General features: G+C 67.8%; 32 protein-coding genes. 15 read left to right on the plus strand and 17 right to left on the minus strand.

The window, feature by feature from the left end:
• The 3 genes from EX20_RS21800 to EX20_RS32140 form a co-directional block, all read right to left on the minus strand.
• A partial coding sequence (locus EX20_RS21800) for a transposase (RefSeq protein ID WP_034194554.1) occupies positions 1–291 on the minus strand: 291 nt, incomplete at its 3' end.
• A 149-nt stretch (positions 292–440) separates the two neighbouring features.
• Positions 441–1004: a hypothetical protein gene (locus EX20_RS32135; RefSeq protein ID WP_131753929.1), complete on the minus strand. Its 564-nt coding sequence runs from the start codon at positions 1002–1004 to the stop codon at positions 441–443.
• 104 nt (positions 1005–1108) lie between these two features.
• A complete protein-coding gene (locus tag EX20_RS32140; protein ID WP_131753930.1) occupies positions 1109–1471 on the minus strand; it encodes a hypothetical protein in 363 nt (120 codons plus the stop codon).
• Between the two features lie 302 nt (positions 1472–1773).
• Between EX20_RS32140 and EX20_RS21810 the strand changes: the two genes are divergently transcribed.
• Positions 1774–2256 (plus strand): cupin domain-containing protein, encoded by a 483-nt coding sequence (locus tag EX20_RS21810; protein ID WP_034194741.1) that lies wholly within the window; start codon positions 1774–1776, stop codon positions 2254–2256.
• A 270-nt stretch (positions 2257–2526) separates the two neighbouring features.
• Here EX20_RS21810 and EX20_RS21815 read toward each other — a convergent pair whose 3' ends face one another.
• Positions 2527–3849, minus strand: a complete 1323-nt coding sequence (locus tag EX20_RS21815) for an ATP-binding protein (RefSeq protein ID WP_041494234.1) — start codon at positions 3847–3849, stop codon at positions 2527–2529.
• 11 nt (positions 3850–3860) lie between these two features.
• Positions 3861–4601, minus strand: coding sequence for a response regulator (locus tag EX20_RS21820; RefSeq protein ID WP_034194743.1), 741 nt, complete (start codon positions 4599–4601; stop codon positions 3861–3863).
• 223 nt (positions 4602–4824) lie between these two features.
• Between EX20_RS21820 and EX20_RS21825 the strand changes: the two genes are divergently transcribed.
• Entirely contained in the window at positions 4825–5415 is a 591-nt protein-coding gene (locus tag EX20_RS21825; protein ID WP_014724042.1) for a thioredoxin family protein, read from the plus strand.
• A 49-nt stretch (positions 5416–5464) separates the two neighbouring features.
• Here the strand turns inward: EX20_RS21825 and EX20_RS21830 are convergent, their stop codons facing one another.
• Positions 5465–6103: an FMN-binding negative transcriptional regulator gene (locus tag EX20_RS21830; protein WP_034194744.1), complete on the minus strand. Its 639-nt coding sequence runs from the start codon at positions 6101–6103 to the stop codon at positions 5465–5467.
• Positions 6104–6144: 41 nt separating this feature from the next.
• Between EX20_RS21830 and EX20_RS33355 the strand changes: the two genes are divergently transcribed.
• Entirely contained in the window at positions 6145–6528 is a 384-nt protein-coding gene (locus EX20_RS33355) for a hypothetical protein (protein WP_374702176.1), read from the plus strand.
• Positions 6529–6632: 104 nt separating this feature from the next.
• Complete coding sequence (locus EX20_RS21840; RefSeq protein WP_034194746.1) at positions 6633–8828, plus strand: penicillin-binding protein 1A; 2196 nt, start codon at positions 6633–6635, stop codon at positions 8826–8828.
• 10 nt (positions 8829–8838) lie between these two features.
• Here the strand turns inward: EX20_RS21840 and EX20_RS21845 are convergent, their stop codons facing one another.
• Both EX20_RS21845 and EX20_RS21850 read right to left on the minus strand, forming a co-directional pair.
• Positions 8839–10095: a hypothetical protein gene (locus EX20_RS21845; RefSeq protein ID WP_034194747.1), complete on the minus strand. Its 1257-nt coding sequence runs from the start codon at positions 10093–10095 to the stop codon at positions 8839–8841.
• Positions 10096–10363: 268 nt separating this feature from the next.
• A complete protein-coding gene (locus EX20_RS21850; RefSeq protein WP_034194748.1) occupies positions 10364–11782 on the minus strand; it encodes an MFS transporter in 1419 nt (472 codons plus the stop codon).
• A 439-nt stretch (positions 11783–12221) separates the two neighbouring features.
• Between EX20_RS21850 and EX20_RS21855 the strand changes: the two genes are divergently transcribed.
• Positions 12222–14681, plus strand: a complete 2460-nt coding sequence (locus EX20_RS21855) for a DUF3772 domain-containing protein (protein ID WP_034194749.1) — start codon at positions 12222–12224, stop codon at positions 14679–14681.
• Positions 14682–14811: 130 nt separating this feature from the next.
• Here the strand turns inward: EX20_RS21855 and EX20_RS21860 are convergent, their stop codons facing one another.
• On the minus strand, positions 14812–16323 hold the full coding sequence (locus EX20_RS21860; protein ID WP_034194750.1) for an L-piperidine-6-carboxylate dehydrogenase: 1512 nt from the start codon (positions 16321–16323) through the stop codon (positions 14812–14814).
• A gap of 623 nt (positions 16324–16946) precedes the next feature.
• Between EX20_RS21860 and EX20_RS21865 the strand changes: the two genes are divergently transcribed.
• Together EX20_RS21865 and EX20_RS21870 are read left to right on the plus strand one after the other, a co-directional pair.
• Positions 16947–18215: an NAD(P)/FAD-dependent oxidoreductase gene (locus EX20_RS21865; RefSeq protein WP_011880872.1), complete on the plus strand. Its 1269-nt coding sequence runs from the start codon at positions 16947–16949 to the stop codon at positions 18213–18215.
• 116 nt (positions 18216–18331) lie between these two features.
• Positions 18332–19006, plus strand: coding sequence for a TetR/AcrR family transcriptional regulator (locus EX20_RS21870; protein WP_034194751.1), 675 nt, complete (start codon positions 18332–18334; stop codon positions 19004–19006).
• Positions 19007–19139: 133 nt separating this feature from the next.
• Here the strand turns inward: EX20_RS21870 and EX20_RS21875 are convergent, their stop codons facing one another.
• Entirely contained in the window at positions 19140–20924 is a 1785-nt protein-coding gene (locus EX20_RS21875; RefSeq protein WP_034194752.1) for a phospholipase D-like domain-containing protein, read from the minus strand.
• 104 nt (positions 20925–21028) lie between these two features.
• On the minus strand, positions 21029–21787 hold the full coding sequence (locus EX20_RS21880; protein ID WP_014724053.1) for a DeoR/GlpR family DNA-binding transcription regulator: 759 nt from the start codon (positions 21785–21787) through the stop codon (positions 21029–21031).
• Positions 21788–21987: 200 nt separating this feature from the next.
• Between EX20_RS21880 and EX20_RS21885 the strand changes: the two genes are divergently transcribed.
• From EX20_RS21885 to nadE, 3 genes are all read left to right on the plus strand, one after another.
• Entirely contained in the window at positions 21988–22173 is a 186-nt protein-coding gene (locus EX20_RS21885; protein ID WP_011880876.1) for a hypothetical protein, read from the plus strand.
• A gap of 221 nt (positions 22174–22394) precedes the next feature.
• Positions 22395–23264, plus strand: a complete 870-nt coding sequence (locus EX20_RS21890) for a DMT family transporter (RefSeq protein ID WP_011880877.1) — start codon at positions 22395–22397, stop codon at positions 23262–23264.
• A gap of 438 nt (positions 23265–23702) precedes the next feature.
• Positions 23703–24551 (plus strand): ammonia-dependent NAD(+) synthetase, encoded by an 849-nt coding sequence (nadE, locus tag EX20_RS21895; RefSeq protein ID WP_014724057.1) that lies wholly within the window; start codon positions 23703–23705, stop codon positions 24549–24551.
• A gap of 87 nt (positions 24552–24638) precedes the next feature.
• On the opposite strand, the gene EX20_RS21900 is transcribed toward nadE, so the two are convergent.
• The 3 genes from EX20_RS21900 to EX20_RS21910 all read right to left on the minus strand — a co-directional run bounded on the left by EX20_RS21900 (position 24639) and on the right by EX20_RS21910 (position 28856).
• Positions 24639–26315 carry a S10 family peptidase gene (locus EX20_RS21900; RefSeq protein ID WP_034194753.1) on the minus strand — a complete coding sequence of 559 codons (1677 nt, stop codon included), beginning with the start codon at positions 26313–26315 and terminating at the stop codon, positions 24639–24641.
• Positions 26316–26387: 72 nt separating this feature from the next.
• Positions 26388–27974: a S53 family peptidase gene (locus EX20_RS21905; protein WP_011880880.1), complete on the minus strand. Its 1587-nt coding sequence runs from the start codon at positions 27972–27974 to the stop codon at positions 26388–26390.
• A 258-nt stretch (positions 27975–28232) separates the two neighbouring features.
• Entirely contained in the window at positions 28233–28856 is a 624-nt protein-coding gene (locus EX20_RS21910) for a LysE family translocator (protein ID WP_011880881.1), read from the minus strand.
• A gap of 133 nt (positions 28857–28989) precedes the next feature.
• On the opposite strand from EX20_RS21910, the gene EX20_RS21915 reads away from it, so the two are divergent.
• A complete protein-coding gene (locus EX20_RS21915; RefSeq protein ID WP_011880882.1) occupies positions 28990–29454 on the plus strand; it encodes an Lrp/AsnC family transcriptional regulator in 465 nt (154 codons plus the stop codon).
• Positions 29455–29511: 57 nt separating this feature from the next.
• On the opposite strand, the gene EX20_RS21920 is transcribed toward EX20_RS21915, so the two are convergent.
• Entirely contained in the window at positions 29512–30423 is a 912-nt protein-coding gene (locus tag EX20_RS21920) for a LysR family transcriptional regulator (RefSeq protein WP_011880883.1), read from the minus strand.
• A gap of 139 nt (positions 30424–30562) precedes the next feature.
• Here EX20_RS21920 and speB point away from each other — a divergent pair, with 139 nt between their 5' ends.
• Positions 30563–31519, plus strand: a complete 957-nt coding sequence (gene speB / locus EX20_RS21925) for an agmatinase (protein ID WP_034194754.1) — start codon at positions 30563–30565, stop codon at positions 31517–31519.
• Between the two features lie 105 nt (positions 31520–31624).
• On the opposite strand, the gene metE is transcribed toward speB, so the two are convergent.
• On the minus strand, positions 31625–33928 hold the full coding sequence (gene metE / locus EX20_RS21930; protein WP_034194755.1) for a 5-methyltetrahydropteroyltriglutamate--homocysteine S-methyltransferase: 2304 nt from the start codon (positions 33926–33928) through the stop codon (positions 31625–31627).
• A gap of 109 nt (positions 33929–34037) precedes the next feature.
• On the opposite strand from metE, the gene EX20_RS21935 reads away from it, so the two are divergent.
• The 3 genes from EX20_RS21935 to EX20_RS21945 all read left to right on the plus strand — a co-directional run bounded on the left by EX20_RS21935 (position 34038) and on the right by EX20_RS21945 (position 37758).
• Positions 34038–34946 carry a LysR family transcriptional regulator gene (locus EX20_RS21935; RefSeq protein ID WP_034194758.1) on the plus strand — a complete coding sequence of 303 codons (909 nt, stop codon included), beginning with the start codon at positions 34038–34040 and terminating at the stop codon, positions 34944–34946.
• Positions 34947–35105: 159 nt separating this feature from the next.
• Entirely contained in the window at positions 35106–36698 is a 1593-nt protein-coding gene (locus EX20_RS21940) for an inorganic phosphate transporter (protein WP_034194756.1), read from the plus strand.
• Between the two features lie 316 nt (positions 36699–37014).
• Positions 37015–37758 carry a 2OG-Fe(II) oxygenase gene (locus tag EX20_RS21945; protein ID WP_034194759.1) on the plus strand — a complete coding sequence of 248 codons (744 nt, stop codon included), beginning with the start codon at positions 37015–37017 and terminating at the stop codon, positions 37756–37758.
• Positions 37759–38284: 526 nt separating this feature from the next.
• Here EX20_RS21945 and EX20_RS21950 read toward each other — a convergent pair.
• A complete protein-coding gene (locus EX20_RS21950; protein ID WP_034194757.1) occupies positions 38285–39712 on the minus strand; it encodes a DHA2 family efflux MFS transporter permease subunit in 1428 nt (475 codons plus the stop codon).
• Positions 39713–40425: the final 713 nt, after the last annotated feature.

The following is a 40425-nucleotide window of genomic DNA, read 5'->3' on the forward strand; positions in this document are numbered from 1 at the left end:
TTCGACCCGAACCGGGCCACGATCGGTGATGACCGTCTTGCCGCTGGCGCCGTTGCGCTCGTTGGCCTGACCGGGCGGCTTGGACTGGCCTGGTCGGTAGCCCAAATGCAGATTCATCTCGGCGCCCATCGCGCGCTCGATGACTGCCTTGTTGAACGCCAGCATCAGGTCCTGAACCTCGGCCGGCGTCATCGGCCCCTTGACCAACTGGTCCAGCAGTTCCTTGGGCAGTTCAGGCAGCGGCCCGCGGGCCGCTGCCTGACGCGCTACAGTTTGCCTTTTCTTCTTCATTGGCATATCCATGACTTTTACACCTCATGATATGCCCCGCCCACGAAATCACGGATAGGTCCTGGCCGACTGTCGCCTGATGCCGTTGGCCGAACCCGACCCGTTGCGGACCTTCGACCTTCCCCAAAGCAGCCGTTCAACGTGCGCGGCTAGATTGGGTTTTGGTTGGCAAGCAGCGCTGATGACTCATCAAACCACCTGAGGAACTTATCGATAGCGTCGGCGGCGGCGGGTATCGATGCATGCAAGGGCTGAACCGTGTCGGAGCCGCGTCGCAGAACAAGAATCTTCGCTGGTTGTGCCGGTGGGCAGAAAATGAAAGCCTTGCCTTCCCGGTCGAATTGCTCGCCCCAATTCGTCAAGAAATTGAAAGCACCATATTTTTCCCGATCGCGCTTGCATTCGAAGATGGTTCGATCGTCGTCTTCAAGCAATTCGTCGCCTTGAGCCCCGTACAGAAGTCGATCAAGACGATCAATTAATTGTTCGTCGCTCAGACCGTCCAGATCACTTCGCCAAAGATTTGGAAGGGCTCCCACGAGCTGTTTGAATCCGAGATATGCCGGATACAAAGAACATCGAGGATTAGAAAAATCCCCTATCGATGTATTTGCGCACCATACTTGCATTCGCCCGTAGACGGCGGAAGGCGGGACCAGACCAGGTTCGATCATGGCTTCGATGGCAAACTCAGATTTTGAACCGAACAACATCGATCAATGTCCGTCCTCTAAATGGCGGCGTTTTGTGATGGATCGCGGTCATTGTCTGCGATTCAGACAACGATGTCGAACGTCTGCTTCTGGCCGTCAAATGCCTATGAATTTGTCGCCGCATCATTGGCTTCAACGGTAATACAGAAGTGCAGTCTGTCCGTCGTTCCGAGATTATTTTCCGTCCACTCCAATGCCGCCGCCGCGATTGTCCGACGGCAGAAATCCGCGGCTTCCGGTATCGAAAGATCCTCCAGACTCGTCGTTCCCTGCGGCGCGTTACCGTGACCGACCCGTCCATCCGGCGACTGAATCCATCCTTCCCAACCCAGGATGCGAATCTTGTTGTTCGCACAGTAGTCGATGGCTGCGATAGCCGCATTTAGCGGAAGGACGATTTCCCTTGGTGAAATCGATTGCAGCGCGATCTCGGGCGGCAAACATTGCAGCTGCATCAGTTGAGTCACTCTTTCAGTTCGGACATCGCCGGATTGTCGGCAATCTAGCCTCATATGTCGAGCGTCCGTTCCTGGCCGGGAAGTCGCCGGTCGGCGCCCGGTGCGGCCCGACCGGCGACTTCCGACCCGGAGCCGACGGTGGACTCAGCAGCGCATTTTCGGCAGCTCCCAAACTACAACGGCCATTCACCCTTGCCCGCCGCTTGCGGCTCGTCGGCCGAAATGGCCATGGCCAAGATTGGCCGCAGGTTGTGGTTAGCGTCCGCTCCTAAACCGTTATCATCAATGGCCGTCCTTTAAGAGAACAACCGATGAGCCGACCAGATTTCGTCAAACACTGGACTGAACTCGAAGAACCGGATGCACATTCCTATCCCGCCGATACCGAGCCCATGGCGCTAGACGCTCCGCTTTCTGCCGCACTCGGCATCACGCGTATTGGTATTCATCATGTGAGGCTTCTACCCGGCCGGAGGACATCATATCCGCACGCCGAAAGTACCGAGCAGGAGTTTGTGTACGTGCTCGAGGGCAAGCCTGACGTCTGGATCGACGGTGTGCTGCATTCCATTGCTGAAGGTGATTCGGTTGCGTTTCCGGCAGGTACGGGAATTTGCCACACCTTCATCAACAATACGAAGGACGAAGTCAGGCTGATGGTGATCGGCGAACGTCCGCGCGACGACAATCGTATTCGTTACCCGCTCAACGAAGCGTACGAACTTACGCGCGCGGACCGCTGGGTGGACTGGCCCGCTAGACCCCTCGGCGACCATAACGGAATGCCGGACTGAGCTTACGCGGATCAACGCGGCGGCTCATGACCCACGATTCGTCCTCGCGAATCGAATGGCCGCTCGCAGGGTGGATCTAACATCTGAACGTCCGCGCAGCGGCGCTAGCGAATGACGCTTCATGGCCGAACTTAGTCAGACACCTGGCGCTGTCTGTTTGGTCTAGTCCAGCCATATACATTTGCTTCGTCGCACTTCGCTCGTCACGCTTGACTCATCTCGCACGATTCGTCTCGCGTGATCGGCGCCCGTACTTCCCCGCTCCCCCCATCACCCCGCATTCACCAACGTCAACCGCGCCTCCAGCCCGCCGCCATCCTCCCGGTTGCGCAGCGTCAGCGTGCCGCTCATCGCGAGCGCGAGCTGCCGCGCGATCGCGAGGCCGAGGCCCGTGCCGCCCGTATCGCGGTTGCGCGACGTCTCCACGCGCCTGAACGGCTCGAACACCGCATCGAGCTGATCGTCCGGGATGCCCGGCCCGCGGTCGCGCACCGCGATCACCGCGCCGCCGTCGGGCGCCGCCTGCACGTCGATCTCCGCTGCGCCCGCGAACTTCAGCGCGTTGTCGACCAGATTGCCGACGATCCGGCGCAGCGCCTTCGGCCGCGTGACGAGCGCGAGCGGCCCGCCGCTGTGCAGCGCGACGTCCTGTCCCGCATCCGTGTAGTCGCACACGATGCTGTCGAGCAGCGCGTCGAGATCAATGCGGCGCGCGGCCTCGTCGGTGCCGTGCAGCGTGCGCGCATACGCAACGCCCTCCTTCACCAGATGCTCCATCTCGAGCAGATCGTGGCGCAGCTTCGCGCCTTGCACGTCGTCGTCCATCGTATCGACACGCAGCCGCATACGCGTGATGGGCGTCTGCAAATCATGCGAGATCGATGCGAGGATCTGCATGCGCTCGGCCATGTACTGCGCGATGCGCTCCTGCATCGCGTTGAACGCGCGGGCCGCGCGCGCGACCTCGGACGGCCCGTTCTCGTCGAGACGCTCGCCCTTCAGGTCGGGGCCGAGCGCGTCGGCCGCCTGCGCGAGCTGGTTCAGCGGCCGCGTCGCGAGCCGCACCGCGAACCAGCAGCACGCAGCCAGCACCGCGAGCTGCAGCGCCAGCACGTACGGCAGCCAGCCCGACAGCGGCACCGTCGACATCGGATGGATGTCGATCGTCAGCGGCGAACCGTCGGTCAGGCGCAGATGCACCTGCAGATGCTCGCGATCGCCGGGAATCGCGTTCGCGGTCAGCGGATAGTCGCCGCCGATGCCGTCCGAGATCGAGCGCTCGACGCGCGCTGACAGGCGCGCCTCCGGCGGCGTGCCGGTCTGCCCCGGCCCAAGAATGAACGTGTAGCTGCGCCGCGCGAGACGCGGCACCCACGCGGCGCGCTGCGCGGGCGGCAGGTTGTCGAGCAGCGCGACCGAACTGGCGACTTCGCGCTCGATGTAGCCCATCATCAGGTTGGTGGTCGCCTGGTCGCGCTCGGTCACGGTCAGCCAGAACGACAGCGTCTGCGCGAGCGCGAGGCCGACGCACAGAATCAGCGCGAGCCGCGCGAACAGCGAACGCGGCCAGTGCCACAACGACAACGCCGACAACGCGCGCGCGTTCATGCGCCACCTTCGACCGCGGTCACCGCCGACGAGAACACGTAGCCCTCGTTGCGCAGCGTCTTGATGTAGCGCGGCTCGCGCGCGCCGTCGCGCAGCCGCTGGCGCAGCCGGCTCACGAGCAGGTCGATCGACCGGTCGAACGGATCGGACTGCCGCCCCTGCGTGAGATTGAGCAGCTGGTCGCGCGTCAGCACGCGCTGCGGATTGTCGACGAACACGCGCAGCAGCCGGTATTCGGCGCCGCTGAGCGCGACCATCGTGCCTTCGGTGTCGAGCAGGTGGCGCCCGGTCGTGTCGAGCCGCCATTCGCCGAACGCGAGCATCGCGGCCGTCTCCGTCACCTGCATGCCGGGCGGCAGCATGCGTGCGCGGCGCAGCACCGAGCGGATGCGCGCGAGCAGCTCGCGCACCGCGAACGGCTTCGCGAGATAGTCGTCGGCGCCCATTTCGAGGCCGATGATCCGGTCGGTTTCCTCGCCGCGCGCGGTCAGCATCAGCACCGGCACGGTACGGAACCGGCCGGCGCGCAGGTCGCGGCACAGCGTGAGGCCGTCCTCGCCGGGCAGCATCAGGTCGAGCACGATCAGATCGGGGGCGCCGTCGTCGAGCAGGTTGCGCATCTCGCGGCCGTTCGCGGCGACCGACACACGCATGCCGTTCTTCTCGAGATAGTCCGCGATCAGTTCGCGGATCGCGCGATCGTCGTCGACGATCAATACGTGGTCGGGCTTGTCCATGGGTGTCTTCGTCGTGATGTGGCGGCTCGCGATGTCCGCTTTTATACCGCAGCGCGGCCGCGCGTTTGTATCTCAATGTATCGCGCCGCCGCGACGACACACAACATTGCACACGCGCCGCTTGGAGGACACATCGCCGATACGTCGGTGCGGCCCAATGGGGATCGTCGAAACCCGTCGGCCGACGCACCCGCCCAGCCGGCCACCGAACCGGAGAACCGCCATGCTGCCCCGTTTCAGAACCGCCGTCGCCGTGGTCGCGGTCGCCGCCACGGCCGCGCTCGCCGCATTCGCCGGCACGCGCGACGATGCCAAGCTGCCCGCATCGGCAGCCGGCATGCAGGCGCCGAACTTCACCGGCATCGAGCGCTGGCACAACAGCGCGCCGCTCACGCTCGACCAGTTGCGCGGCAAGGTCGTGCTGGTCGACTTCTGGACCTACTCGTGCATCAACTGCATTCACACGATTCCGTACGTGAACGACTGGTATCGCAAATATCGCGACCAGGGGCTCGTCGTGGTCGGCGTGCATACGCCCGAGTATCCGTTCGAACGCGATGCCGACAACGTCGCCGAAGCGCTCGAGCGCTTCGGCATCCGCTATCCGGTTGCGCAGGACAACCACTACGACACCTGGCGCGCGTACGGCAACCAGTACTGGCCCGCGCTGTACCTGATCGACGCGAGCGGCAAGGTGGTCTACACGCGGTACGGCGAAGGCGGGTACGACACGACGGAAGCCGCGATCCGCGCCGCGCTCGCGCAAGCACATGCGGCCACCGACGCGATGCAACGCGCGACGCGCACGCAGTAGCTCGCACGGCGGCGCGCGCAGGTGCGGCGCGCGTGCGGATCGGCGCGACTCACTGCCGCTTCGCGTCCGCCTGCTCGAGCATCGCGTCGCCGATGGCCACCTGCCCGTTCGCGATCAGCGCGTCGGCCGCGCCGCGAATATCGTCGGCCGCCTTGGTCTGCGACAGCTTGCGTTTGCCGACGAGCCGCGTGATCTCGATCTGCAGCCCGACGATCGACTGCAGCAGCGCATCGAGATAGTCCTTCGGCGCATCGGCCATCTTCCACGGCACCGGCTGCGACGCCTCGTGCGTGCGCGTGAGCCGCGCGACCACGCCGCGCACGAACTTCTCGTCGTCGCGCACGGTGATGCGACCATACGCATGCACGACCACGTAGTTCCACGTCGGCACCTGACGGTGCGCGACATGCTTGCTCGGATACCAGTTCGGCGAGATGTACGCATCGCCGGCGCGGAAGATCACGAGCACGTCGTCGCCGTTCTCGACTTCCTGCCACAGCGGATTCGCGCGCGCGACGTGCGCATGCAGCTCGCCGAGGCCGCCGTCGCGCGGCAACAGCTCGAACGGCAGATGATTCGCGTCGAGGCCGCTCGCGCCGTGCGTGACGAGGCTGCCGAACGGATGCTGGACGATCAGCTCGCGCAGCGCGTCGGGGTTCGATTCGGCGAAATCGGCAGGGACATACATGGCGGCTCCACAGTGGGACGGGGTTCGGCTGACGGCCCTGCATGGGCTTCGTCATGCGCAGATTGTGCCCGCAAACTGGTTTCTTCTGTAGAACCGGTTGCGAGCAGTTTCAGCAGAACAGGATCGTGGCCCGAACGGCCCGCATCGTGGCAATGCCGTCGCTCGGCGCGCTCCGGCGCGCCGCCGTGCGCCTCGGCGACGTGCGGCTCGGCGACGATCCGCCGTCCACGTGGCGGCTCGCGGCATCGCTGCAGGCGGCGCGCTCCACCGTCGTCGAAGCGAATGCACAACCGAGCGGCAAAGGCTTCGTGGAAGCGCGCGGCGTGGCGGCTTCGATCGCGCAGATGGAGGCGGCCGCCCTCGACCCGAGCGGCGCGCCGCGGCCGCGGGCGCCGCGAAAGGTTGTCCGCGGGCAACAAACGTAATCGTCTGTAAATCTTGCAAGAAAACGGCCGTTTCGGCCCGCGGCAGCCGCTCGCGGTTTGCTAGCATCGCGCCTTTTCGGACCGCGCTCCGCGCTACCGTCGCCGTGAATCGCTTCGTGCCGTCTCTTCGCAATCTGTGGCTCCGCTGCCGCGACCGCGCGCGCGCCTTGTGCGCCGGCGCATGGCAGCGGCTGCGCCATCCGACGCGCCGCGGCGTCGTGCTCGCGCTCGCGGCGCTTCCGCTGCTCGGGCTGCTGGTCCTGCTCGCGTTCGTGCCGTTCACGCCGAGCATCGGCGACATCCGCCGCGCCCGCATCGACCGCCCTGCGCGCGTGCTGTCGGCCGACGGTCAGCTGATCGCCGAGTTCCGGCCCGTGAACCGCGAATGGGTGCCGCTGCGGCAGATATCGCCGCACATGGTCGACGCACTGATCGCGACCGAAGACCACCGCTTCTACGCCCACCACGGCATCGACTTGCGCCGCACGATCGCGGCCGGGCTGCATACGTTCTCGGGCAGCCGCCAGGGCGGCTCGACGATCACGCAGCAGCTCGCGCGCAATCTGTATCCGGACGAGATCGGCCGTGCGCCGACCCTCACGCGCAAGGTGAAGGAGCTGATTACCGCGTTCAAGATCGAGACGGTATACAGCAAGGACGAGATCCTCGAAACCTATCTCAACACCGTGCCGTTCCTGTACAACGCGTACGGCGTCGAAATGGCCGCGCGCACCTATTTCGGCAAATCGGCGGATCAGCTCGACATCGTCGAAAGCGCGACGCTGGTCGGCATGCTCAAGGGCAACAGCTATTACAACCCGGTGCTGAATCCGGAGCGCGCGGTGCAGCGGCGCAACCTCGTGCTCGCGCGGATGGCGGCGCTGCGCATGCTGTCGCCGCAACAGCTCGCGCAATTGCAGCGCCGGCCGCTGCGCGTCGATTTCGAGCCGCAGACCGCGCAACCCGGCCCCGCGCCGCACTTCGCCGTGCAACTGCGCAAATGGCTGATCACGTGGGCCGATCGCAACAACTACGACCTCTATTCGGACGGTCTCGTCGTGCGCACGACGCTCGACGCCCAACTGCAGCAGATGGCCACGCGTGCGCTCGCGCAGCAGACCGAGCGCCTGCAGGCGGTCGCCGACGGCGCGTGGCGCGGCGCGTCCGGTTGCGGGCTGCGCAACGACCTGTTTCGCGGCTTCGTCCGGCAGAGCGCCGACTACCGCGCAGCGCGCGACGCCGGGCTCGCCGACGCGGTCGCGCTGAAGCAGCTCGGCGCGAACCGCGCGTTCATGCGCGCGCTGTGCGAGCGCAAGACGCGCGTGCAGGCCGGCTTCGTCGCGCTCGACCCGCGCGACGGTGCGATCCGCGCGTGGGTCGGCAGCCCCGATTTCGACAGCGAGCCGTTCGATCACGTCGCGCAGGCGCGGCGGCAGCCGGGCTCGACGTTCAAGCCGTTCGTGTACGGCGCCGCGTTCGCGGACGGGATGCGCCCGGACGACACGTTCGTCGATCGCCCGGTCGCGATCCCGATCGGCGCGCACGCGCAGTGGCGTCCGACCGACGCGGAGCCGCCGACGGACGCGCCGATGACGCTGCGCGACGCGCTCGCGCTATCGCGCAACCGCATCACCGCGCAGGTGATGCAGCGCGAAGGCGCGGCGCGGGTCGCGCAGCTCGCGCGCGCGATGGGCGTGCGCGACAGCCCGCTCGACGCGGTGCCGTCGCTCGCGCTCGGCACGAGCCCCGTCACGCTGAAGGAAATGGTGTCCGCGTACGGCACGATCGCGAACCGCGGCGTGTACGTCGCGCCGCAGATGATCACCCGCATCGAAGACCGCGACGGCAAGGTGCTCGCGACGTTCGGCAGCGCGCCGCCCGAGCGCGCGCTGCCGGTCGCGGCCGCGCAGACGCTGATCGACGTGATGCGCGGCGTCGTCGACTACGGCACCGGCGCCGACATCCGCGCGCGCTACGGGATCCGCATCGACGTCGCCGGCAAGACCGGCACCACGCAGGACAACACGGACGGCTGGTTCATCCTGATGCATCCGCAACTGGTGGCGGGCGCGTGGGTCGGCTTCGACGACGGCAGCGTGACGCTGCGCAGCGATTACTGGGGCGCAGGCGCGCACAGCGCGCTGCCGATCGTCGGCACGTTCTTCGATGCGGCGCTGCGTGCGCGCGCGATCGACCCGCGCGTGCAGTTCTCGCCGGATTTCCGGCCGCGCAGCGCGCCGGCGCCGAAGCGGCGTGCGCCGCATTCGGGCCTGTTCGACTGGCTGAAATTCTTCCGCTGACCGGCGCGCGTCAATCCGCCGTGTCGCCGTTCTTCGGCAATTTCGACCGCGCCTTGTGGCCCGGCGCCGGCGACCATGCCGGACGGGTACTGCGTTCGCTGTCGATCACGACCAGATAGCGCCCGGCGATCGGCGTGATGTCGCGATCGTGGCGCAGCACCCACAGCGACCGGCCGGACTCGACGCGCGCCTGATAGTCGTCGTCGAGAATCGCGTGACGGTCGAGGAACGTATTCAGCGAAGCGGGAATCCGCACGCAGCCTTTCGAATGCCGGATGCCGAGCAGCGGCTCCAGACGATCGGGGTCGGTCGCATGCATCTGGAAGCGCATCGGCGACTTGCCGCCCTTGCCCCAACCGCGCTCGCCTTCGACCCAGCCGAAATCGTAGATGCGCATGTCGTGCGCGCCATAGCCGCGAATGCCGTGGTCGTTCATCGTTCCTTCGGCACGGAAATCCATGTTGTCGGGCGAATGGTGGAACACGCCGAGCGGCGTCAGGAAGTGATCGTACTGGCCGGGCCAGCCGGTGCCGACCGGCGAGGCGCCGATCAACAGCCATGCGTTGTCCGGCGTCGCGCGGAAGTAGATGAACAGCGCCTGCACGTTCGGCGCGCGGTCGACCATCGCGACGTACTCGCCGGCGAGGTCGCCGAGATTGGCGTCGGTCAGTGCGCGCTGAAGGCGATCGGCGTATGCGCGCTGGTCGTTGGCGGGCACGTTCAGCCGCCGCGTCACTTCCTGCGCGAAACGCTCGCGCATGTCGAGCGCACGCGCGGTCGCCTCCTTCGCCTGTTCCGCAGACAACGGCGGATGCCGGCGCGGCGGCGTCGGCGCCGGTGCTTCGGCTTCGCTCGCGGAAGTTTCTGCGGTATCCGAGGCGGCGGATGCGGCCGAAGCAGCCGATGCGCCGCTGACAGGCCGAGCGGGATGCGAGTGATGCGCGGCGGCGGCAGACGACGGCGCCGCCGACGACGCCGGATGCGCCGCGGCGGCATGCCGAGCCGGAGAAGATGCCGATGAGGAGCCGGGCGCGGCAGACGCCGGCACGTCGGATGCGCCGAAGGCCGGCTGCGGGACGAGAACGGAAACGGGGAGCGCGGCGGCGAGCCACACGAAGGCGGCGACGGTGCGCGTACTGCAACGCGGCACGGGGAATCGCCGCGTCAGGTCGGAAAGCATCATGCGATCGGAGCCATCGGCCGATCCGGCCGCCGGACATAGCGAGCGGCGCAACGCGCGCGAGCTTCGTCGGTACGTGGAACGCATCGCATGCGCGCCGCGCCGACGTCTCGCCGGGGCGAAGCCGCTCGTGCGGGCAACACGTTCAGCCCGATGGCGGTCAATGAGTCGTGAGGTCTTTCATTCTACCTGCGCACGCATTGGACGGCAGCGTGGCGGGGCGTGGGGCGCGCACCGAGCGTTTTGCTCTTGGCTTCGGGCTTCGTTCGCCGTTCGCCGTTCGCCCTGCACGAAGCACCAAGCGTCGCGCAACGTAGCGCGCCGCCCGGCCGCCTGCCCCACACCCGCGCGACAACTACTTCGAAATCGCCTCGAGCGCGATGCCGCGGGTGCGCGGCCCCATGAACCCGATCGCGGCCATCACGATCACCATCGCGCCGGCGATGAACGCGAACACGCCGAACGTACCGAAGCCCTTGAGCACGGCGGCGATCACGAACGACGAGAAGATCGCGGAAAAGCGGCTCCACGAATAGACGAAGCCCACCGCGCGCGCGCGGATCGACGTCGGGAACAACTCGGCCTGATACGCGTGGAAGCTGTACGACATGATGTTGCTCGCGAGCGTGAGGCCGATGCCGAGCACGATCAGGAACGCGCCGACGGTCGTCTGGCTGAACAGCAGCCCGCAGACGACGATCGCCGCCGCCATCGCGACGATCACCGACTTGCGCTCGAAGCGATCCGCAATCACCAGGCCGATCAGCGGACCGAGCGGCGCCGCGAGCGCGATCACGCTCGAATACATCAGGCTCGACGTGATCGTGATGCCCTGCTTGATCAGCAGCGTCGGCACCCAGTTCGCGAAGCCGTAGAAGCCGACCGTCTGGAACACGTTGAAGATCGTCATCATGATCGTGCGGCTCCGATACGGCGGCACCCACATGTCGCGGAAGCGGCCGCGCGGCGGCACCGGCTCGGGCGGCGCGGGCGGCGGCAGCGAGCGGCCGTATTCGGCTTCCACCTTCGCCTCGAGCGCGCGCATGATGCGGTCGGCCTCGTCGACGCGCCCCTGCTGCGCCAGCCAGCGCGGGCTTTCCGGCAGCTCGCGGCGAATCCACCAGACGAACAGCGCGCCGTGCGCGCCAATCAGCACGACCCAGCGCCAGCCGTCGAGGCCGAGCGGCGCGTGCGGCACCAGCAGGTACGCGAGGAACGCGACCACCGGCACCGCGACGAACCCGACCGCCTGCTCGCACGCGAACGCGCGGCCGCGGATCTGCTTCGGCACCAGCTCGGAGATGTACGTGCCGATCGTCACCATCTCGACGCCGAGGCCGAGACCGACGACGAAGCGCCAGAAGTTCAGCCCGCCGGCCGTGTCCTGGAACGCCATCACGACGTTGGCGGCCGTGTACCACAACAGCGACCACGTGAAGATCGCACGGCGTCCGAAGCGATCGGCGAGAAAGCCGCATGCGATCGTGCCGATGAACAGGCCCGAGAACAGCGCCGCGATGAAGCTCGCGACGCCCGTGGTGCCGAACAGCCCGTGCGTGGTCGCCGACAGGATGCCGCTCTTCACGAGGCCCGGCGCGACGTAGCCGCTGTACAGCAGATCGTAGAGTTCGAAGAAGAAGCCGAGGCTCAGCAGCACGACGAGCTTCCAGACGCTGCGGGTGGGCGGCAGGCGGTCGAGGCGGGCCGAGATTGTGCCCGCGTCGATGGTGGAGGACGGGGCGGCTGCCCGTGGAATGCTTTCCGATGAGACCATCTTGGTCGTGTCTCCTGATCGTGTCGTATGTTGTTGTTCGCCGGCCGGCCGGCCGCCGCGTCGACGATTCGCTGCATTGTACCGGCACGCCGCACGCGCCGGCTCGGATGGTCCGAGGAGCGCGACGCCGCGCGGGCACACCGCTTCGCAGCCGGGCGATATGTAAATTGCGTAACGATGTGTCGGCGCATCGCCATCGGTGCGCGCAGGCCATGCGCCGCCGCAGCCGCCCGCGAAAGCCGGCGCGGCCCCGTCGGCACGGGCGTCCGGCGTCGCCGCGCGCCCGCGCGCGTCCGCCGGCGCATGCCTGCGCGCCGAGGCCGCGCGGCACGACCTGCGCCACCGCCCGCGCCGCGCCCGGTAACATGCTAGCGGTCCAACTTCCCGCCTCCCCGGCGCCATGCGGCGGCCGGGGTCGTCAGCAAAACGCAAGCATTCCATGTCAATACCACGACTTTCCACCTACGCACGCCGCATCGCGCTGATCGCACTGCTGCAGTTCGCGGCGATCGCGACGGCCGCCGCGTTTCCGGCGGCCGCGTCCGCACCGGGCGCGAGCGGCGTCGGCGTCCCGGTGCCGACCATTTCGGTGAGCGACGCGCTCGCGCAGCTCAAGCAGATGCAGCTTCAGCAGGACCGCATCAAGCAGCAGACGTCGACGGCAACCAACAGCAAGGAGCTCGACGAACTCGGCGACGCGACCCAGGAGCTGAGCGCCGACGTCGACAAGCTGCAGAGCGAGCTCGCGCCGCAGCGCACCCAGGTGCAGGCGCAGCTCGACGTGCTCGGTCCGCCGCCGGCGCCCGGCGCGTCGCCCGAAACGCCGGCGGTCGCGCAACAGCGCGCGACGCTGAACGCGCGCAAGACGCAGATCGACGCGGCGCTGAAGCAGGCCGCCGACCAGAAAGCCAATCTCGCGAACCTGGCCGACCAGTTCGCGAAGCTGCACCGCAGCCTGCTGCGGAACCAGCTCGCGTTCCGCTCCGGCAGCATCTTCGGCGCCCAGTTCTGGCTACCGCTGTTTCATCTGGCGCCGGAGGACGTGAAGCGGCTCGACGCCTTCGACGCCGAGCTGCGCGACATGCTGCGCTCGTCGTGGACGCCGGGCCAGCGCGCGATCACCACGCTGCTGGTGCTCGCCGCGTTCGCGGCGTGGCTCGGCGGCCGTCGCGTCGTCGAGCGCGGCCTCGCCTGGGTGTGCCTGAACCGCTTGCCCGCCACGCGGCTGCGGCGCAGCGCGCTCGCGCTGGCGACCGCGCTCTCGACGCTGCTCGCCACCGCGGTGGCCGTGCAGATCCTCTATCTCGCGCTCGCCCGCCATTACGAGCTCACGCCTGCGATGAGCGATCTGTGGGACGCGTTCGCGAAGCTCGCGGTGACCTGCGCGCTGATCGCCGGCCTCGGCCGCGCGCTGCTCTGCACCCGCCATCCGTCGTGGCGGCTGCCGGCGCTCGCCGATTCCGTCGCGCTCGCGATGAAGCCGTTCCCCGGCGTGCTGGCCGCGCTGCTGCTGGTGTCCGGCGCGCTCGAATCGATCAACCGCATCGCCGACACCAGCCTGTCGGTCACGCTGCTCGGCCGCGGGATCGTGTCGCTCGTCGTCGCGCTGACCGTCGGCGCGTCGCTGCTGCGCGCCAACCGCGTGCGCAGCGCGCTCGCGGCGGCCGGCGAGGCGCCCGAACAGCGCTCGACGCTCGCCGGGCTGATCCATGCCGGCGTCACGCTCGCGATCGTCGCTTCGCTGGGCGCGCTGCTGATCGGCTACATCACGGTCGCGCGCTTCATCACGTACGAGCTCGTGTGGTTCGAGATCGTGCTGTGCAGCGTCTACATCCTGATCCAGCTGACGCGCGACGCGAGCGAAAGCCTGTTCTCCGCGAATCTGTCGACCGGCAAGCAGATCAAGCATCTGTTCGCGCTCGACGACCGGCATCTCGAACAGGCGCACACCGTCGTGTCCGGCCTCGGCACGAGCCTGCTGATGCTGGTGGCCGCGATCGCGCTGGTGACCGGCGGCTTCGGCACGACGCCGGGCGACTTGCTCGACAGCGCGGTCACGATGATCGGCGGCGAGCGGCTGCAACGCCTGAACATCATGCCGGACCGCATCATGAACGCGGTGATCGGCTTCGCGATCGGCTTCTACCTGCTGCGCTCGGTGCGCCGCTGGCTCGACAACGAGTTCATGCCGGCGCTCGGCATGGATGCGGGCATGCGCGTGTCGCTCGTCACGCTGTTCACCAACGTCGGCTACGTGCTGCTCGTGCTGATGACGCTGGGGCTGCTCGGCGTCAAGTGGAGCAATCTCGCGTGGATCGTCAGCGCGCTGTCGGTCGGCATCGGCTTCGGCTTGCAGGAGATCGTGAAGAACTTCGTGTCGGGGCTGATCCTGCTGACCGAGCGTCCGGTGAAAGTGGGCGACATGGTGAGCATCGCGGGCGTCGAAGGCGACATTCGCCGCATCAACGTGCGCGCGACCGAGATCCAGCTCAGCGACCGCTCGACGGTGATCGTGCCGAACTCGCAGCTGATCTCGCAGAACGTGCGCAACGTGACGATGGGCAACAGCACCCAGGGCGTGGCGACGCTGATGCTGACGTTCCCGCTGAACACCGACCCCGAGCAGGTGCGCGACCTGCTGCTCGACGCCTATCGCGAGCACCCGGCGATCCTCGACAAGCCGGCGCCGTCGGTCACCTTCAGCCAGCTGACGGCGGACGGCATCACGCTCAGCGTGACCGGGTACGTGGCGAGCCCGCGCATCGCGAGCTCGACGAAGAGCGACCTGCTGTTCGAGATCCTGAAGCAGCTGCGCGCGGCGAAGATCACGCTTTCGACGCCGCAGGTGCTGGTCGTGCAGAACATGCCGACGAGCGACGGTGCCGCGCCGCACGAATGACCGGCCGCACGCGCACCGCCCTGTCTTGGCGGTACGCGCGCGCCCGTCGCCATGAAAAAGGCCGGCTGCCGCTTGCGCGGCAACCGGCCCTCGTCGGTCGAACCCGATGCGCGCTATCGCGCGCGCGGCGTCAGACGTCGAACTTCACGCCTTGCGCCAGCGGCAGCTGACGGCTGTAGTTGATCGTGTTCGTCGCGCGGCGCATGTACGCCTTCCACGCGTCCGAACCCGACTCGCGGCCGCCGCCCGTTTCCTTCTCGCCGCCGAACGCGCCGCCGATCTCCGCGCCGCTCGTGCCGATGTTCACGTTGACGATCCCGCAATCACTGCCGGCCGCCGACATGAACTGCTCGGCCTCGCGCATGTCGTTCGTGAAGATCGCCGACGACAGCCCTTGCGGCACCGCATTGTGCACGTCGATCGCCTGTTCGAAGTCGTCGTAGACGAGCACGTACAGAATCGGCGCGAACGTCTCGCGCTCGACCACAGCCGATTGCTTCGGCATCCGCACCAGCGCCGGACGCACGTAATACGCATCCGCATGACCGACGTCGACGCGCTCGCCGCCCTTCACTTCGCCGCCCTGCTCGCGCGCATCGGCCAGCGCCTTCTGCATCGCGTCGAACGCCGCGCGATCGACCAGCGGGCCGACCAGCGTGCCTTCCTCGAGCGGGCTGCCGACCTTCACCGACGCATAGGCTTTCTCGATGCGCGGCAACAGTTGATCGACGATGCTGCGATGGACGATCAGACGGCGCAGCGTCGTGCAGCGCTGGCCGGCCGTGCCGACCGCCGCGAACGTGACGGCGCGCACGACGAGATCGAGGTCGGCGCTCGGCGCGACGATCATCCCGTTGTTGCCGCCGAGTTCCAGGATGCCGCGCGCGAGGCGCTGGCTCAGCACCTTCGCGACTTCCTGGCCCATCCGCACGCTGCCCGTCGCGCTGATGACCGGCACCTTCTTCGACGACGTCAGCACCTCGCCGACGTCGCGCATGCCGAGCACCAGCTGGTGCAGCCCTTCGGGCGCGACGCCCGGATGCGTCCGGTCGAATTCGCGCAGCGCCTTGGCGAGCAGCTGATGGCATGCGATCGCGGTGAGCGGCGTCTTTTCCGACGGCTTCCACACGACCGGATCGCCGCACACGAACGCGAGCGCCGCATTCCACGCCCACACCGCGACCGGGAAATTGAACGCCGAGATCACGCCGCACACGCCGATCGGGTGCCACGTCTCCATCATCCGGTGGCCGGGGCGCTCGGACGCGATGGTCAGGCCGTAAAGCTGGCGCGACAGGCCGACCGCGAAATCGCAGATGTCGATCATTTCCTGCACTTCGCCGAGGCCTTCCGACGTGATCTTGCCGGCTTCCAGCGTGACGAGGCGGCCCAGCTCGGCCTTGTGCTCGCGCAGCACGTTGCCGAACACGCGCACGAGTTCGCCGCGCACCGGCGCCGGCACCGTGCGCCACTTGAGGAATGCGGCATGCGCGGCGTCGATCTTGCGCTCGGCGTCGGCGGGCGAGTCGATCGCCAGCGTCGCGAGCGTCGCGCCATCGACCGGCGAACGCGCGGTCAGCGCATTGCCCTTCCACTGGGCGAGATCGATGTCGAGCGCGGCAAGAATGTCGTTGAATTGCATCACTTCCTCTTCAGGGACAGATTGATCGGTGCGGCGGCGACGCCGCCCGCGTGATTCGATTGGAGCGCGTTCGCGCGCCGCGTGCAAGCGCACGCACGGCGGGGCGAGTACGGCAGCGCTGTGTCGCGCCTCGGGTGGATGCCGTCGCCGGGCCGTGGAGGACGGCAAACCCGCGCGCCGTAACGCACGATCCATGCATCACATTGTCGATGGCCACAAGTCGCGCCGCTATTGATATTAACTCACGACTTCATGCGCAAAACGCAACAACTGGGCTGGCCGAAGCGGGGCGTGTCGGCGCGCCGAGCCGACATGTCTAGCGCCGATGGGCGGCACGCATGCGCCGGTGCGGCGCGCAGCAACTTGATGACGATGCGGCATTACCCGGTATGCAAATTTCGTTTGCCGCGCGGGCGACTTGCACACACGAACGAGGTGGCGCCGGCGTGCTCCGCATCCGGCGCGCCCACGGCCGTCGGCCAATGGCGACACGACGCCCTTCGCTTCCACGACGACAGCCCACCCGCCGCGATACGGACCCGCCATTCGACGCGGCGCCCACGTTCAGGCAAGATCGACGCGCGCCGCGCGCCCCGTTCGTCGTCCATCGTCACCGAAAACGCATGCAAAACTTCTACGAAGCCACCGTTACGCGCCAGCCTTATCCGCAACTGAGCGGCCCGATCGACACCCGCGTCTGCATCGTCGGCGGCGGCCTCGCCGGCCTGTGCACCGCGCTCGGCCTCGTCGAGCGCGGCGTGCGCGACGTCGTCGTGCTCGACGGCGAACGGGTCGGCTTCGGCGCGTCGGGCCGCAATGGCGGCTTCGTGTTCGGCGGCTACAGCCTCGACAACGCGGCGCTGCTGCGCACGCTCGGCCGCGACGAAGGGCGCCGGCTGTACCGGCTCACCGTCGATGCGGTCGACCTGATCCGCGCACGGATCGCGCGCTACGGCATCGACTGCGACATCGTCGATCGCGGCGTGATGCTCGCGAACTGGTTCGACGATCCGTCGCGGCTCGACGGCGTGCGCACGCTGATGAAGCAGGAATTCGACGTCGACTGGGCGCCGGTCGCGCGCGACGCGCTGCGCGCGCAGCTGAAGACGGCCCGCTATCACGGCGGCCTGTTCGAGCCGAACGCGTTCCACTTCCATCCGCTGAAGTACGTTCTCGGCGTCGCGGCCGCCGCGGCGCACGGCGGCGCGCGCGTGTACGAACGCTCGGCCGCGCTCGGCATCGCGCGCGACGGCGCCGGCTACGTCGTGCGCACCGCGCAAGGCTCGGTGCGCGCGCAGCACGTCGTGTTCGCCGGCGGCGGCTATGCGCGCGGCGTGTCGCCGCGCATCGAGCGCGCGGTGCTGCCGATTGCGACCTACGTGATCGCGACCGAACCGCTCGGCGCGCGGCTCGCCGACGCGATCGACGCGCCGTACGCGATCTACGACACGCGTTTCGCATTCGACTACTACCGGCCGCTGCAGGACACGCGGATCCTGTGGGGCGGCCGCATCTCGGTGCTCGATCGCGGCCCCGACGCGATCGCGCGGCTGCTGCGGCGCGACCTGCTGCGCGTGTATCCGCAGCTCGACGGCGTGAAGATCGACCATGCGTGGGGCGGCCTGATGAGCTACGCGCGACACAAGATGCCGCAGATCGGCCGCGACGCGGACGGCGTGTGGCACGCGGTCGCCTTCGGCGGTCACGGGATGGCGCCGACCACCGTCGCCGGCGAAGCGCTCGCCGCCGCATTGGCCGGCGAGCGGCCCGTGCCGGCCGGCTTCGCCGCGTTCGGCCTGACGCGCACCTACGGGCTCGCCGGCCTCGCCGCCGCGCAGCTCACGTACAGCGCATTCCAGGCCCGCGACGCGCTCGCGTCGCGGCGACGCTGAACGGCCGCCGCCCGGCCGAAAGCGCGCGGCCGATTAGAGCGGAAGATCGGCGTGGCGGCCATTTGCTGCATGCTAGAATGATTTTTTCCCGCCGCCGCGAACCCAAAACAAATCACATGAAAGCTGGAAGCAAGACCGCCACGTCCGAAAGCCGAGCGCTTGCGACCGAAGCGCGGCGCAAATACGATCCCGAGCAGACCAAACGCAACATCCTCGACGTCGCCACGCAGGAATTCTCCGCGATGGGCCTCGCCGGTGCGCGCGTCGACGCAATCGCCGAGCGCACCAACACGACGAAGCGGATGCTCTACTACTACTTCGACAGCAAGGAAGGCCTGTACGAGGCCGTGCTCGAAAAGGTATACGGCGACATCCGCGCGCTCGAGCAGGAACTGCACGTCGGCGACATGGAGCCGCGCGAAGGCCTGCGCCGGCTCGTCGAATTCACGTTCGACTATCACGACAAGCATCGCGACTTCGTGCGCCTCGTGTCGATCGAGAACATCCACGGCGCGAAGTATCTCGAACAGCTCAAATCGTTCAAGAGCCGCAACGTCAGCATCATCAAGACGCTCGAGCAACTGCTCGAGCGCGGCGCGGCGAGCGGCGCGTTCCGCCAGGACATCGACGCGTTCGACCTGCATCTGCTGATCAGCTCGTTCTGCTTTCACCGCGTGTCGAACCGCTACACGTTCGGCGCCGCGTTCGGCCGCGATCCGTCGGCGCCGCGGCTGCGCGTGCGGCATCGCGAGACGATCGCCGACTCCGTGCTGCGCTACGTCGCCGCCTGACACCGCGCGAACGCGTCCGCGAGCCACGTGCCGCGGGCGCCTCGTTCGCGCAATCGCACGCACTTCCCCTCCCGCAACGAGCGCGGCGCCGCGTGCCGCCGAATGACCCGCGGCATGTTCGCGACGTAGCGCGTCAGTCCGTCGGCGCGACCGACGCCAGCGCGATCCGCGCCTTCTGTTCCGGGCTTCCCGCCACGAAGTACTTCTTCGCCCAGCTCGCGTCCGGCGCCAGTGCAAGCCGCTGCTGCGCGCCGCCGCCACGCCGTTTCGTGTCGATCGACAGCGCGCGTGCGCGGTAGTGCTCGTAGAGCCGCAGGAATTCCGCGAGATAGATCGCCGCGATCCGCGCGTCGCGAATCTCGAGCAGGTTTTCGTCGTTGTACTGCTCGGAATTGCGGCTCATGTTCGCCGAGCCCGTGTACACGACCGGGTTCGCGCCTTCCGCATCGATCACGATGAACTTGTGGTGGACCACGACCGGCGGATAGGCAGGCGCCGGTTCGCCGGGGAACAGGCGCAGCTCCGGCTCGAAACCCTGCGGCACCGTCGCCGGCGAGAAGTACGCGGCGTCGATCACGTCGCGATGATCGCGCCGGCGATGGTAGAGCTCCAGATTCGCGAGCGTCGCCGCATCGAGCGTGCGGCCGTCGTGCTGCGCCGCCTCTGCGTTCGCCGCGCCGGCGACATTGATGCGGTTCACCAGACCGAACATCATCAGCCCGCGATCGCCGGCGGCGAAGCATGCGTCGCGCAGCGCCGCGTCCGTCGGCATGAACAGGCAGAACGACACCGAATGCTTCGCGGCCGCGATCGCGGCGACGATCGCATCGATCGCGGTGCGCTGCCCCGCCGGCTCCGGCGAGAACGCGACGCGCACCTGCGCACTGCCGATCGCGAGCACCTCGGACCAGCCCGGCGACAACTTCGCCGTCTCGGCGATCGACGGATTCGCGGCCAACGCATGCGCACGGGCTTCGTACAACGCGGCCAGCGCCGGCGAGTCGAACGCATGCAGCACGTTGGCCTGCTCGGTCAGCCCTTCGGTCGTGAAGTTCGCGGAACCGGTCAGCACGCGCGCGGGCAGCGCCGCATGCGCCGGCGTGTCGGTCACGATGAACTTGTCGTGCATGATGTGCGTGCGGTCGCGCGGCGCGAGCGTCGCGAGGCCCCGCAGCGCGTCGACGGCCGGCTGGTTCGGCGACGGCAGCGGCGGCTCGTTCTTGCGGGCGATCGCGTGCGCGTCGTAGACGATCGCGAGCGACGCGTCGCCATGCCTGCGCCCGAACGCTTCGAATGCGGGCAGCGCCCACAACGTGTCGGTCAGGTGATAGACGGCCGATGCCGCGCGCGATGCGCGGTCGAGCATGTTTGCGAACACCTGCTCCATGTCGTTCGCGAGCCAGGTGCGCAGCTTCAGCGCCTGCGCCGCGCTCGGCGCGTGGTTCGGCGCGACGCCCAGCGCCGCGACCTGCTTCGCGAACGCCTGCGAACTCACCACCGCGCGGTTGAACCACGTGCCGATGCCGTCCACGATGTGCGCGGGCAGCACGACGTCGCACGCGCCGGCCTCGGCGTCGAGCACCTGCAGACGCTCGGGCGTGCCGACCACCGGAAACACGTCATAGCGAAACGATGCGCCGCGATCCTGCGGGTCGATGCGCGCGTCCCACCACATGAACTTCTGGATCGGCGCCTGATCGGTCGGCGCGTCGCCCTGCGTGTCGGCGGCCGGGCCGTCGAACGTCAGCCGGTTCGGCAGCCAGCTGTCCGGTGCGCGCGTGCGGCCGTCGGCCGAGCGGAATCCCGGCGTGCGCCGGATCGCGAAGCCGAGAAAGTCGCTGCGCGACGCGGCGTCGGGCCAGTCGAAGGCCAGCAGCACCAGGGTCGGGGAAAGATAGCTGCGTACGCTGACGGTCATTCATTGCTCCTGCCGTGCGGGCCGGGCCAGAGGAAGGAGTCAGTGTCGGCGGCGGTTCTTCCCGTGCGATGACGGTCGGATGAAGGTTCCGTGTCCGCGCCGCGTCAGTCGCAGACGAGCAGCTCGATGCCCCGAGCGGTCAGCGCGCGGCGCACGGACTTGTCCGGCGCGCGCTCGGTGACGAGATATCGCGCGGCCGACGTGCCGTTGATCCGCACCGGCGTCACGCGGCCGAACTTGGAGTGATCGGCGACGATGATCGCCGTACCGGCCGCCGCGATCATCCGGCTGCGCACTTCGGCCGCGAGCCGCGAGTAATCGGTGCAATCGCCGTCGACGGTGATCCCGCCCGCGCCGACGAACGCGAAGTCGACGTGGTATTGCGCGAGCTGCTGGATGGTGTCGAGCCCGAAGGTGGCGTCTTCGTCGTCGGACAGTTCGCCGCCGAGCAGCGTCACGCGATTGCCGTTGCGACGCGCCAGCACGAAGGCGGTGCGCCAGTCGTTGGTGTAGACCGACAGCCGGTGCCGGTCGGTGAGCGCGAGCGCGACCGCATGCGGCGTGCTGCCCGAGTCGATCAGCACCGACGCGTCGTCCGGCACCAGCTCGGCCGCGCGCCGTCCGATCGTGCGCTTCGCAGCGGCGTTCGCGGCCTCGCGCTCGGACAGGCTCGGCTCGCGCCGCTCGGCCGCCAGTGCGCCGCCGTGCGTCATCACGAGCAATCCGCGTGCGGCGAGCGCGTTCAGGTCGCGCCGCACGGTCTCGCGCGACACGTCGAGCGAGCGCACCAGTTCGGCGACCGACAGCGCACCTGCGCGTCCGAGCTCCGACAGGATGTATTGATGACGTTGTTCCGCCAGCATCGCAAGGCGCCCGAGGCGACTGGTGGTGAAAGAGCCGGTCATTGTATTACGGCGGTTTGACGGGCATTTGACGGCATCGGTGCGCGGGCGCGCGCGACGAATGCGAAATTCTGTATTGCCCGATGTGCGTGAATCGGCACGGCGCGCGATTGCTACACTCTTGCGTTCCGCCGACCGACAGCCATCAAGGGGCTCGCGCAATGTATCGCAAAGGCAGTGTGCTCGAAATCCAGTTTCCGCCGGAACGACTCAACGACGGCGCCGGCGATCCGTACTGGATCGACCTGACGCTCGACGAGGCGCGCCGCCTGTATGAACAACTCGCCGCGCGCTTCGCGACCGAGGCGCGCGCGAATCAGCCGCTCGATACGTTCTCGCTCGACTGATCCCCGCTTCGCGCGCCCGATGCGCGGTGAGCGGTGAGCGGTGAGCGGTGAGCGGTGAGCGGTGAGCGGTGAGCGGTGAGCGGCGAGCGGCGAGCGGCGAGCGCATCGTCGCATGCGGCGACGCGACCGGCCGAGTGCAGAATCCGACAAGACGCCGACGCCGCCCTGTCCGATACTGACCGGCTCCACGTTCCGTCCGGCCGTATCGCGGCCCGCCACGCATGCTGAACTCCATCGTCGCCGCGGCTTTCGTCGCGCTATGGTCGACCGGCTTCATCGTCGCTCGCGCGATCAAGCCCTACGCCGATCCGAACCTGTTCCTGCTCGCGCGTTTCGCGGGCACGGCCGTGTTGTTCGGCGCGGTCGCGCTCGTCGCGCGCGCGCCGTGGCCGGCGCGCCGCGAATGGCCGCGCCATCTGATCGCGGGCGCGTTGCTGCAAGGCGTTTATCTCGGCGCCAGCTATTGGGCCGTCGCGCAGGGGCTCAATGCGGGCGTGATGGCGTTGCTCGGCGCGCTGCAGCCGCTCGCCACCGCCGTGCTCGCCGTCCCTTTGTTCAACGAACGGCTGCCCGCGCGCGGCTGGCTGGGAATGGCGCTCGGGCTCGCCGGCGTCGCGCTCGTGCTCGCGCCGAAGGTGACGGGCGGCGTCGCGCCGCCGCCGGGCGCCGCGCCCGCGTGGTTCGTCGTCGCCGTGTCGGTGCTGTCGGTCGGTTCGATCACCGCCGGCTCGCTGTACCAGAAGGGCAAGCTCGCGCAGAACGACCTGCGTACCGCCGTGGCCGTGCAGAACCTCGGCGCGGCGATCGTCGCGGCGCTGTTCGTCGTGCTGCTGCACGAAACGCGCTGGATCGGCGCGCCGGCGCTGTGGGTGTCGCTCGCATGGGGCGTCGTGTTCCTGTCCGGCGGCGCGGTCACGATGCTGATGTGGATGCTCCGGCGCGGCAATGCGGCGCGCGCGACGTCGTTGCTGTTCCTCGCGCCGCCGCTCGCCGCGCTGCAGGGCTATCTGCTGTTCGGCGAGACGCTCGCGGCCGTCCAGCTCGGGGGGTTCGCGCTCGCGCTGGTGGGCGTCGTGCTCGCGCGGCGCTGATGCGAGGTCGGCGCGCGGTTGCGCGCGAGCGAAGCGCCGACGCATGTGCGCGGTCGTACGCCATCGACGCCGTCGCTGCACGTAGGCGAAGCACCGGCGCACGTGCATGTGCACGGTCGCGCGCCACCGCTTCCGTCGCTGCCGCAAGCGACGCACCGGCGCACGCGTGAGGCCGCGCGCCGTCGCCACCGTCGTCGCAGGCAGACGGAGCGCCGTTCGCGCGCGCGGCCGTACGCCATTGCACGCAACCGAAGCATCCGCGCAAGCGGGCGCCCGCCACCACGCCACCGTCCTCGCACGCAACCAAGCCCCGCCGCTCCATGCCCCCACGCGTCTCACCGATGCAACGCCCTCTCCCCGCATGCACGCGCCGCGCGGCACCCGCCCGCGATTGCGCTTATGATGGGCGCCTCGAATTTTCGTTCCGGAACCACTGACATGACATCCGCCGATTACGCCAGCCGCCAACGCGCGATCATCGCCGAACTGAACGTCGCCGCACACTTCGACGTCGACGCCGAAATCACGCGCCGCGTCGATTTCCTCGCGCGCTATCTTCGTTCGAGCGGCATGCGGACCTACGTGCTCGGCATCAGCGGCGGCGTCGATTCGTCGACGGCCGGGCGGCTCGCGCAACTCGCGGTCGAGCAGTTGCGCGCCGACGGCTACGACGCGCGCTTCATCGCGATGCGCTTGCCGAACGGCGTGCAGAACGACGAAGCCGACGCGCAGCGCGCGCTCGCGTTCGTGCGCGCCGACGAGACCTTCACGGTCGACGTGAAGCCGGCCGCCGACGCGATGCTCGCGTCGCTGGTCGCGTCCGGTCATGCGTTCGAAACCGCCGCCCAGCAGGACTTCGTGCACGGCAACATCAAGGCGCGCGAGCGCATGATCGCGCAATACGCGGTGGCCGGCGCGCGGCGCGGCATCGTGATCGGCACCGACCACGCAGCAGAATCGCTGATGGGCTTCTTCACGAAATTCGGCGACGGCGGCGCGGACGTGCTGCCGCTCGCCGGCCTGAGCAAGCGCCGCGTGCGCGCCGTCGCCCGCGCGCTCGGCGGCGACGAGCTGATCGTGATGAAGGTGCCGACGGCCGACCTCGAGGAACTGCGTCCGCTGCGCCCCGACGAGCACGCCTATGGCGTCACCTACGACGAGATCGACGACTTCCTCGAAGGCAAGCCGGTCTCGGACAACGTGTACGAAACCGTGCTGCGCTTCTACGACGGTTCGCGCCACAAGCGCGCGCTGCCCTACACGCCGTTCGACTGGCCGGCCGCGTAAGCCGGCCCGGCTCGCTGCCGACGCCGCGCGCCCCGCACGCGCCACGCACACCATGCACACCACGCGCGGCGCGCGCGCCCGGCGACGCTACGCGCGCCCGCCGCCCTTCTTCGCCTGCAGTGCGCGGATCCGCATCCGCGCGCCGGTATCGCTGACGGTCGCGTCGTACATCGTCGCGAGATCGCGCTTGAGCGCGGTACGCGAACCGCCGTCGAGATACACCATGTGCCCGGACGGATAGAAGCGCGCGGACAGGTTCTGCCGCACCTTCTGATCCTCGAGCGGCATCTGCTGCAGGTCGATCACGGTCTGGTAGAACGGCGTGACGAAATCGTACAGGCCGTTCGCCGACAGCACCTTCAGGTCGACGTTCAGCGCCATCACCGCGGCAAGATCGCCGGCCGTGTAGAGGATCACGTTGCCGTTCGCATCGGTGCCCTGCTGCGCGCCGGTCGGGTCGATGTGGCCGAAGTCCCAGTTGCGGAACGCCTGGTCGTTCAGGTCCGTGAACGCCGAGGTCGACGTGAACTTCAGCTGCTCGTTCAGATAGCTGTTCCACATCGCCGTATAGACGCCCGTCACGGCGGTCATGGTCGGATCGTTGCCGCCCGAGTTCGGATCGATCTTGCCGGCGATGCCCGACGAAATCCCGGTCACACGGCCGTCGTACGAACCGAGCGCGAGCCCGCGCGCATGCAGCAGCGTCGTCAGGAACACCGAGTTGCCGCGCGCGTCGTAGCCGGCGATGTCGAGCCCCCACGCCTGCAGCGTCGCGGTATCGATGCCCGTGTAGTCGGACAGCTTCTGCACCACGGCGGCGTCCGCATGCGGCACGTTGCGCAACGCGCTCAGGTAGTCGGTGCGCGCGAACTGCGCGACCTCCTCGACGAACGCGCCGAGATCGGCCGGCGCCGGCTCGATGCCGAGCTTCTTGTGATACCACGCGTCGGCGGCCGCGGTCGGCAGCGCGCCGACGGGGTTGCCGGCCTGCCGGTAGTCGAGGATCGACGACTGCAGCGTGATGCCGTTCAGGTCGACGCCGTCCTCGTGCAGCTTGTAGGCGAGCACGCAGCTGCGCGCGGTGCCGTACGACTCGCCGAACAGATACTTCGGCGAATTCCACCGGTTGTTCTTCGTCAGATAGCGCTTGATGAACTGCTTCAGCGAGTCCGCGTCCTGGTCGACGCCCCAGAAATTGCGGTTCTTGTTCGGCGCGACGGCCGCGGAATAGCCGGTGCCGACCGGGTTGATGAACACCAGGTCGCTATGGTCGAGCATGCTGTCCGGGTTGTCCTCGATCTGGTACGGCGCGGGCGGCGTGAAGCCCGGCATCGACGTCTTGATGCGCTTCGGCGCGAACGAGCCGAGCAGCACGAACACCGACGACGAACCCGGCCCGCCGTTGTAGAAGAACGTGACGGGGCGGGTCTCCTCCTTCGCCTCGTCGGCGGTGAACGCGACGTAGAAGATCTTCGCGGCCGGCTGCGAGCTGCTCGGGTCCACCGTCACGAGGTGGCCGACGGTCGCCGTGTACGCGATGCGCTTGCCGTCGAGCAGGATCGTATGGTGCGTGATGGCGGCGGCTTCGGTCGTGTCGGTCACCGAATCGTCGGGGCCGTTGCCGTACGCGACCGGATCGAAGAACGGCTGGTCGCGGCCGCGGGCGAGCGCGACCGGCGCGACGCTCGGCGGCACGCCATGTGAGTTGTGGTCGCCGTGATGCAGCGGATACACGCCGCCGGAAGATGCGGAATCGATGCCCATCGTGCTGCTCCTGGAGGTGAAAAAAGACGCGGGCAGACGACCCGCGTCGGAAGGAAAGGCAATGCCGATGCGTCAGCTCGACGGCTTGCGCGCGAGGAGCGCGGCGAGCTTCGCGCCGTCGGGGCTGCCGAGGCCCGTGCACGCATCCCAGCCCGGTGCGGCCGCATACGTGCCGTTCGAGCCCTTCGTGATGTCGCGCAACGCGTCCGGATGCTTGTACAGCACCGGATTGATCCAGCCGGCCGACGTGCCGGACGCCGCGTTGATCCGCGCGATCAGCGCGGCCCACAACGGCGCGACCGCGCTCGTGCCGCCCATTACCGCGGGCGTGCCGGCCACCGCCACCTCGTAGCCCGTCTGCGGCGACGCATCGCCGGCGACGTCCGGCACGCCGCGCTTCGCAAGCGGCGCGCGGCCGCCGTCGACGCGCGCGACGTTGAGCCCCTGCTGCCAGGTCGGCACGTCGAACATCGTGCTGACGCCACCGCCACCCGCGCCGCCGCCGGCCGACTCGTCGTTCCACGCGACCTCGCTGCGGATGCCCTGCCCCGGTAGCGCATCGAGCTGCGTGCCGCCGCAGCCGAGCACGTACGGGCTCGACGCGGGGAAATCGACGTGGTCGGCGCCGTCCTGCAGCCCGTCGCCGGAGCCGCTGTCGCCCGATGCCGCGCACACCGTGATCCCTTGCGCGGCGGCGGCCTGCAGCACGCGGTTGAACGCGTGCGCCGATTGCGCCTGCCAGATCGCTTCCGGGCCGCCCCAGCTGATCGAGATGACCGACGGCCGATTGGTCTTGTCGGTGACGGCCGCGTTGACCGCCTGAATGAAGCCCGCGTCGCTGTTCGGCGCGAAGTAGACGGCGATCTTCGCGGCCGGCGCGATCGCGCCGGCGATTTCGATGTCGAGCGCGACCTCGCCGTCGGGGCCGCTTGCCTCGCCGGTCGGCGCGTTGCGGCCGGTGCCGACGTTCACGTCGACGAGCGTCGGCGGCTTGTCGATGCCGAGCCCGCGGAAATACTGCGCGATGTCGGCCGCGCGATAGCCGCCGCCCAGCTCGACGATCGCGATGCACTGGCCGGCGCCGTCGCCGGCCGGAAAGCCGTACAGCGACGCGAGCTGCACCGGGGTAAAGGTGACCGCGGCGCCGCGCGCGGGTTTGAACGGCGGACGCAGCCGGAAGTGCGGCCGTGCCTGCGGACGGCTGTCGAGGCCGAGCACCGCCGTGACGGCATCGCCAAGCTCGTCCGGCAGCGCGATCGGGCCCGTGCGGCCGCGATACTGGCCGATCGCGCGATGCTCGAACCGCTCGAGCTTCACGCTGAACGCCGCTTCGAACTGCTGGATCGTGCCGGACAGCACGACGACGCTTTCGACCGGATCGACGCGATCGACCGTCAGCTGATGACGGTGCGCGAATTCCTCGGTCTTGCGGATGTCGTCGGGATCGGCGGAGAAACGCTGCGCGAATGCATCGCGCGACAGCGGTTTGGCGCTCGCGTCGCCGGCCGCGAGCTGGTGAACCAATGCATCGAGTTGCCCTTCTTCCCGCCGCCGCAACATGATCGTGACGTGGATGCGTTCTGCCGGATCGCACTGGCCGAGGCATGTCGACTCGGCGACGATGCGGGGTTCACGGTCGGCTTGAAGATGCCTTGCCATGTTCAGACCCTCCTATGTACCGCGTTGCACGGAACAGCCAGGAAATCTGGACAGGGCCAGCGGAAGACGGTTCCGTTCGGTCAGTCGGTTCGCCGCGCGGCGAAGTTCAAGGAAGTTTAGAACAGTCAGAGGATTTGCGCGCGGCGCCAGGCGGGCCGCGCAGCGCTTGGCCGGCCGGCCGCGCGCACGGCGCGCGTTCGATGACGCATCGCACCACGCTGCCCGTCGAGCGGCGCGGCCAGCCTGCGACGGCGCCGCTCAGTCCATCGACAGGCGCAGCGCGAAGCCGATCAGCGCGGCCGAGAAGGTCCAGCGCTGCACCGTCTGCGCGAGCGGGTGCGCGCGCATCCACGCGGCGATGCGCGACGCGCCGAACACGCAGGCGAGATCGAAGCACACGCCGGCCGCGACGAGCAGCGCGCCGAGCTCGAACATCTGCCACACGACCGGCCCGGCGTCGGTGCGCACGAACTGCGGCAGCAGCACCGAGCAGAACAACAGCGCCTTCGGGTTCAGCAGGTTCGTCAGCAGTCCCTTGAAGAACGACTGGCGCAGCGCGCTCGCGGCGGCCGCTTCGGCGTCGCCGAGCGCGAATACCGGCGAGCGGAACACCTGGATCGCGACATACGCGAGATACAGCGCGCCGCCGTAGCGGATCACTTCATACAGCCACGGCGCGCTCCGAATCAGCGCCGCGACGCCGCACGCGGACAGCGTCACGTGCACCGCACGCGACAGCGACAGGCCGGCGGCCGCCGCGAGGCCCGGCCGCACGCCGCGGCCGATGCTGGTCTGCAGCACGAGCGCCATGTCGGGCCCCGGAACCGCGTAAATGGCCGCCAGCGCGGCGAGATAGATCAATAGCAAATGCGTGGAAATCATGGTCGGGCTCGTCCTTCGATGACGATATGTTGCCGTCGAAGGCGGAGCGCTTATTGGCCATCTTTCGTTCCGTATTGCCGCTTCGCGGCGGAATCCCCCACAATTGGCCGATCTACAAACGGATTCCGCCACCATGACCGAACTCGACAAAACCGACCGCGCGATCCTCGCGGCCGTGCAGCGCGACGGCCGGCTGCCGATCGCGCGCCTCGCCGACGCCGTCGGGCTGTCCGAAACGCCGTGCGCGCGGCGTCTGAAGCGCCTCGAAAACGACGGCTACATCGAGCGCTACCGCGCGCAGCTGTCGCGACAGGCGCTCGGCTTCGGCGTCGTCGCGTTCGTGCTCGTGCGGTTCGCGACGCACGACCGCAAGGTCGCCGACCGGTTCGAGCGGGAAGTGCTCGGCATCGAGCGCATCCTCGCGTGCCACAACGTCGCGGGCACGGCCGACTATCTGCTGCAGGTGGTCGCGCGCGATCTCGACGACTACGGCACGTTCCTGCGCGATTCGCTGCGCACGCTGCCGGGCGTCACGTCGATCGAATCGGCGCTGTCGCTGCGGGAAGTGAAGCACGACGCGGGTTTGCCGGTGCCTTGATGCGAGCGACCGGGCGCGCCGGCACGACACGGGCCCAGGTGATCGGGAAGATCACCGTCATCCGGCATCGCCCGGCTGGTGCGCGCGCTCGAGGTCTTCGAGAAACGCGGCGACGAGCGGATCGCCGCGCGCGTCGCGCGCGACGACCATGTGGAACGTCACGTCGTAGCGCAACTGCTCGGGGTTGAGCGGCGCGAGCAGCCCCTGCGCGACGTACGGCGCCGCGAAGTGCTGCGGCAGGTAGCCGAGGTGATGGCCGGACAGGATCAGCAGCGCGACGGCCTCCATGTTGTCGGCGGTGGCGGTCACGCGATCGGGCGTCGTCGACATATGGGCCTCCGGCAGCGGATACGAGCGCCACGCCCATTCGAATTCCGCGACGTCGGCCGGGGTCAGCTGGCCGGCGCGCTCGAACAGCGGATGGCCGCGCCCGCAATACGCGATCTGGTGTTCGACGAACAGCGGCGTGTAGTGCAGCGACGGTACGCGGTGCCAGAAGTAGCCGACCGCGATCTGAATCTCGTTGCTCAGCAGCTTCTCCTCGAGATCGCCCGGCGTGCGCACCGAAATCGCAAAGCGCACGGCTTCGTCGCGCGTGCGGAACGCGGCGATCGCCTCGGCGATCCGCGCGTTCTGGCTCACCGGCGTATGGCCGATCAAGCCGATGTTCAGCGTGCCGACCAGCTGGCGGTCCATGTGACGCGCCGCCATCCCGAACTCGTCGAGCGCGGCGAGCAGCTTGCGGCTCATCGCATGGAACCGCTCGCCCTTCGGCGTGAGCCGGAAGCCGCTGCGGCCGCGCTCGCAGAGCCGGTAGCCGAGGCGCGTCTCGAGCGACGACAACTGCGCGCTGATCGTCGACTGGCCGACGTTGAGCATCGTCTGCGCGGCCGACACGCCGCCCGCATCGGTCACCGCGAGAAACACGCGGATCAGCCGCAAATCGAGCGTCGACAGATTCCCGAGCACGCTATTCCCCTCCGATACATCGATGGACGTCGATGTTTACGTCGACATGTTCGCATTCTTCTTTCGCGCGCGGCGCGCAAAACTATGCGCCAGGCCGCGTCGAATGATACGGCAACCCCATATCGACAGAGAACAGCCCATGAACGACCCTCTCCATTTCCAGCCGCTCGGCGGCAACGAAATGCCGCGCAGCGGCGGCATCGCAACGATGATGCGCCTGCCGCACGTCGCGAGCGCCGCAGGGCTCGACGCTTGTTTCGTCGGCGTGCCGTTCGATCTCGGCACGTCGAACCGTACCGGCGCGCGCTTCGGCCCGCGCCAGATCCGCACGGAGTCGGTGCTGCTGCGCCCGTACAACATGGCCACGCGGGCGGCGCCGTTCGATTCGCTGCAGGTCGCCGACATCGGCGACGTCGCGATCAATCCGTACAACCTGCACGATTCGATCGCCCGCATCGAGGCCGCGTACGACGCGATCCTCGCGCACGACTGCAAGCCGATCACGCTCGGCGGCGACCACACGATCGCGCTGCCGATCCTGCGCGCGATCCATCGCAAGCACGGCAAGGTTGCATTGATCCACGTCGATGCACACGCCGACGTGAACGACACGATGATGGGCGAGAAGATCGCGCACGGCACGCCGTTTCGCCGCGCGGTCGAAGAAGGTCTGCTGCACGGCGACAAGGTCACGCAGATCGGCCTGCGCGGCACCGGCTATGCGGCCGAGGATTTCGACTGGTGCCGCGACCAGGGCTTTCGCGTCGTGCAGGCCGAGGCGTGCTGGAACCAGTCGCTCGTGCCGCTGATGGAGGAAGTGCGCGCGCGCGTCGGCGACACGCCCGTCTACATCAGCTTCGACATCGACGGCATCGACCCCGCCTACGCGCCCGGCACCGGCACGCCGGAAATCGCGGGCCTCACGGTGCCGCAGGCGCTCGAGATCATTCGCGGCGCGAAGGGGCTGAACATCGTCGGCTGCGATCTCGTCGAAGTCGCGCCGCCGTACGACCCGTTCGGCACCACCGCGCTGCTCGGCGCGAACCTCGCGTACGAGTTGCTGTGCGTGCTGCCCGGCGTCGCGTATCGCGACTGATCGCGGTGCGGCATAGGGCGGGTTCCGGGGCGGCGCTGCGCCGGGAGCTTCCGCGCACGCGCTGGTTGCGCGAGCGCGGAGCCGGCGGGTTATCGGAACGCTTTGTCAGAGCCCGTTGCGCAGCTCGCTGCGCAACGTCTTCGCCGCGGCGACCATGTTCGTCAGCGCCGGCAGCACTTCCGCCCAGCGGCGCGTCTTCAGCCCGCAGTCCGGGTTCACCCACAGCCGATGCGCCGGAATCCGCTCGGCGGCTTTCCTCATCAGGCCGACGATGTGCTCCTGCGTCGGGATGTTCGGCGAATGGATGTCGTACACGCCCGGCCCGATTTCATTCGGATACCGGAAGCCGTCGAACGCGTCGAGCAGCTCCATGTCCGAGCGCGACGTCTCGATCGTGATCACGTCCGCGTCCATCTCGGCGATCGACGCGATGATGTCGTTGAATTCCGAATAGCACATGTGCGTGTGGATCTGCGTGTCGTCGCGCACGCCGTTCGCGGCGATCCGGAACGCGTCGATCGCCCACTTCAGGTAGGCCGGCCATTGCGCACGACGCAGCGGCAGCCCCTCGCGCAGCGCGGCCTCGTCGATCTGGATCACGCGCACCCCGGCCCGCTCGAGATCGAGCACTTCGTCGCGGATCGCCAGCGCGAGCTGGTAGCACGACACCGAACGCGGCTGGTCGTCGCGCACGAACGACCAGTTCAGGATCGTCACCGGCCCGGTCAGCATGCCTTTCATCGGCTTGCTCGTCAGCGACTGCGCGTAGGCGATCCACTCGACCGTCATCGCGCTCGGTCGGCTGATGTCGCCGAACAGGATCGGCGGCTTCACGCAGCGCGATCCGTACGACTGCACCCAGCCGAACTGGCTGAACGCGTAGCCATCCAGCTGCTCGCCGAAATATTCGACCATGTCGTTGCGCTCGGCTTCGCCGTGCACCAGCACGTCGAGCTGCAGCGTTTCCTGTTCGCGCACGCTGCGTTCGATCTCCGCGTGCATCGCGTGGCGGTAGCCGGCTTCGTCGAGCTCGCCGGCCTTGAAGCGGCGGCGCGCGTCGCGGATCTCCGCAGTCTGCGGGAACGAGCCGATCGTCGTGGTCGGGAACAGCGGCAGCTTCAGGCGTGCCGACTGCGCGGCCGCGCGTTGCGGATAGGCGCTCGCACGGTTGCCGAGCCGCGCGTCGATGCGCGCGACGGCAGCCTTCACCGCCGGGTTGTGCACGCGCGGCGAGCGGCGCCGCGACTCGATCGCGGCCGCATTCTCAGCGAGGGCGTCGGCCACCGTGTCGCGCCCTTGGTTCAGCGCGGTCGCGAGCAGCTTCAGTTCGGCGAGCTTCTGCAGCGCGAACGCGAGCCATGAGCGGATCTCGGCGTCGAGCTTCTGCTCGCTCGCGAGATCGACCGGCACGTGCAGCAGCGAACACGACGGCGCCAGCCACAGTCGCTCGCCCAGCTGCCGCGCGAGCGGCTCGAGCCAGTCGAGCGCCGCGTTCAGGTCGGTCCGCCAGATGTTGCGGCCGTCGATCGCACCGACCGACAGCACGCGTGTGGGCGGCAGCGCGCGCGCCAGCACGTCGACTTCGTCGCGCGCATTGACGGCGTCGATGTGCAGTCCATCGACCGGCAGCGAAACCGCAAGCTCGAGATTGTCCTGAAGCGGGCCGAAGTACGTCGCGAGCAGCAGCTTGATGCGACGCGTCTCGAGCGCCTCGTATGCCGTGCGCAACGCACGCCGCCAGTCGGCGTCGAGCTCGGTGACGAGGATCGGTTCGTCGATCTGCACCCATTCGACGCCCTGCGCGGTCAACGTATCGAGCAGCGCGCCGTACACCGGCAGCAGTTTCGGCAGCAGCGCGAGCCGGTCGGAATCGTCCTTGGCCTTGCCGAGCCACAGATACGTGACGGGGCCGAGTATCACCGGCTTTGCGTTTACGCGCTGCGCGTTCGCCTCGGCCAGTTGCTGCAGCAGTCGCGACGGGTCGAGCGAGAAGTTCGTGTCGGCGTGGAACTCCGGCACGATGTAGTGATAGTTGGTGTCGAACCACTTCGTCATCTCGCCGGCCGCCACGCCACCGCAGCAGCTCGCATGCTCGTGCGCCGAATGCGCGGAACGGCCGCGCGCCACGCGGAAATAGTTGTCGAGCGCGTCGCCGTGAAAGTCCTGCACGCGCTTCGGCAGATTGCCGAGCGTGAAGCTCATGTCGAGCACGTGGTCGTAGAACGCGAAATCGCCGAGCGGCGCGAGATCGAGGTCGTGCTGGTCGCTCCAGTGGCGCCGGCGCAGCGCGGCGCCGAGGGCCGTCAGCTCGTCGCGCGTGGCGTCGCCGTTCCAGTAGCGTTCGAGGCCGAATTTGAGTTCGCGCTGTGCGCCGATGCGCGGGAAACCGAGGTTGTGGGTCTTGACCATGAAGCCGCCGTCCAGAAGTAATAGAAGATTCAGCAGCCATCATAGGGATTTCGCCCCATGAAATAAAATGGCATTATTTCATTCATCCATTAACTTTGTTCATGTATTGATGCTCGAGCGATTCCATCTCGTCGTGATCCGCGAAGTCGAGCGCCAGGGCTCGCTGACTGCGGCTGCCAACGCGCTGCACCTCACGCAGTCGGCGCTCAGCCATACCGTGCGGAAAATCGAGCAGCAGCTCGGCACGCCGATCTGGGATCGGGAAGGACGTGGCCTGCGGCTCACGCAGGGCGGGCAATATCTGCTGAAGCTCGCGAACCGGCTGCTGCCGCAGTTCGAGCTCGCCGAGGAGCGGATGAAGCAGTACGCGAAGGGCGAGCGCGGCACGCTGCGCATCGGGATGGAATGCCATCCGTGCTACCAGTGGCTGCTGAAGGTGGTGTCGCCGTATCTGGCGCGCTGGCCGGACGTCGACGTCGACGTGAAGCAGCGCTTTCAGTTCGGCGGGATCGGCGCGCTGCTCGGCCATGACATCGACGTGCTCGTGACGCCCGACCCGCTGAACAAGCCGGGCCTGCGCTTCGATCCGGTGTTCGACTACGAGCAGGTGCTGGTGGTCGCCGACGCGCACCGGCTCGCGAACGCCGACTACGTCACGCCCGAGCAACTGGCCGACGAGGTGCTGATCACGTACCCGGTCGAGACCGACCGGCTCGACATCTACAACCAGTTCCTGACGCCGGCCGCCATCGTGCCGCGGCGCCACAAGTCGATCGAGACGACCGACATCATGCTGCAGATGGTCGCGAGCGGACGCGGCGTGGCCGCATTGCCGAAGTGGCTCGCCGACGAATACGCGGACCGCATGCCGGTCGTGCCGGTCAGGCTCGGCAAGCAAGGCATCGCGAAACAGATCTTTCTCGGCATCCGCGACGCCGACGCGTCGATCGATTACCTGTCCGCATTTCTCGCGCTCGCGCGCGACTCGGCGTCGGACGCGCCGCGCATGCTGCGATAGGCGCACGTACGCGCGCAAGGCGCGAAGCGGCCCGGATGCATGAGCGTGCTCACTATATGGACGACGGCGTGAACAACGGCGTTTCGCGGTCCGTACTGTCATCAAACTGACGGACAGCCGAAGCTAGGATCGGACGCGGTTCCACTGCGAGATGCCGCCATGAATCAACCTGCTTCGCCCGCCGCACACCATCCCGGTTCCACCGAACGCGCCCGACGTGCCGGCTATGCCGTGTTCCTGCTGGTGCTGTCGGTCGGTGCCGTCTATATCGCCACCCATCTGATCGCCGATCTTGCGCCGGTGCGCGAAGGGTCGCTGTTTCCATACCTGATGCTCGGCGCCGCGCTGCTGATCGCGCTCGGCTTCGAGTTCGTCAATGGCTTCCACGACACCGCGAACGCGGTGGCGACCGTGATCTACACCCATTCGCTGACGCCGAACGTCGCGGTGATCTGGTCGGGCATGTGGAACTTCCTCGGCGTGATGGTATCGAGCGGCGCCGTCGCGTTCGGCATCCTGCAATTGCTGCCCGTCGAGCTGATCCTGCAGGTGGGCAGCGGCGCGGGCTTCGCGATGGTGTTCGCGCTGCTGATCGCCGCGATCGTGTGGAACCTGGCGACGTGGTATTTCGGGCTGCCGTCGTCGAGCTCGCATACGCTGATCGGGTCGATCATCGGGGTCGGGCTGATGAACCAGCTGATGCACGGCCCGAACGGCACGAGCGGCGTCGACTGGGGGCAGGCGCTCGGCGTCGGCAAGTCGCTGCTGTTCTCGCCGCTCGTCGGCTTTCTGTGCGCGGCGCTGCTGCTGCTCGTGCTGCGCGCCGTCGTGCGCGTGCCGGATCTGTATCAGGAGCCGCCGAAGGATCAGCCGCCGCCGTTCTGGATTCGCTGCCTGCTGATCCTGACCTGCACCGGCGTGTCGTTCGCGCACGGATCGAACGATGGACAGAAGGGCATGGGGCTCATCATGCTGATCCTGATCGGCACCGTACCCACTGCGTATGCGCTGAACAAGGCCGTCACGCCGGCCGAGTCGCAGACCTTCGTCGCCGTCGCGACGCACGCCGCGTCCACCTTCGCGAAATATTCGAACGGCGTCGCGCCGTCCGCGAATCCGCGCGCCGACGTCGAGCAGTTCGTGCAGCACCGCAAGCTCACGCCGGCCGTGCTGCCCGCGGTGCAGCAGTTGTCGACGTCGCTCGCGCGCGCCGTCGGCACATCGGGCTCGATGGCGGCCGTGCCGCAAAACGACGTCGACAACGTGCGCAACACGATGTACCTGGTGTCCGAGGCGATCCGGTTGATCGAGAAGTCCGGACAGCTCGCGTTTGCCGCCGACGACAAGCTCGCGATCGACAACTACCGCAAGCAGCTCGATCACGAGACCAAGTTCATCCCGACCTGGGTGAAGGTGGCCGTCGCGATTGCGCTGGGTCTCGGCACGATGGTCGGGTGGAAGCGGATCGTCGTGACCGTCGGCGAAAAGATCGGCAAGCAGCATTTGACGTACGGCCAGGGCGCGTCGGCCGAACTCGTCGCGATGCTGACGATCGGCGCGGCCGATGCATACGGGCTGCCGGTGTCGACGACGCACGTGCTGTCGTCGGGCGTCGCCGGCACGATGGCCGCGAACGGATCGGGGCTGCAGTGGAGTACCGTGCGCAGCCTCGTGCTCGCGTGGATTCTCACGCTGCCGGCGTCGATCGTGCTGGCCGGCGGGCTGTACTGGTTGTTCCGCGCGCTGGCTTGAGCGGATAACGGCGAGCGGGCGGCGACGGCTCACGGCCGGGCGGTTGCCGCGGCGGGTTCGGTAGCGGCGGGTTCGGCAGTGGGTTCATTCTTCTTTGTCGCTGCGCTCAGGCACGTCGCCGCAATCGGCGTGCCGTCGTCGCGCGGCTCGCCGTCGCTTCGCGAATTGAAGCGCAACATCCGGAGTGCAACGGCGCGCGCCGGTCGCTAGACTCGGTTCATCGACATGCATCGCGACGCCCCGCGTGTGCTGCATGCCTGCGAAGCACGCCGCGGGTACGCGCGATGCGACGTCGCAAACGAACCGGGGGATGTCCGTGAATATCGCCGATCTGCAACCTGCCGCCGACTTGCAGGACATCGCGGCGCGCGTCGACGCAATCGACTGGTCGACCGTCGAGGCCGAACTCGATCGCTACGGCTGCGCGCACGTGTCGAGCCTGCTGTCGCGCGGCGAATGCGATGCGCTGCGCGCGCTTTATCCGCACGATGCGCTCTATCGTTCGCGTGTCTTGATGGCACGTCACGGCTTCGGGTGCGGCGAATACAAGTACTTCGCGTATCCGCTGCCCGCAGTCGTCGACGCGCTGCGCGCAACGATCTACCCGCATCTCGCGCCGATTGCCAATCGCTGGAATGACGCGCTGCGGATCGACGTTCGCTATCCGCGCGACCATGCGGCGTTTCTCGACCGCTGCCACGACGCCGGACAGACGCGACCCACGCCGTTGATCCTGCAATACGGCGCGGACGACTACAACTGTCTCCATCAGGATCTCTACGGCGAGCACGTTTTTCCGCTGCAGGTGGCGATTCTGCTGTCAGCGCCCGGGCGGGATTTCACCGGCGGCGAATTCGTGCTGACGGAGCAGCGGCCGCGTATGCAGTCGCGTGCGGAAGTGGTGCCGCTGATGCAAGGCGACGCGGTGGTCTTCGCGGTGCATGGCAGGCCCGTGCAGGGAACACGCGGCATCTACCGCGTGAACTTGCGCCACGGGGTGAGCAGGATTCGCAGCGGTCACCGCCATACGGTCGGCATCATCTTTCATGATGCGTTGTGAGGGTGTTGGTGGCGCGGATGAGGTGGAGATGGGACTCGGCACGTTGGGGGAGCGTGGGCGGGCGGTTGGCGGTTGGCGGTGGCCAATTGCCGATTACCGATTGGAAGTTGCCGGTCGCCGGTCGCCGGTCGCCGAGTGCCCGTTGCGGGTTGCGGGTTGCGGGTTGCGGGTTGCCGGTTGCCGGTTGCCGGTTGCCGGTTGCCGGTTGCCGGTTGCCGGTTGCCGGTTGCCGGTTGCCCGTTGCCGCTTGCCCGTTGCCGCTTGCCGCTTGCCGAGTGCCCGTTGCGGGTTGCCGGTTGCCACTCGCCGGTTGCCTGTCGCCGGCAGCAGCCCGGACGGCGTGAAGTTATAAGCGGGCAACGCCACGCGATTTAGAGTTCGCGCGCCGTAAACTGCAACCGACGACTGGCTGCTCCATACGCGCGGTCCGCTGCTCATTGCTGGGGCGGCGTCTCGACTCAGTCCGCAGTGGCGACGAATCGCTGACCGCCGGCCTTCGCGCGACCGCCGCGATCAGAACGACGCTCTACCCGCGCGCCACATTTGCGCGAAGTCGATCGCCAGCATCGGCGGCGAGTCCCGCATAGCCGGGCAACGTCAGCAGCGCGAGCAAGCCGGCCGCAATGAACGCCCAGCGAAAATCGTCGAGCACATAATGCACTCCGGCTGCGTCGTCACGCGCCAACGCCGCGACCCGCAGCGACAACGCGCCGAATGCGATGCCCATTCCGATCGTCATCTGCTGCGCGGCGCTCCACAGCGTGCTGGCCGCACTGGTTTGCCGCGCCGGAATATCCGCGTACGCGAGTGTCGCGAGCGTCGTGAACTGCATCGATCGCGTGAGCCCGTAGACGAACACGACCAACAAGGTGACGGCCAACGGCGTCGACGCTGTCAGCCAGCCGCACGCGATCGTGAACAGGCCGACGATCGTCACGTCGACGAGCGCGATGCGCCGGAAACCGAAGCGATCGAGTATCCACGACGTGCCTGCCTTCATCCCGAGATTGCCGATCGCGCTGGCGAGCAACAGCAGGCCGGACTGGAATGGCGACAGCCCGAAGCCGATCTGGAACAACAGCGGCAGCAGATACGGCACGGCGTTGATCGCTATCCGCGTGATCGATCCGGTGATGACGGTGACCGAGAACGTCGGCACCTTCAGCGTCGTGAAATCGAGCAGCGGATGCGCGCATCGTTGCGCATGCAACCATGCGGCAATGCCGAACAACACACTCGCGGCGACCAGGATACCTGCGCGCGTGAAATCGACGTCCTGCTGGCCCGCCGCTTCGGTGCCGATCAACAGACAAGTCAGCGCCGCGCCGGCCAGCACGAAGCCGACCCAGTCGAGCGGCCGCCGCTCATCGGCACGCGTGTTGCGGACGATAAGCCAAGTGCAAACCAGCGCGGCTATGCCAAACGGAACGTTCAACAGGAAGATCCAGCGCCACGACGCGTAGGTGGTGATGAAGCCGCCGACCGGCGGCCCGACGACTGGCGCGACGATGCCCGGCCACGTGATCGTCGCGATCGCACGCATCAGTTTGGCTTTCTCCGTGCTGCGCACGACGATCATTCGCCCGACCGGCACCATCATTGCCCCACCGACACCCTGGAGCAGACGCGCGGCCGTGAACGTGAGCACGCCATCGGAGAGCCCGCACAGCACCGATGCGCCGGAAAAGACGAAGATCGCGGTGGCGAAGACGGTACGCGAACCATAGCGATCCGCGATCCAGCCGCTAATCGGGATGAACACGGCGAGCGCCAGCATGTAGGCCGTCATCCCGACACTCAGCGCATTCGGCCCGACGCCAAACGACTGTGCCATCTGCGGCAGCGCGGTGGCGATCACCGTCGTATCGAGGTACTCCATGAAAAACGTCGCGGCGACGAGATAAGGCAGGAAGTCGGTCGTCCGACGACATGAAGCGGCGGCGCGGTCGGTCATGAATCAATGTGCGGGAATGAGTTGTAGGAACACCGAGCAGTGGCAGGCAGACGAATGCCGGCAGTCGGACGAACGGCGATATTACCGTGAATGGCGGGAAGCTCGCCGATGACATCTGGCGCTCAGCGACTTTATGCGCATAGATTTTTATTGGGATATTGGGATATACCGGCCACTAGGTGAAGCCCCGCAAGACCGGCGAATCGCACTTACGTCGGCGACGTGATTGAGCATCTAGCGGCCATTTCCGCTCAACACGCAGCATCGTCTTCTACGTCGACGCTATCACCCGTTATATCGCGACGCCGGGGACGCGCGGAATCCTGTACGCGGCATCGTCACCGCGACAACGGTCGTGCTTGCCGGTGATTTCGATGGCACGGCGTTCAGCGGCAGGTTCGCCTACACGCGGCTGTGGCGCCCAGTAGGAGATCGTTGGCGCGTGGCCGCCGGACATGCATCGCAGATATCGCCAGCTTGATGCATCGCGCGTTCCGGCGATGAGCAGTTCCGCGGCAGCGTGACGATCAGGGGATATGAGCCGACTCGTCGTGAACCTGGTGAGCAGCGTGGCTTCTAGCGAGTCGGTCCTGGGCACATCACCGAGCTATCGCAAACCGACCGGGTTCGTTCGATCCTGCCGACTCGAGCCGATGCAACTGGCCGAGTGCTCTTTCTGCCGCGCCAATGCAAAAACCCCCGCCTTTCGGGCG

The organism is Burkholderia sp. WP42, from assembly GCF_000745665.1.
GTDB classification, from domain to species: Bacteria; Pseudomonadota; Gammaproteobacteria; order Burkholderiales; family Burkholderiaceae; genus Burkholderia; species Burkholderia vietnamiensis.

Bases quoted from the DNA above. Each gene is read 5' to 3' on its own strand.
- EX20_RS32135 (WP_131753929.1), bottom strand. From the start codon at position 1,004: ATGTTGTTCGGTTCAAAATCTGAGTTTGCCATCGAAGCCATGATCGAA.
- EX20_RS21810 (WP_034194741.1), top strand. From the start codon at position 1,774: ATGAGCCGACCAGATTTCGTCAAACACTGGACTGAACTCGAAGAACCG.
- EX20_RS21820 (WP_034194743.1), bottom strand. From the start codon at position 4,601: ATGGACAAGCCCGACCACGTATTGATCGTCGACGACGATCGCGCGATC.
- EX20_RS21825 (WP_014724042.1), top strand. From the start codon at position 4,825: ATGCTGCCCCGTTTCAGAACCGCCGTCGCCGTGGTCGCGGTCGCCGCC.
- EX20_RS21830 (WP_034194744.1), bottom strand. From the start codon at position 6,103: ATGTATGTCCCTGCCGATTTCGCCGAATCGAACCCCGACGCGCTGCGC.
- EX20_RS33355 (WP_374702176.1), top strand. From the start codon at position 6,145: ATGGGCTTCGTCATGCGCAGATTGTGCCCGCAAACTGGTTTCTTCTGT.
- EX20_RS21845 (WP_034194747.1), bottom strand. From the start codon at position 10,095: ATGCGTTCCACGTACCGACGAAGCTCGCGCGCGTTGCGCCGCTCGCTA.
- EX20_RS21850 (WP_034194748.1), bottom strand. From the start codon at position 11,782: ATGGTCTCATCGGAAAGCATTCCACGGGCAGCCGCCCCGTCCTCCACC.
- EX20_RS21855 (WP_034194749.1), top strand. From the start codon at position 12,222: ATGTCAATACCACGACTTTCCACCTACGCACGCCGCATCGCGCTGATC.
- EX20_RS21860 (WP_034194750.1), bottom strand. From the start codon at position 16,323: ATGCAATTCAACGACATTCTTGCCGCGCTCGACATCGATCTCGCCCAG.
- EX20_RS21865 (WP_011880872.1), top strand. From the start codon at position 16,947: ATGCAAAACTTCTACGAAGCCACCGTTACGCGCCAGCCTTATCCGCAA.
- EX20_RS21870 (WP_034194751.1), top strand. From the start codon at position 18,332: ATGAAAGCTGGAAGCAAGACCGCCACGTCCGAAAGCCGAGCGCTTGCG.
- EX20_RS21875 (WP_034194752.1), bottom strand. From the start codon at position 20,924: ATGACCGTCAGCGTACGCAGCTATCTTTCCCCGACCCTGGTGCTGCTG.
- EX20_RS21880 (WP_014724053.1), bottom strand. From the start codon at position 21,787: ATGCTGGCGGAACAACGTCATCAATACATCCTGTCGGAGCTCGGACGC.
- EX20_RS21885 (WP_011880876.1), top strand. From the start codon at position 21,988: ATGTATCGCAAAGGCAGTGTGCTCGAAATCCAGTTTCCGCCGGAACGA.
- EX20_RS21890 (WP_011880877.1), top strand. From the start codon at position 22,395: ATGCTGAACTCCATCGTCGCCGCGGCTTTCGTCGCGCTATGGTCGACC.
- nadE (WP_014724057.1), top strand. From the start codon at position 23,703: ATGACATCCGCCGATTACGCCAGCCGCCAACGCGCGATCATCGCCGAA.
- EX20_RS21900 (WP_034194753.1), bottom strand. From the start codon at position 26,315: ATGGGCATCGATTCCGCATCTTCCGGCGGCGTGTATCCGCTGCATCAC.
- EX20_RS21905 (WP_011880880.1), bottom strand. From the start codon at position 27,974: ATGGCAAGGCATCTTCAAGCCGACCGTGAACCCCGCATCGTCGCCGAG.
- EX20_RS21910 (WP_011880881.1), bottom strand. From the start codon at position 28,856: ATGATTTCCACGCATTTGCTATTGATCTATCTCGCCGCGCTGGCGGCC.
- EX20_RS21915 (WP_011880882.1), top strand. From the start codon at position 28,990: ATGACCGAACTCGACAAAACCGACCGCGCGATCCTCGCGGCCGTGCAG.
- speB (WP_034194754.1), top strand. From the start codon at position 30,563: ATGAACGACCCTCTCCATTTCCAGCCGCTCGGCGGCAACGAAATGCCG.
- metE (WP_034194755.1), bottom strand. From the start codon at position 33,928: ATGGTCAAGACCCACAACCTCGGTTTCCCGCGCATCGGCGCACAGCGC.
- EX20_RS21935 (WP_034194758.1), top strand. From the start codon at position 34,038: ATGCTCGAGCGATTCCATCTCGTCGTGATCCGCGAAGTCGAGCGCCAG.
- EX20_RS21940 (WP_034194756.1), top strand. From the start codon at position 35,106: ATGAATCAACCTGCTTCGCCCGCCGCACACCATCCCGGTTCCACCGAA.
- EX20_RS21950 (WP_034194757.1), bottom strand. From the start codon at position 39,712: ATGACCGACCGCGCCGCCGCTTCATGTCGTCGGACGACCGACTTCCTG.